Origin of the sequence: Salinisphaera aquimarina, assembly GCF_042643355.1 — a bacterium.
GTDB classification, from domain to species: domain Bacteria; phylum Pseudomonadota; class Gammaproteobacteria; order Nevskiales; family Salinisphaeraceae; genus Salinisphaera; species Salinisphaera aquimarina.
This window is the reverse complement of record NZ_JBHRSS010000004.1, coordinates 57672-115342: the sequence shown is the minus strand read 5'-3', so window position 1 is coordinate 115342 and position 57671 is coordinate 57672. Positions and strand designations below refer to the sequence as shown.

Annotated in this window: 48 protein-coding genes (2 of these 48 cut by a window edge); 33 read left to right on the top strand and 15 right to left on the bottom strand. The window is 62.9% G+C overall.

What is annotated here, in order from left to right:
• The 5 genes from ACFOSU_RS10875 to ACFOSU_RS10855 all read left to right on the top strand — a co-directional run.
• Positions 1-1587: the 3' portion of an EAL domain-containing protein gene (locus ACFOSU_RS10875; RefSeq protein ID WP_380689487.1), read on the top strand. It extends 996 nt beyond the left edge of the window; the window shows 1587 of its 2583 coding nt (coding positions 997-2583); its start codon lies off the left edge, out of view; its stop codon occupies positions 1585-1587.
• Between the two features lie 522 nt (positions 1588-2109).
• Entirely contained in the window at positions 2110-3522 is a 1413-nt protein-coding gene (locus ACFOSU_RS10870; RefSeq protein WP_380689485.1) for an ethanolamine ammonia-lyase subunit EutB, read from the top strand.
• On the top strand, positions 3515-4402 hold the full coding sequence (gene eutC, locus ACFOSU_RS10865; RefSeq protein ID WP_380689483.1) for an ethanolamine ammonia-lyase subunit EutC: 888 nt from the start codon (positions 3515-3517) through the stop codon (positions 4400-4402). Before ACFOSU_RS10870 ends, eutC begins: the two co-directional genes overlap by 8 nt.
• A gap of 26 nt (positions 4403-4428) precedes the next feature.
• On the top strand, positions 4429-5841 hold the full coding sequence (gene eat, locus ACFOSU_RS10860; protein WP_380689480.1) for an ethanolamine permease: 1413 nt from the start codon (positions 4429-4431) through the stop codon (positions 5839-5841).
• A 107-nt stretch (positions 5842-5948) separates the two neighbouring features.
• Complete coding sequence (locus ACFOSU_RS10855; protein ID WP_380689478.1) at positions 5949-7058, top strand: aminotransferase class V-fold PLP-dependent enzyme; 1110 nt, start codon at positions 5949-5951, stop codon at positions 7056-7058.
• Here the strand turns inward: ACFOSU_RS10855 and ACFOSU_RS10850 are convergent.
• The 4 genes from ACFOSU_RS10850 to ACFOSU_RS10835 form a co-directional block, all read right to left on the bottom strand.
• A complete protein-coding gene (locus tag ACFOSU_RS10850) occupies positions 7049-7372 on the bottom strand; it encodes a thioredoxin family protein (protein ID WP_380689475.1) in 324 nt (107 codons plus the stop codon). The two genes, ACFOSU_RS10855 and ACFOSU_RS10850, sit on opposite strands and share 10 nt — an antisense overlap.
• Before the next feature lie 91 nt (positions 7373-7463).
• Positions 7464-7841, bottom strand: a complete 378-nt coding sequence (locus ACFOSU_RS10845; RefSeq protein ID WP_380689472.1) for a hypothetical protein — start codon at positions 7839-7841, stop codon at positions 7464-7466.
• 69 nt (positions 7842-7910) lie between these two features.
• A complete protein-coding gene (locus tag ACFOSU_RS10840) occupies positions 7911-8402 on the bottom strand; it encodes a methylated-DNA--[protein]-cysteine S-methyltransferase (protein WP_380689470.1) in 492 nt (163 codons plus the stop codon).
• A gap of 4 nt (positions 8403-8406) precedes the next feature.
• Positions 8407-9855 carry an AlkA N-terminal domain-containing protein gene (locus tag ACFOSU_RS10835; RefSeq protein ID WP_380689467.1) on the bottom strand — a complete coding sequence of 483 codons (1449 nt, stop codon included), beginning with the start codon at positions 9853-9855 and terminating at the stop codon, positions 8407-8409.
• 269 nt (positions 9856-10124) lie between these two features.
• On the opposite strand from ACFOSU_RS10835, the gene ACFOSU_RS10830 reads away from it, so the two are divergent.
• Together ACFOSU_RS10830 and msrA are read left to right on the top strand one after the other, a co-directional pair.
• On the top strand, positions 10125-11000 hold the full coding sequence (locus ACFOSU_RS10830) for an alpha/beta hydrolase family protein (protein ID WP_380689464.1): 876 nt from the start codon (positions 10125-10127) through the stop codon (positions 10998-11000).
• A 162-nt stretch (positions 11001-11162) separates the two neighbouring features.
• A complete protein-coding gene (gene msrA, locus ACFOSU_RS10825; RefSeq protein ID WP_380689461.1) occupies positions 11163-11669 on the top strand; it encodes a peptide-methionine (S)-S-oxide reductase MsrA in 507 nt (168 codons plus the stop codon).
• A 34-nt stretch (positions 11670-11703) separates the two neighbouring features.
• Here msrA and ACFOSU_RS10820 read toward each other — a convergent pair whose 3' ends face one another.
• Positions 11704-12042, bottom strand: a complete 339-nt coding sequence (locus ACFOSU_RS10820) for a hypothetical protein (RefSeq protein WP_380689458.1) — start codon at positions 12040-12042, stop codon at positions 11704-11706.
• 105 nt (positions 12043-12147) lie between these two features.
• On the bottom strand, positions 12148-12933 hold the full coding sequence (locus ACFOSU_RS10815; RefSeq protein WP_380689456.1) for a transglutaminase-like domain-containing protein: 786 nt from the start codon (positions 12931-12933) through the stop codon (positions 12148-12150).
• Between the two features lie 200 nt (positions 12934-13133).
• Here ACFOSU_RS10815 and ACFOSU_RS10810 point away from each other — a divergent pair, with 200 nt between their 5' ends.
• Positions 13134-14153 (top strand): DUF4185 domain-containing protein, encoded by a 1020-nt coding sequence (locus ACFOSU_RS10810; RefSeq protein ID WP_380689453.1) that lies wholly within the window; start codon positions 13134-13136, stop codon positions 14151-14153.
• 237 nt (positions 14154-14390) lie between these two features.
• Here ACFOSU_RS10810 and ACFOSU_RS10805 read toward each other — a convergent pair whose 3' ends face one another.
• Positions 14391-14876, bottom strand: a complete 486-nt coding sequence (locus ACFOSU_RS10805; protein ID WP_380689450.1) for a hypothetical protein — start codon at positions 14874-14876, stop codon at positions 14391-14393.
• 505 nt (positions 14877-15381) lie between these two features.
• The gene (locus ACFOSU_RS10800; RefSeq protein ID WP_380689447.1) at positions 15382-16338 is read right to left on the bottom strand and encodes a carbon-nitrogen hydrolase family protein; all 957 of its coding nucleotides are present in this window, start codon (positions 16336-16338) and stop codon (positions 15382-15384) included.
• A gap of 251 nt (positions 16339-16589) precedes the next feature.
• On the opposite strand from ACFOSU_RS10800, the gene ACFOSU_RS10795 reads away from it, so the two are divergent.
• Positions 16590-18692, top strand: coding sequence for a putative bifunctional diguanylate cyclase/phosphodiesterase (locus ACFOSU_RS10795; RefSeq protein WP_380689445.1), 2103 nt, complete (start codon positions 16590-16592; stop codon positions 18690-18692).
• Positions 18693-18852: 160 nt separating this feature from the next.
• Positions 18853-20034, top strand: a complete 1182-nt coding sequence (locus ACFOSU_RS10790) for an L-dopachrome tautomerase-related protein (RefSeq protein WP_380689442.1) — start codon at positions 18853-18855, stop codon at positions 20032-20034.
• A gap of 811 nt (positions 20035-20845) precedes the next feature.
• Here ACFOSU_RS10790 and acnA read toward each other — a convergent pair.
• The 4 genes from acnA to ACFOSU_RS10770 form a co-directional block, all read right to left on the bottom strand.
• On the bottom strand, positions 20846-23578 hold the full coding sequence (acnA, locus tag ACFOSU_RS10785) for an aconitate hydratase AcnA (protein WP_380689439.1): 2733 nt from the start codon (positions 23576-23578) through the stop codon (positions 20846-20848).
• Between the two features lie 181 nt (positions 23579-23759).
• The gene (locus ACFOSU_RS10780; RefSeq protein ID WP_380689436.1) at positions 23760-24389 is read right to left on the bottom strand and encodes a lysogenization protein HflD; all 630 of its coding nucleotides are present in this window, start codon (positions 24387-24389) and stop codon (positions 23760-23762) included.
• Positions 24386-25558 (bottom strand): tRNA 2-thiouridine(34) synthase MnmA, encoded by a 1173-nt coding sequence (gene mnmA / locus ACFOSU_RS10775; protein ID WP_380689433.1) that lies wholly within the window; start codon positions 25556-25558, stop codon positions 24386-24388. The genes ACFOSU_RS10780 and mnmA overlap by 4 nt, the downstream gene beginning before the upstream one ends.
• 4 nt (positions 25559-25562) lie before the next feature.
• A complete protein-coding gene (locus ACFOSU_RS10770; RefSeq protein WP_380689431.1) occupies positions 25563-26003 on the bottom strand; it encodes an NUDIX hydrolase in 441 nt (146 codons plus the stop codon).
• Positions 26004-26124: 121 nt separating this feature from the next.
• Between ACFOSU_RS10770 and fabD the strand changes: the two genes are divergently transcribed.
• The 10 genes from fabD to ACFOSU_RS10720 all read left to right on the top strand — a co-directional run bounded on the left by fabD (position 26125) and on the right by ACFOSU_RS10720 (position 34847).
• Complete coding sequence (fabD, locus tag ACFOSU_RS10765; RefSeq protein WP_380689428.1) at positions 26125-27087, top strand: ACP S-malonyltransferase; 963 nt, start codon at positions 26125-26127, stop codon at positions 27085-27087.
• Between the two features lie 39 nt (positions 27088-27126).
• Positions 27127-27888, top strand: coding sequence for a 3-oxoacyl-ACP reductase FabG (gene fabG, locus ACFOSU_RS10760; RefSeq protein WP_380689425.1), 762 nt, complete (start codon positions 27127-27129; stop codon positions 27886-27888).
• Positions 27889-27988: 100 nt separating this feature from the next.
• Positions 27989-28228: an acyl carrier protein gene (gene acpP / locus ACFOSU_RS10755; protein WP_380689422.1), complete on the top strand. Its 240-nt coding sequence runs from the start codon at positions 27989-27991 to the stop codon at positions 28226-28228.
• Positions 28229-28321: 93 nt separating this feature from the next.
• Positions 28322-29563, top strand: coding sequence for a beta-ketoacyl-ACP synthase II (gene fabF / locus ACFOSU_RS10750; protein ID WP_380689419.1), 1242 nt, complete (start codon positions 28322-28324; stop codon positions 29561-29563).
• A 53-nt stretch (positions 29564-29616) separates the two neighbouring features.
• Positions 29617-31002 (top strand): aminodeoxychorismate synthase component I, encoded by a 1386-nt coding sequence (locus ACFOSU_RS10745; RefSeq protein ID WP_380689416.1) that lies wholly within the window; start codon positions 29617-29619, stop codon positions 31000-31002.
• Positions 30995-31819: an aminodeoxychorismate lyase gene (gene pabC / locus ACFOSU_RS10740; protein ID WP_380689413.1), complete on the top strand. Its 825-nt coding sequence runs from the start codon at positions 30995-30997 to the stop codon at positions 31817-31819. Before ACFOSU_RS10745 ends, pabC begins: the two co-directional genes overlap by 8 nt.
• 31 nt (positions 31820-31850) lie before the next feature.
• Positions 31851-32852, top strand: a complete 1002-nt coding sequence (gene mltG / locus ACFOSU_RS10735; RefSeq protein ID WP_380689410.1) for an endolytic transglycosylase MltG — start codon at positions 31851-31853, stop codon at positions 32850-32852.
• The gene (tmk, locus tag ACFOSU_RS10730) at positions 32852-33487 is read left to right on the top strand and encodes a dTMP kinase (RefSeq protein ID WP_380689408.1); all 636 of its coding nucleotides are present in this window, start codon (positions 32852-32854) and stop codon (positions 33485-33487) included. Before mltG ends, tmk begins: the two co-directional genes overlap by 1 nt.
• A gap of 2 nt (positions 33488-33489) precedes the next feature.
• Positions 33490-34479, top strand: coding sequence for a DNA polymerase III subunit delta' (holB, locus tag ACFOSU_RS10725; RefSeq protein WP_380689405.1), 990 nt, complete (start codon positions 33490-33492; stop codon positions 34477-34479).
• Complete coding sequence (locus ACFOSU_RS10720) at positions 34476-34847, top strand: PilZ domain-containing protein (protein WP_380689402.1); 372 nt, start codon at positions 34476-34478, stop codon at positions 34845-34847. Before holB ends, ACFOSU_RS10720 begins: the two co-directional genes overlap by 4 nt.
• Positions 34848-34888: 41 nt before the next feature.
• Here the strand turns inward: ACFOSU_RS10720 and ACFOSU_RS10715 are convergent, their stop codons facing one another.
• Positions 34889-35575: a TetR/AcrR family transcriptional regulator gene (locus tag ACFOSU_RS10715; RefSeq protein WP_380689400.1), complete on the bottom strand. Its 687-nt coding sequence runs from the start codon at positions 35573-35575 to the stop codon at positions 34889-34891.
• Positions 35576-35851: 276 nt separating this feature from the next.
• On the opposite strand from ACFOSU_RS10715, the gene ACFOSU_RS10710 reads away from it, so the two are divergent.
• The 7 genes from ACFOSU_RS10710 to ACFOSU_RS10680 all read left to right on the top strand — a co-directional run bounded on the left by ACFOSU_RS10710 (position 35852) and on the right by ACFOSU_RS10680 (position 47161).
• A complete protein-coding gene (locus tag ACFOSU_RS10710) occupies positions 35852-38113 on the top strand; it encodes an acyl-CoA dehydrogenase (RefSeq protein ID WP_380689398.1) in 2262 nt (753 codons plus the stop codon).
• Positions 38114-38336: 223 nt separating this feature from the next.
• Positions 38337-38912 (top strand): cytochrome b, encoded by a 576-nt coding sequence (locus ACFOSU_RS10705; RefSeq protein WP_380689395.1) that lies wholly within the window; start codon positions 38337-38339, stop codon positions 38910-38912.
• Positions 38913-39026: 114 nt separating this feature from the next.
• Entirely contained in the window at positions 39027-39734 is a 708-nt protein-coding gene (gene trhA / locus ACFOSU_RS10700) for a PAQR family membrane homeostasis protein TrhA (RefSeq protein ID WP_380689393.1), read from the top strand.
• Between the two features lie 2 nt (positions 39735-39736).
• Positions 39737-41545 (top strand): DNA helicase RecQ, encoded by a 1809-nt coding sequence (gene recQ, locus ACFOSU_RS10695; RefSeq protein ID WP_380690014.1) that lies wholly within the window; start codon positions 39737-39739, stop codon positions 41543-41545.
• Between the two features lie 804 nt (positions 41546-42349).
• Positions 42350-43864 (top strand): choline-sulfatase, encoded by a 1515-nt coding sequence (betC, locus tag ACFOSU_RS10690; RefSeq protein WP_380689391.1) that lies wholly within the window; start codon positions 42350-42352, stop codon positions 43862-43864.
• A 57-nt stretch (positions 43865-43921) separates the two neighbouring features.
• Positions 43922-45970 (top strand): choline BCCT transporter BetT, encoded by a 2049-nt coding sequence (gene betT / locus ACFOSU_RS10685; RefSeq protein WP_380689389.1) that lies wholly within the window; start codon positions 43922-43924, stop codon positions 45968-45970.
• Positions 45971-46105: 135 nt separating this feature from the next.
• Positions 46106-47161, top strand: a complete 1056-nt coding sequence (locus ACFOSU_RS10680; protein ID WP_380689385.1) for an NAD(P)H-dependent flavin oxidoreductase — start codon at positions 46106-46108, stop codon at positions 47159-47161.
• Positions 47162-47184: 23 nt separating this feature from the next.
• On the opposite strand, the gene ACFOSU_RS10675 is transcribed toward ACFOSU_RS10680, so the two are convergent.
• Entirely contained in the window at positions 47185-49212 is a 2028-nt protein-coding gene (locus tag ACFOSU_RS10675; RefSeq protein ID WP_380689383.1) for an oxidoreductase, read from the bottom strand.
• Between the two features lie 167 nt (positions 49213-49379).
• Between ACFOSU_RS10675 and ACFOSU_RS10670 the strand changes: the two genes are divergently transcribed.
• The 6 genes from ACFOSU_RS10670 (at position 49380) to ACFOSU_RS10645 (ending at position 57309) form a co-directional block, all read left to right on the top strand.
• The gene (locus ACFOSU_RS10670; protein WP_380689380.1) at positions 49380-51245 is read left to right on the top strand and encodes a sigma-54-dependent Fis family transcriptional regulator; all 1866 of its coding nucleotides are present in this window, start codon (positions 49380-49382) and stop codon (positions 51243-51245) included.
• A 334-nt stretch (positions 51246-51579) separates the two neighbouring features.
• On the top strand, positions 51580-52356 hold the full coding sequence (locus tag ACFOSU_RS10665) for an SDR family NAD(P)-dependent oxidoreductase (protein WP_380689378.1): 777 nt from the start codon (positions 51580-51582) through the stop codon (positions 52354-52356).
• Between the two features lie 259 nt (positions 52357-52615).
• Positions 52616-53689, top strand: a complete 1074-nt coding sequence (locus tag ACFOSU_RS10660; protein ID WP_380689375.1) for a 2,3-butanediol dehydrogenase — start codon at positions 52616-52618, stop codon at positions 53687-53689.
• A gap of 43 nt (positions 53690-53732) precedes the next feature.
• Positions 53733-55535, top strand: a complete 1803-nt coding sequence (locus ACFOSU_RS10655; RefSeq protein ID WP_380689372.1) for an NAD(P)-binding domain-containing protein — start codon at positions 53733-53735, stop codon at positions 55533-55535.
• A 256-nt stretch (positions 55536-55791) separates the two neighbouring features.
• Complete coding sequence (locus tag ACFOSU_RS10650; RefSeq protein WP_380689370.1) at positions 55792-56460, top strand: DNA-3-methyladenine glycosylase I; 669 nt, start codon at positions 55792-55794, stop codon at positions 56458-56460.
• A 117-nt stretch (positions 56461-56577) separates the two neighbouring features.
• The gene (locus ACFOSU_RS10645; RefSeq protein WP_380689368.1) at positions 56578-57309 is read left to right on the top strand and encodes a YbaY family lipoprotein; all 732 of its coding nucleotides are present in this window, start codon (positions 56578-56580) and stop codon (positions 57307-57309) included.
• A gap of 271 nt (positions 57310-57580) precedes the next feature.
• Here ACFOSU_RS10645 and ACFOSU_RS10640 read toward each other — a convergent pair whose 3' ends face one another.
• On the bottom strand, positions 57581-57671 hold the final stretch of the coding sequence (locus tag ACFOSU_RS10640) for a sugar-binding transcriptional regulator (protein ID WP_380689366.1). It continues 896 nt past the right edge of the window; the window shows 91 of its 987 coding nt (coding positions 897-987); the start codon falls outside the window, past its right edge; its stop codon occupies positions 57581-57583.

Here is a 57671-nt window from a genome sequence, read left to right as displayed (position 1 = left end):
CGCATGACCGGCTACAGCCTTGACGAAGTCATTGGCCGAAATTGTCGTTTTCTCGCGGGTAAGGACACGGATCGCAAGGCGGTAGTGGAGTTACGCAGGCGTATCGAGCAGTCGCGGGACGCGCGCATGACGTTGCTGAACTATCGCAAGGACGGCACGCCATTCTGGAACGATCTGTTCGTATCGCCGGTACGCGATGACCGCGGTCAGATCACCCATTTCATCGGCGTGCTGCATGATGTTTCCGTACAGAAGGCCAACGAGGCCAGTCTTGCGCATCAGGCCAGTCACGAGCCACTGACCGGGCTGCCCAATCGCGGTCTGTTCGAGCAACGGCTCAATCGCGCGTGCGAACAGGCCGACAAGCGCAAGACGCTGCTTGCCGTGCTTTATATCGACCTCGACGATTTCAAGCCGATCAATGACACGATGGGTCACGCGGCCGGCGATCAGGTGATCAAGAGCGTGGCCCGGCGTCTGTCCACGATCGTCTCTCCTGGTGACACGCTGGCCAGTGTCGGCGGCGATGAGTTTCTGCTGCTGCTACCGAATTTCGAGGATGAAGGGCAGGTTCTCGCTACGGCCGAGCGCGCGCTGCGGTTGCTCGACAAACCGCATCGGGTCGAATCGAAAGACGTCCACGTCACCGGCAGTATCGGTATCGCGGTCAACAACCATGCCGTCGATCAGCCGATCGAATTGATTCAGCATGCGGATATGGCCATGTATCTGGCCAAGCGTCAGGGGCGTAATACCTTCCACTGGTATTCGCACGACATGACCGCCGCGATGAACGAACGCGTCACTCTTCGGCGAGGCTTGCATGACGCGATTGCCGCCAGCCAGTTCGAGTTGCATTACCAGCCGCTGCTCGATGCCGATGATGATTCGGTGAGGGGCTTCGAGGCGTTGATACGGTGGCAGCATCCGACCGAAGGCCTGGTGTCACCCGCGACCTTCATCCCACTGGCCGAGCAGACCGGCCAGATCGTTGCCATCGGCGAATGGGTGCTCGCGCGCGCCTGCAGCGATCTGGTGGCGTTGAACCGAAAAATGGGCACCCATTACTGGATGTCGGTGAATGTTTCGCCGCTGCAGTTTCACGGGCGTGATTTCGTCGACAGTTTGGTACGGATTCTTCGCGATACCGGCCTGCCGGCTCGGCAGCTGTGCGTCGAGTTGACCGAGGGCGTGCTCATGGAGAATGCGAATGCAACCATCGATATTCTGCAGACCCTGCGGGGCATGGGCATCGAAGTATTCATCGACGATTTCGGCACCGGGTTTTCCAGCCTGAGTTATCTCAAATACCTGCCGATCGACAAGATCAAGATCGATCGCACGTTCACCCGCGATATCACCACCAATTTTCACGACAGCGCCATCGCCCAGGGCATCATCAGCATGGCCCATCATCTCGGGCTGAACGTCGTGGCCGAAGGCATCGAGACCGAAGAGCAGCGCATTTTTCTGGCGGCGCGCGGATGCGACCTCTTTCAGGGCTATCTGTTCGCGCGGCCAATGCCGCTGCCCGATCTGTCCCGTTATCTCGGGGACCGCGATAATCTGGCGGAAACAAACGCGTAAGGTCGTGGCCGATACCTTGGCACAGGTCCGTTCGGCGGCCTGAGCCCGCTATCCTGTCGGCATGAATCTCTGATCCTTCCCGAACGGTGCGGGCAGCCACGATCGAATTCCCAGGCGTCACCGCCGCACTTCGCCCCGTCCGGGCGTCGACACCCCCCTCGAACTACTGTTCGATCTGGTATAGGTCATTGCACTCGCGGCAGCGGCGACCGGGCTTCATCATGGGTTCGCGGAAGGGCACCTCGCGCCAGCCATTGCCGGATTCTGCGCCGCTTTCTTCGGCATCTGCTGGGCCTCGATGAACTACATCTGATTCGCATCGGCCTATAACAACGACGGCGCGATGTTTGGTCTTCTGAAGCCCGTGATCATGGTCGGGGCGCTGGCACTGCGGCACGGCCGCGCCGTGACCATTGCGCTGGGTCGCGGCGGTAGCCCATACGCCACTCGTGCCGCGCGAAACTTTGGTTTAGTCTCGAGCGACAAGCCACAGACGCCGCACGGCGGGTGAGTCAGGCCGAGATGAGCACGCGCTATCGCTATACACTGGGCAGCAGCACCTATCAGTTTGCGGATCTGGCCGAGGTGATGGCGAAGGCCACCCCGGCGCGGTCCGGGGATCGGCTGGCCGGGGTGATCGCGGCCTCCGCCGAAGAGCGGGTGGTGGCGCAGATGGTGCTCGCCGAGTTGCCGCTCAAGACGTTTCTCGATGACGTGCTCGTGCCCTACGAGGACGACGAGATCACCCGGCTCATCGTCGACTCCCACGACGCCGAGGCCTTTGCCCCGATCTCGCACTTCACCGTGGGCGATTTCCGCAACTGGTTGCTCGGCGACGCGACGACGCCGGCGGTGCTCGAAGACGCCCGTGCCGGCATTACCCCGGAAATGGCGGCCGCCGTGAGCAAGATCATGCGCAACCAGGATCTGATTCTGGTGGCCAAGAAATGCCACGTGCGCACGGCGTTCCGAAACACCATCGGTCTGCCGGGGCATATGTCCACGCGCCTGCAGCCCAATCATCCTACCGACGACGCCACCGGCATCGCGGCCAGCATTCTCGACGGGCTGCTCTATGGCAACGGCGATGCCGTGATCGGGATCAACCCGGCGACCGACAACGTGGCCCAGTCGGTCCGGCTCATGCGGCTGCTCGACGACGTCATCCGCAAGTACGAGATTCCGACCCAGTCCTGTGTGCTCACCCATGTGACCAACACCATGGAAGCGATCGAGCAGGGTGCGCCGGTCGATCTGGTCTTTCAGTCCATCGGCGGCACCGAAGCGACCAACAGCAGTTTCGGGTTCGGCCTCGCCGATCTCGCGGAGGCGCGTGATGCGGCGCTATCGCTCAAGCGCGGCACCGTGGGCGACAACGTCATGTATTTCGAGACCGGGCAGGGCAGTTCACTATCGGCCGATGCCCACCACGGCCTGGATCAACAGACCTGCGAGGCGCGCGCCTATGCCGTCGCCCGTCAATTCAAGCCGCTGCTGGTGAACACCGTGGTCGGCTTCATCGGACCCGAGTATCTGTTCGATGGCAAGGAGATCATCCGGGCCGGTCTGGAAGACCATTTCTGCGGCAAGCTGCTGGGCGTGCCCATGGGCTGCGATGTCTGCTACACCAACCATGCCCAGGCCGATCAGAACGACATGGATAATCTGCTGACCCTGCTCGGCGTGGCCGGCTGCAATTTCGTCATGGGCATTCCCGGCTCGGACGACATCATGCTCAATTATCAGACCACCTCGTTTCACGACGCCCTTTACGCTCGCCGAGTACTGGGGCTGCGCCCCGCGCCGGAATTCGAGCGGTGGCTCGAACAGATGCAGATATTCAAGGACGTCGAACGCCACCAACTGAATGACGGCATCCCCGCGGCCTTTGCGCGGACGCTGGACAAACTGCCGGAGGCCCGTCGTCATGGCTGAAGAACCCGGAACGAACGACGCCTCTGCAGCCGTCCCCGACGAGACGCAAAGAGGCGATCGCGGCGGGGTGGTCGACAACCCCTGGGATCAACTGCGCGCGTTCACCGATGCCCGTATCGGACTCGGCCGGGCCGGCATCAGCCTGCCCACGCATCAACTGCTGGCGTTCCAGCTCGCCCATGCCCAGGCGATCGATGCCGTGCATCTGCCGCTGGACGTTGCAGCACTCTGCGAGCAATTGCAGGGCCTGGGTTCGCCAGCGCCCGAGGGGGCGCCGATCACGCTGCATACTCAGGCCAGCGATCGCACCACCTATCTGCAACGCCCGGATCTGGGACGCCTGCTGGACGAGCCGTCGCGCGAACGCCTGACCGAGAACAACAACGGCGAACCGGACAGGTCGTTCGATCTTGCCATCGTCATCGTCGACGGTCTGTCCTCCTTTGCCGTCCAGCAGCACGCCGCGCCTTTCATCGAAACACTGGCCAATGCGCTCGATGCCGACGACGAATACGCATGGCGACTCGCGCCGCTCACGGTGGTTGAACAGGGCCGCGTAGCGATCGGCGACGAAGTGGGCCTTCTGCTCAACGCCAACGCGGTGCTCGTACTGGTGGGCGAGCGCCCGGGGCTGAGTTCGCCGGACAGTCTCGGCCTGTATCTCACCTGGGAGCCGCGCAAGGGCGTCACCGATGCGTTTCGCAATTGCATCTCCAATATAAGGCCGGCTGGCCTGGATCTTGCTGAAGCAAGCAGGCGTGCGCTGTATCTGCTGCGCGAATCACGCCAACGGCAGCTGTCCGGCGTGAAACTCAAGGACCGTACGGAAGACAACGTCGTCGAGAATCAGAAAGATACCGAAAATTTCCTTATTTCCTGACCTGTCAACAACAAGAAGGTAACGCCATGTCGGACCCGCAACTGGATCAGGATTACCTCGCCAAACGGCAATTACGCCGGGGCACCGCCGGCTGGGTGCTGCTTGCGGGCCTGGGTGTCTCGTACGTCATTTCCGGTGATTTTGCCGGCTGGAATTTCGGTATCGCGGAAGCAGGCTGGGGCGGTTTCGCCATCGCCGCGACCCTCATGGCCATCATGTATTTCACCCTGGTTCTGTCGCTGGCGGAGATGTCGGCGGCGATACCTGCCGCGGGCGGCGGTTACAGTTTTGCCCGCCAGGCGATGGGCCCGGCCGGCGGCTATCTGACCGGGCTGGCGGTACTTATCGAATACGCCCTGGCACCGGCCGCCATCGTCATCTTCATCGGCGCGGCAGTACAGGAACTGCTCGGCATCGACGGGCCGTTCGTCTACGCAGTGTTCTATCTGGTGTTCATCGGCATCCATCTGGCCGGGGTCGGCGAAGCACTCAAGGTAATGATGGTGATCAGCGGCCTCGCGGTGTTTGCCATCCTTGCCACCGCGGTGGCCCTTATCGGCGACTTCGATTCTGCAAACCTGTTCGACATGGCACCCACCGACGCTGTCGGCGCCTCGAGTTTCATGCCGCTGGGCTGGTACGGCGTATGGGCCGCGCTGCCGTTCGGCATGTGGCTCTTCCTGGCCGTCGAAGGCGTGCCGCTGGCCGCGGAGGAAGCCAAGGATCCGGCGCGCGACGTGCCCAAGGGCATCATCGGTGCGATGCTCTTCCTGCTGGTCACCGCGGTGCTGGTGGTCTTTCTACTCGCCGGCGCGGTCGGTGCACAGGCGATCGGCGAAAGCGGCGTGCCGCTGGTGACCGCGCTCAAGGAAAGTGGCAGCGAGACGCTCGGCACGGTGGTGAACGTGCTCGGCCTCGCCGGGCTGATCGCCTCGTTCTTCTCGATCATCTACGGTTACAGCCGGCTGGTCTTCGCACTCTCGCGGGCCGGTTATCTGCCGCAGGCGCTATCGCTCACCAGCAAACGCAAGGTGCCGACCTGGGCGCTGGTGGTGCCCGGCGTACTCGGTTTCATCGTGTCGCTCACCGGCGCCGGCGATCTGATCCTGGCCATGGCAGTGGTCGGGGCGACGATTTCCTATGCGTTGATGGCGGCCAGCCATATTCTTCTACGCATCAACCAACCCGAGCTGGAGCGTCCATACAAGACGCCCGGCGGCATCGTCACATCCGGCATCGCGCTGCTGCTGTCACTGATCGCGCTGACCGGTGTCTATGCCTTCGATCCGCGCGCGTTCGGCTATACGCTGGTGCTGTTCGCGGTCGGCGCGCTCTATTTCTTCGGGTACAGCCGCAACCATCTGGTGGCCAAGACAGCGGAAGAGGAATTCCGAATGCTGGCCCAGGCCGAGGCCGATCTGGACGCCGACAACGCCTGACGATCCTCGCGCATGGCGGGCAGGGCGAGCATGGGAGACTGGTTCCGATCCGCGCTGACGGATAGCATGCCAAGCCGGCATCTGAAACGTCGCGCGGAGTTGTCCCGGTGGATCTACATGAACGCTATAGCCTAACTCGCATTATCAACGCAGCGGGCACGTTCACCCCGCTGGGCGTGTCCCGGTCATCCGAACGGGTGCGTCGTGTCGTCGACGCAGCGCTCGGTGACTTCTACGTAATCGACGAACTGCAGCGTGCGGTGAGCGACACGATATGCGCGCAGACAAAGGCTGAAGCGGCCAGCGTGACGCACTGCGTGGCAGCGGCGATAACCCTCGCCGTGGCCGCCACCATGACGGGAGACGACGCCGAGCGCGTGGCCCAGCTTCCGGAGGCAACCGGTCTGGCCGATCGCGTGGTGATTCCGGCCGGGCACGTCGTCAACTACGGGCACTCGATTCTCACCGCGATACGCATGGCGGGCGCTCGGCCGGTGGTCGTGGGCGACGAGGACGGCTGTAGCGTGGATCAGATCGATCAGGCCCTGAAACAGGAAGGTACCGCTTGCCTGCTCCTGGTGTCCTCGCGCCTGGTACGCGGCGAGCCGGTCGATCTGGCTGGCGCCGTAGCCTGCGCGCGTCGGCACAATCGACCGGCAATCATCGACGGCGCGGCCCAGGACATGCGCATCGATGAACTGCTCGCGACCGGGGCCGATCTCGTGCTGGTCAGCACACACAAATATCTGGCGTCGCCAACGGCCGGCCTGATGATCGGTCGCCAGGCCTTGGTGCGCGCCTGCCGCGCCCAGGAGCAAGGCATCGGGCGTGCCATGAAAGCGACCAAGGAGAGCCTGTGCGGCGTGCTCGCCGCGCTGGAAGATCGTGCCGGAATGGACGCGGCGGAATGGCAGCAGGAACAGGCCCGCAAGGTAGCGTGGTTCATGCGCCGCGCACAGGACCTGAACGGCGTTGTCCGCGCCAGCGACCAGCCGGACCCGTCCGGCATGCCGTTCTCGAGGGCATGTCTGGCTCTGGATTCGCGCCAGGCGGCGCAATCGCTCGCCGAGACGCTGGAAAACGGCTCACCGTCCATCCGGGTGATGAAGCACGGCCTCGACCAGGGGCAGTTGCTCTTCGAACTCGTGCCGCTGGATCAGGACGAGCTGGTGACAATCGTCGAACGTCTGCGCGATGCGCTGTCGCGTTACACGTAGGCGTTGAGGAACGACTGCAGCTGCTGTTCGCGCATGGCGCCGGTCTTGGTCACGCTTTCCTCGCCGTCCACGTAGAGCACCAGCGTGGGCGTGCCGTTGAGCCCGTATCGCGGGCGTGTTTCGTTGGTCTCGGCGTTCATCCGCACGATGCGCACGCGGCCCGCATAATCGGTGGCCGCCGTTTCGAGCAGCGGCTCCAGCCGGCGGCAGTAGGCACAGTTGCTGGAATAGAATTCGACCAGCACCGGGCCGTCCGCGTCGCCGAGCGTGGCTGCGAAATCGGCGTCGGAAATATCAGTCAAGGTATCGGACATCTACACACCTCGGGTCGAGGGTCGACAGGACACCGGGCGTTCGTCGCCATCGACGCGCCCGGTGTCGCCTGAAGCAACCAGGATGTGGCCGCTACTTCTGCTTCTGCTGGTCGCCGCGGATCTTCGACACCTTGTCGATGATCGACTGATTCACCTGTGCGCAATCCTTGAGCGAGGTATCGACGCCACACTCGATCTGGAGATCCAGCGTGTTGCCATTGGCGTCGTTCACCTTGAAGTGAATGGAAGGCGCCTGCGGCGGTGCGACCATCACGCCTCGTGCGCCGTGGCCCGGCGGATGTTTGGGGTGATCCGGCTGGCCGCAGGCGGCCAGGCCCACGCAGGCGGCAACGATGGCGATAGGGGTGACAACTCTGTTCATGCGAACCTCGATGCTATTTGTTCGATTTTGGGCGCACTTCGAGTATCGGCGCTCGGCGCGTAAAAATCCATCGGGCAGGTCGTTCATCAGACACGATGCGCCGGGCCCCGGTCCACATTCCTGCCAGTATGGCCCACGATGACTGTCGAATCCGCCTTACTGACGCATATCGCCCCGGTAGCCCTCGTGGGTGAGCAGCCAGCGTTTGCGCTCGAGCCCGCCGGCATAGCCGGTCAAACGCCCGTTCGCGCCGATCACGCGGTGGCAGGGGATGATGATCGCGATCGGATTGCGCCCGTTGGCCAGACCCACGGCCCGGGACGCACCCGGTGATTCGATCCGCTGGGCCAGCGCGCCATAGCTTTCGGTCGCGCCGCAGGGAATATCGCGCAAAGCGCGCCATACCCTGCGCTGGAAATCGGTGCCGGCAGGGTCGAGCGGCAGATCGAAGCTGTGGCGCTCGCCGGCAAAATAAGCGCTCAGCTGGGCGCGGGGTTCGGCGAGTACCTCGTCGTCACGTTGCCAGTCCGCCTGCGGCCGGGGCGCGTCGTCCTGATCGCTCATACTGAGCATCGTCAAGGATCGACCGTCGCCGGTGAGCAGTAATGCGCCCACCGGGCTGTCCATAGTGCTGAAATAGATCGTCATCGGTTCATCCTCCTGTGGATGCCTGCTGCCATAGATGCATGGCCGCGTACGCCCGCCAGGGCTGCCACGCCTCGGCCATGGCCTTGATCTGGGCCGGCCGGGTCGCGTCCATTGCCTTGAGCAGAACGAGATCGCTGGCCGGAAATGCGTTCGGGTCGGCGAGTGCGCGCATGGCGATGTACTCGGTTGTCCAGGGGCCGATGCCCGGTATGTCGGCAAGTGCGGCCTTGCCCTGTGCCAAATCCGCACCCGGGTCGAGCCGCAGCGAACCCGCCGCGCTGGCCGCCGCCAGCGCCTGAACGGTCTGCGCGCGCTTGCGCGTCAGGCCTCGTTCGACGATCTGCTGCAGCGATGCCTGGGCCAGCGTGTCGGCGTCCGGCGGCAGGTGATCCAATCCGTCGAAAGGCGTCTCTATCGGGGCGCCGAAAAACGTACAGAATCGGCCGAACAGTGTGGTCGCCGCCTTGACCGATATCTGCTGGCCAAGCACGGCGCGCAGGGCCAGCTCGAAGCCGTCGAACGTTCCAGGCACGCGCAAACCTGGGTTGTGTTCGATGAGCGCGGCGAGGTGCGTGTCCGCGGCGAGATGACCATCTATGACGGTCGGATTCGCATCCATGTCGAACAGATGACGCAAGCGGGCGCGCAGCTGCGCAAGCACGGGCAGCAGGCTGGGGGACGCCTGGATAAGCAACAGGCCGCGTTGCGTATCCTGTGTCACCGCGATCCAGCCACGGCAGGCACCGATACGGATCGTGCGCAGATATTGCCCCTCTTGAAGTTGTTCCACGCAGGGTGCGCCGCGCTGGGTAAGAAACAGGGCGAGCGCGGCCCAGTTCAGCGGCGGACGATAGCCCAGTTTCAGGCAGATCGTCGTTTGCTGCGGGGAAGCCACACGCTTGCCGCGCAGCGCCGTCGGGTTGAGCCGGTAACGGCTGCGAAACAGATGGTTGAAACGGCGCACGCTGGCGAAGCCGCTCGCGAACGCGATATCGGCAACCTTGAGCTGGGTATCGGTGAGCAGCTGCTTGGCCATCAGCAGGCGCCGGGTCTGGGCCAACTCGATCGGCGTGACGCCATACTCGTGCTTCACCAGTCGACGCAGTTGCCGCGAACTCAGACAGAATTCGGCCGCGAGCGTATCCATGTCCGCATCGGACAACGCACCGGCTTCGATGCGCGCCACCGCCAGATCGGCGACCAGGCGGGCCGTATCCATCGGCGCCTCACCCGGAGCCAGCTCGGGGCGGCAGCGCAGACAGGGCCGGTAACCTGCGGCTTCGGCGGCAGCGGCATTGGAGTAGAAGCTGCACCGGTCTCGGCCGGGCATGCGCACCGCACATACGGGGCGACAATAGATCCCGGTGGTCGATACGCCGACAAAAAACAGCCCGTCGAAGCGCGCGTCGCGGGCCTTGAGTGCTTCGTAACATTGGTCGGGATGGAGAGGCATGAGCGCAGTCTAGAACCTCGCAGCGACCGCGTCTCGCCGTTTTCGGACATCATCTGCCGGCGCGGATTCGATTTCCAGCATTCCCGTCCTCGTCACGAGTCGCCAGGCCATGACATCGATACGATCACGCGCGGGTCGGCCGACTCATGGCAGCCCCATCGCACATCCCCAAATCCACGCAGCGCGTTTGGTTAGCTATGCGGTGTGCTTCTTGGCGCCCGCGGATTGATGGGACTACGATGCCTCAGCATCGATATGAGGGGTTGCGCATGACGACATCGACACCCGAACTGCAGCGCGTGCACACGCCGAGCGGCTACGACGTACCGGTCAGTTGCTGGCACGCGGATTCGCAGGCGCCGCTGTTGCTGTTCATGGGCGCGCTCGGCGTGGGCTGCGCGTTCTATGCAAAGCTCGGCGCAGCGCTCAGCGCATCCGGCGTGCATGTGGCGCTGCTGGAGCAGCGCGGCTATGGCGACAGCGCACTGCGCCCCTCGCGTAACAGCGACTGGGGATTTGCCGATATTGTCGGCAACGATCTGGCGGCGGTGCTGACATGGGCGACGGCGCATTTCGATGCGTCGTCGCAGTATCTGATGGGCCACAGCCTTGGCGGCCACTACGCAGCGATCGGTGCCGGTTTGTACCCGAATCAAGTCGACGGCCTGATCGTCGTGGCGACAGGTAGTCCCTGGTTCGAAGCCTATGAGGATGCAGTGCGCCGCAAGATCCATTGGCTGACCTGGCTTATACCGCCATGCAATGCCCTGTTCGGCTACTATCCGGGCGATCGCCTCGGCTTCGGGGGGAGGGAAGCACGAACGGTGATGTCGGACTGGCGAGCGCTCGCGCGCACCAACCGATATCGCGCCGCCGGCCTGTCCCAAGACCTCGAAGATCTGATCGACCGCTATACGGGCCCGGTCCTGGCTATTCGACTTGCCGACGACGCCTTGGCGCCCGAGGCTGCGGTCGATGCGCTGACCGACAAGTTCAGTAGCGCCGCGATCGAGATCGACGTCGTCGACCGCGACACCTTGGGCGACCGCGCCGATCATTTTCGATGGGCACGCACGCCCGGGGCGGTCGTCGATCGGATCGGACGCTGGTTGCCGGACGCTTCAGGCACGCACTCACGTCGTTGACGAATGTGTGGGTCAGTGGCTCAGGCGCACTCTCGATGGCGACACACGGCGGGTTGAATTTGGCCTGCGCCGGTACACTGTAGGACAACGTATCCGATTATTCGTGATTGGAGGTCTGCGGGTATCCGCGCCGCTGACCATCGAACCGACAGGAGCTTTACCATGAGTGATTCGACCGAACGCGCCGTGCTTGCCGGCGGCTGTTTCTGGGGCATGCAGGATCTGATCCGCAGCTATGAGGGCGTGATCTCGACCCGCGTCGGCTATACCGGTGGCGACGTGCCCAACGCAACCTACCGCAATCACGGCACCCACGCCGAGGGCATCGAGATCGTTTTCGATCCCGAGATCATCAGCTACCGGCGGCTGCTGGAATTCTTCTTCCAGATCCACGACCCGACCACGCTCAATCGCCAGGGCAACGACCGCGGAATCAGCTATCGGTCGGCAATCTTCTACGTCGACGACGACCAGAAAGAGGTGGCCGAGCGAACCATCGGCGATGTCGAGGCGTCAGGACTCTGGCCGGGCAAGGTGGTGACCGAAGTTGCCCCGGCGGGTGATTTCTGGGAGGCCGAACCCGAGCATCAGGATTATCTCGAGCATTTTCCGAACGGCTATACCTGCCACTTCATCCGACCCGACTGGCGCTTGCCCGAGCGCGGTTAGCCGAAACCGCCTAAATCGGGCCTACCGGGTTCGATTATTGATTGCGATGCTCGGCCGGCATATCGGCATGAGTGTCCCGAGTGGCGGACGCCCCGTTCGTATTGCCCGGCGAATAGGAGCCACCGATCTCGTCGGGCAGCTTGCCACCGTTGGCTTCGCGGCTGCGCCGCAGTTCGGCCCGACGTGCCTGGCGCTGCGCCGGCGAGAGGCTGTCCTTGCGCTGGATGCCGATTGAATCCTCGTCGACGGCACGTGTGCCGTTGTCGGGGTCCATACCTCGCGTGGTTACCGGGCTCGATTGGGCCAGCGCCGCGGTAGCATGAACGCTTGCGGCGAGTAGGGCGAGTAGGGCGCATCTCGTGGTCTGGTGCATGGCTGTGGCTCCCTGTGGTGGTGCAAGCAACGTTTTTGACGTGCCTTTCACTGTATTGACGTCATACAGCTGCGCCATCGTGGTCCGGAGTGACATCGACAGGCGCTAGTCGAACCGCTCCACCGTGATCTGTTGCGACGTCTCGTTTGCCGGCGGGCCGAACTGGTTGAAAATGGCGACATCCGCCGCGTCCCGGCCATAACCGATGGCCACATAGCCGCCGCCGAGCTCGGCCTGGGTCGCGTCGAAGGTATACCAGCGGCCGCCGACATAGGCTTCGAACCAGGCATGCATGTCCATGGGTTCGAGTTCGTGCAGGTAGCCCACCACCAGCCGTGCCGGAATGCTCAGCCCCCGACACAGGGCAATACCCAGATGAGACAGGTCGCGACACACGCCGACCTGTCGCAGGTTCACATCCACGGCCGAGATCGGTATATCGCTCGTGCCGGGTACGTAGCGGATCCGTTCTCGCAGCCAGCCGGCGATCGCCGCGACCTGGTCATAACCCAGCGCGTGACCCGCGGTGATCTCGGCTGCCATCTCGCCGAAGCGATCCGACTCACAGAATCGACTGGGCAGCAGATAGATCAGCACGTTATCGGGCAGCTGCTCGATATCGACGAACGGCGCACCGGGCGCCTGGGCCACCGCATCGGCAACCTTGACCTCGGCAATCGTGGAGATGGCGAACTGGCCGGGGGGCGCGGTGAGCCGCTGGCAGAGGTTGCCGTAGGTGTCGGTGAATTCGCAGGCCGGCACGTGCGGCTCGAGACGGTATTCCTCGCGCGCGATCCACTGATCGCTGCCGCTGTGCGGACGCAGCATGAGAATCAGAGGCGTGGGGACGGCAAAGTCGAACGTCAGATCGTTGCGGGTACGCAACCACATTGCATCAAACCTCTTTAAGGGGAATGCGGCATGAACGGCGCGCCGCGAAGCATCGACTCAGTATCGCTGTAAAAGAGAGTGACGAACAGCCAAGGGCGCGTCGGCGGACGGTGAACCAGGGTGATCGCCCACTGCGAATGGAATACGCGGGCTCGTTTTGCATTGGCGGAGAGACACTGCGCCGGCGTAATCTCCGGGGGATGGATAATCGCCTGCGCATTAAAGACGTCACATGTATCGGCGCGGTCACCGGAGCCGACGCGCCGGTCCCGACCACGGAGCGGTTCGGTATTCATGCCACCGATCTCGGCATTGTCTGGGACGGCGGCGACGGTCGTGTATTCGTCCTGTTCGGCGATACGTTCGGTTCCAGCTGGGGCGGCGAGGGGGCGGGTCCGTGGGACGACCAATGGCGCTGCAACACGCTGGCGTTCTCGCAAAACCACGATCTCGAGCACGGCATGCGGTTGGATGAGGCGGTGGTCGACGCCAACGGGTTTGCACGGCAGGTCATTGCCTCGGATATCGGGTTCGGCCGCGAGCAGAGTGTGATTCCCACCGCCGGCATCGAAGTCGACGGCCGACACTATGTCCACTACATGTCGGTGCGCGAGTGGCGATCGCCCGGTCGCTGGCAGACCAACCATGCGGGCATCGCCGTCTCGGAGGACGGCGGCCAGCAGTGGCAAAAGTCCGCCGATGCACGTTGGAACAACGACGATACCGGCGGCGGCTGCTTTCAGCTCGGCGCATTCGTACGCGAGGGCGAGCATGTCTATCTGTTCGGCACCACGAACGGACGCTTCGGCCCGGCCTATCTCGCGCGCGTGCCGGCCGCGCGCATCGACAATATCGACGCCTATACTTATTTCGACGGCGCGGACTGGGCGCACAGTGCGGCAGCGGCGGTGCCGGTACTCGATGGCCCGGTGGGGGAGCTGTCGGTCGCGTTCAATACAAGGGTCGACCGATGGCTGGCTCTGCATCTCGACGAGGAACGCGCGGAGATCGTGTTGCATGCGACGGAAACGCTCACCGGCCCCTGGGAGCAAATCGGGTCGGTCGCAAGCGGCCAGACGTATCCCGGCCTGTACGGCGGTTATCTGCATCCGTGGACAATGGATAGCCACGAGATCTGTTTTCTGCTGTCCCGATGGGCGCCTTACAACGTGTTCCTCATGCGTTGTCGACTCGAGCTGGTCGCGACGAAAAGCGACTGAATGCCGGATGTCATCTGCCTGTGTAGCAGGGGCCCATGGCGTTTTCCGGGTGCTGGTTTCCTTGGACCAAAAGAATAAGGGCGACCGATGGCCGCCCGTCGTATCGACTCTGAACAACCGCACCGCTTGCTCGGAGCAGCGCGGCAACGGGTTCCCGGATAACAGAAGCGCCCTCGCGGTTTCATACCGCGAGGGCGACAGACATCTGATCAGCAGCGCTGTCGCTGCGAGTTACGATCAGTCTTCAAGGGGCGGATTTGCACTACCCGTCTGGCTCCCGTTGCCGCGATGGCTCACCTCCGCGTAATGGGCCGAACCGTTGTTGCGGTGCCCGGCGTCATTCGTCCAGGCGTTATCGCGCTCGTTGGCGTTGGCATTGGCCTGTGCGCTATTGGCCGGGCCGTTTTCCAGCGTGGACGCATGCGGGTGCATGCCCTGGTTGCTACCGCCGTCGACGATACCGCTGTCGACCGACGTTTCGCCGACACGCAGCGAATGCGCATCTGCCACCCCGGCAGCGCCGCCGAGCGTCAGGGCGGTTGCAGTGGCCAGCGCCACCGCGACTGTTTTGATGGATGTGTGTTGTAAAGTCATGGTGCATCCTCCTTCGATGCCAGAGCACGACGCTTTCCTGCCGTGCCGTAAAAGAAATCGGTTCGAGCACGAGGCGTGACGACGAGCGTTCTGTCGAATGATCGAAGAAGCGATGGCGTCGCGGGCCATGTGCTTTTATTGTTTCGTGTTACATGCATATATATTGGAGACGAGCTGACTGCTTTCAAGAGCAAGGGCTCAGATTTCGGAGTCGTCAGGACAAGACGGATCGAATGACACCCGGTAGCCGTCGTGGTCCATCCATGCCATCCATGCCGACGGCCAATAGACGGCTCGTCCGAAGCAGCGCGCGACAAGGTGGGCGCCCATCACAACGGCACGACGACTGACATGGCGCGCGAACCAGCGGCTCGTTGTCGAACAGCCGGCGGGCCTGGTGGACACGGATCGATCGTCGCCGATCACCTGAGTCGGATCGTAGAGCCGGTCAATCACCGAATAGCCGTCCGAATATTCCGCGCGTAAGCGCGTATCGGTGAAGGATCCGGGGTAGCTGGATACGAGGGCGTGGGCTCGGCGCCGCTACACGCACCGGCGACGGCACCGTGCCGGAGGAGTTCGACGAGATTCAGTAAGCGGTGAACGAGCCGTTGTCTCCCGCCGGCCATCCGTTTTATGAGCCGAAGCGCGAACCCGGGTCGTTGGTGAAACGCACGGCCGGGTTTTCGGCCTCGTTCACATCGAGCCGGAAGACATCGGGACGCGCGTAATGGCCGGTCACGTCGAAGTCGTATTTGCCTCGCGCAACATCATTCATATCGAGATTGGCGACGAGGAGGGCGTTTTCCTCATAAACCGGTCCGGCCAGAAACTCGCCGAACGGGTTGACGATGCAACTGCCGCCGCGCATGAGGATCGTATCCGGGTCATTGCCCTGAATAGCGTCGTAATCCTCCGGGCAATCGCTGCGCTTGAGATGCTGGCACGCCGACAGCACGAAACAGCGACCTTCGCAGGCGATATGCTGCATGGACGACGCCCAGGTCGGGCGACTGTCCGCGGTCGGCGCACAATAGATCTGTATGCCCTTGGCGAACATGGCCATCCGCATCAGGGGCATGTAGTTCTCCCAACAGATGACAGCGCCGAGCTTGCCGAAGTGTGTGTCGAATACCGGTAGTGTCGAACCGTCGCCGTAGCCCCAGACCAGGCGCTCACTGGCTGTCGGCATCAGTTTGCGATGCTTGCCGAGCAGGCCACCGTCCGGGCAGAAATACAGCACGGTGCAGTACAGCGTGCCGCCATCTCGTTCGATCACGCCGATGACGATCGTCTGCTCGAGGTCTCCCGCGAGCTGGGCGATGACATCGGTCGCCGGGCCGGGCACGTCGATCGCCGCGTCATGATAGCGCTGATAGTCATGTCGGCCCGCGCTTGTACGGGCGCCGATGGTCGCGCCGAAATCGAGCCCCTTGGGATAGCCCGGCAGGAACGCTTCGGGAAAGACGATCAGTTCCGTGTTGTCGGACGCGGCATCCTGGGCGTACTCGATCACCTTGGTCAGCGTGGCGTCGGTATCGAAAACCGCCGAACCGGCCTGTACAACCGCGGTGCGAACCTGTCTCTGCATGGCGGACTCCTGCTTGCAATGGCTGCGCCTGCCGCGGGCATATGATCCCGTTATAGTGGCGACAGGGACATCGCGCGTGCGCGTCGAGCCCGAACCACATTACGTTTGCGCATAGTTCAAACGCAAAAACGATGCCCGAATACGGGATTTCCCCAGGGTTCCCGCTTGCCAAAGCTAAAGAAAGATTTTGTGCGGTCGATTATCGTCTGGACATGACGCGACCGGAGCTCGGTGGGTTGGATATTCAATACATGTTGGGCACTTACGACTACCGGGTTGCGACGCTTGGCATAATTGTCGCAATTCTCGCGTCTTATACCGCCCTCGATCTGGTCGGGCGCGTGCGCGCAGCGCGCAGTCGTGATGCCTATGCCTGGCTTGCCGCGGGTGCGGTAGCGATGGGCACCGGCATCTGGTCGATGCACTTCGTGGCCATGCTGGCCTTCGAGTTGCCCATCGCAATGGGTTACGACTTCGGCATCACCGCGCTGTCATGGCTGATGGCCGTCGGCGCCTCGACCATCGCACTGCTGATATCCAGTCGGTCCGGATTGTCGATGGCGCGTTTGCTCGTGGGCGCTGTCTTCATGGCGGCAGGTATCGCCGGCATGCACTACACCGGCATGTACGCGATGCTCATGGAGCCCGGCATCGACTACGACCCGCTCTGGGTCGCCATCTCGCTTGCGGTAGCCCTGATCGTATCGGGCACAGCCCTTTGGGTGGCTTTCTATCTGCGCGAAGTGCAGCGCATGCGCGGGTTTGCTGGCAAGGCGGGCGCCGCCGTGCTGATGGGGGGCGCGATTGCGGGCATGCACTACGCCGGCATGGCAGCGGCCCGTTTTCCGGTGGGCGGCATCTGTGGTGCGGCCAACCAGCTGGATACGGTCTGGCTCGCAACCCTGGTCGGCGCGTGCACCATTCTGCTGCTCGGCATCGCCCTGACTGCCGCCGCACTCGACCGGCGGCTCGAGAACCAGACTGCCAAACTGGTGAAGTCGCTCAGCGAGGCCAACCGCAACCTCAGTCACGCCAGCCGCCACGACCCGCTGACGAATCTGGCCAATCGCAACCTGCTGCACGAGCGAATCGGCTCTGCGTTGCAGCAGTGGCAGGACAATCAGGAGAAGTTCGCCGTCATCTACGTTGACCTGGATGGTTTCAAGGTCATCAACGATCAACTCGGACACGATATCGGCGACGGGCTGCTCAAGCGAGCGGCGAGCGCCATGATGGCAACGGTACGTCACAAGGATACGGTGGCAAGAATCGGCGGCGACGAGTTTGTGCTCGTGCTCCATGACGTGCCCGATCAACGCGCGATCGAGCGGGTCTGCAACAAGTTGCTGGATTCGATCTTCAACGTACAGGCCGGCTCGACGCGGCTCACGGCGAGCATCGGCTCCGCCGTCTGCCCGGATGACGGAGACGAGTTGTCGCAACTCGTCACCGCCGCCGATGTGGCCATGTATATCGCCAAGAACAAGGGCAAGAACTGCTATCAACAGTATAGCGCCAACATGGCCTCGCGTATCTCCGAAGACTTCCAGATGCAGGAAGAACTCGGCGAGGCGATCAAGATCGGCCACCTCGTCGTCCATTATCAGCCCAAGTATTCGACCCGCGAACGCCGCCTCACCGGCGCCGAAGCGCTCGTGCGCTGGCAGCACCCCGAGAAGGGCCTGATTGCGCCGGACCGGTTCATCGGTATCGCTGAACGCAGCGGCCTGATCCACGGTCTCGAAGCCCAGGTACTGGACTCGGTCTGCGCGCAGATTCGGCAATGGCTGGACGCCGGGCTGGTGGTGCCGCCGATCTCGGTGAATCTGTCCGCCGTTCGTATCCACGACGAAGACCTGCCGACCCGCACCAAGGCCTGTCTGGACCGCCATGGCCTGGATGCGAGCTACCTGATGTTCGAGATTACCGAGTCGCTCGCCGTGCGCGAGATACTGCGTGCGATCGAAGCATTGAAACGGCTCAGCGCCATGGGCGTGAATGTCGCCCTGGACGACTTCGGTACCGGTTACTCGAGTCTGTCCTATCTGCGCCAGCTGCCAATCCAGCAGCTCAAGATCGATCGTTCGTTCATCATCGATCTCGCGGCAAAGGAGGGCGATCACGTGGCCATCGTGCGTTCGATCATCGGCCTCGCGCACGCACTGCGTCTGCATGTCGTGGCCGAAGGCGTAGAGACCGAAGAGCAGATGGCCTTCCTCGACAAGCTGGGCTGCGACGAGGTGCAGGGGTTTCTCATGAGCAAGCCGGTTGAACCGGAGGCGTTCGCGGCCATCATCGAGGCGGACCGAGCCCGCGAAGGCAAGGCCAAGATTCATCGATTGCCGGTCGCTTGAGCGACGATGATCGATGCTGGCGGTTGACGCGGTCTATGGCAGCGGTGAGCGCGTCTCCCCGCGCATTCGCCCAGCAAACTGTGCGACCTATAGCCAGTTGACGATTGACGGCGCCTGATGCCCACTGAAACCGGTGTATCAAGCAGCAAAGTGAATCATCATGTCCAGATCGTCCCCAGCGTCCTGGATCGCGGTCGCCTTTTGCGGTGTGTTGAGCATGTCGACCGCCTGGGCGGCCTCGAACACGCACCACGCGTCCGCTCTAGATGCTGATTCAGCCGCCGCGACCCAAAATGAAAACACCCTGGAAGCGGTGGCGAGCTTCGGCGACGATTTCAAGCTTGTCGGTATCGGCGTCTCCAGCAGTGGACGCATCTTTGCCAGTGCACCGAGTGGCGGCCTGAACTCCGGAACGAGTCTCGTAGAAGTTGATCCGGATACCGGCAAGTCGACGCCGTATCCGAATATCGAGTGGAATCAGTTCCAGTCCGACGCACCCGGAAAGCATCAATGGATTGCGGTCCAGGCGTTATGGGTGGATGCGGACGATCATCTCTGGACACTCGATAAATCCTCGCCGAAACTCGACGCAGCGCAATGGCCTCCCAAGCTGGTCGAGTTCGACCTGAGCACCCACAAGGTGGTTCAGGAATACACGTTCGAAAACACCATCACGCCCAAGGACTCACTCAACGACGTGCGGGTGGACCTGAAACACGGCTACGCCTATCTCACCGATGCAGCCAACCAGGGCGGGTTGGTGGTGCTCAACCTGAAAACCTGCAAGTCGAGACTGGTCCTTGCAGGCGACCGCTCCAGCGTTGCCGAGTCGGGTCAGCACCTGATGTTCGACTCCCGCATCGCCCGCCGGAAAGACGGCAAGATCCTGGTGCTGCAGAGCGACGGTATCGCGTTATCGCCGGATCGCAAGTGGGTCTACTACCGCCCGCTGACCGACCACAACTACTGGCGTATTCCCACCACAAGCCTGATCGACGAAAGCCTGTCTTCGAAAGAACTTGCCGCGTCCAAGCAGTTTCTGGGTACTGATGTGATGAGCGGGGGCATCGAGATGGATGACGACGGCGTGCTTTACGCCGGTGATCTGGAAAAACGGACCGTCGTTGCCCTCACGCCAGTCGAAAAAGACGATGAACCACGGCTCGAATCGACCGTCCTGGTCAAGCCGCATCCAGAGCTGGCCTGGGCCGACGGTTTCGCCGTGCACGACGGTTATCTCTATATCGCCGACTCGCATCTCAACGAAGTCGCCTTCTCGAATGGCTATCCGCGCGAAGGGCGCTTCACGATCTTCCGGGTCAAGCTGCTCAACCGCGGCTGACCAAAGCCGCCAAGCGGGACTGGAGCATTGGGATGCCGTGGCGGTTAAGAGTCTCAGCCTGATTCCCATCAGCCCATGGCAACACGGCCATTGCATCTAGCGTAACGTTCCTGGCGCGTTGGCGACGTATGCGGGTGCTTCGCGACGGGCATAGCGGTTGATGTTGTCGGCCAGCATACGGGCCGTTCCGTCATAGGATGCGGGGTAGAACCCCAAGCCCGCTGTCGCTCGCTCAAGGTCGCGATCTGCGTAGGTCGAATTAGCCGCAGGCGTAATCCGACGGGAAAGCAGGCGCACGCTTCAATACCAACTCGGTAGCTGTTACGACTCGATGGCGAGCCGTGGTGCCTGTATTCGGGCCCCGTTGCACGGCGACGGAGACGCGCAGCGGCGAAGGGTGTCCGGCGCACTGCGCCGGTGTGGGCAGCCTGTATGGGGACCGCCAAAGCGGGCCGAGCTAGTCAGATTTTCAAGGGGCCGCATCCCTTCGCCGCGAGCATCGGAGTGCACCGGCGTAGCCGGCGCCGTGCCCGGGTGTCCTTTCCTTTGCTGACTTTCATTTGGACAAGCAAACGAAAGTCAGTCGCACAGCAGTGCGAAACCTCAGATTGATCGACGTCGGAAAAAACCAGACACCCGCTGCCGTTCTCTATAGCCCCACAACGCAGGTTTTTCTTGCAGGCATAAAAAAAAATCCGGCTTCCACGTAAGTGAAAGCCGGATTCTCAAAGTGCCGCGTGGCTATGCAATGCTCAACTGACCAGCATCACCGCCCAAGCAGGACTTTTCTCACCTGCAATAGACCAAAGCCTTAAGCAGCCTTGGCCAACTGACGCAGCACGTAATGCAGGATGCCGCCGTTCTGGTAGTAGTCCCATTCCTTGGGCGTATCGATACGCACCTTGGCCTGAAACTCGCTGGTCTCGCCGTTTTCCTTGGTCGCCTTGACGGTGACGCCGGTCGCACCGGCCGACAGCCCTTCGATATCGAAGGTTTCGCTGCCGTCGAGGCCGAGCGAATCGGCGGAGTCGCCATCAACGAACTGCAGCGGCAAAACGCCCATGCCGACCAGGTTCGAGCGATGAATACGCTCGAACGACTGGGCGATCACGGTCTTTACGCCCAGCAGCAGGGTGCCCTTGGCAGCCCAGTCACGCGAGGAGCCAGTGCCGTATTCCTTGCCGGCGAGCACGACCAGCGGGGTGCCTTCGTCCTTGTACTGCATGGCGGCGTCGTAGATGAACATCTCGTCGCCCGACGGCTGGTAACGGGTCCAGCCGCCTTCGGTGCCGGGGGCCAGCAGGTTGCGCAGACGCACATTGGCGAAGGTGCCACGCATCATCACTTCGTGGTTGCCACGACGCGAGCCGTAGCTGTTGAAGTCGCTCGGCTTGACGCCCTGTTCCTGCAGGTACTGGCCCGCGGGCGAGTCCTTGGTGATGGAACCGGCCGGGGAGATGTGATCGGTGGTGATCGAGTCACCCAGCAGGGCCAGACAGCGCGCGCCCTGAATGGTCGGGATATCGGCCACGTCGACGGTCATGCCTTCGAAATAGGGCGGATTCTGGACATAGGTGCTGTCTTCGTCCCATTCGTAGATCTCGCCTTCGGGCGTTTCCAGACCCTGCCAGCGTGCATCGCCGGCGAACACGTCGCCATAGCTGTCGAGGAACATCTGCGAGCTCAGCGAGCTGCCGATGGTGTCGTAGACTTCCTTCTGCGACGGCCACAGGTCTTTCAGGAAGACATCGTTGCCGTCCTTGTCCTGGCCGACCGGGTCATGGGTGAGGTCGGTGTCGATCGTGCCGGCCAGTGCATAGGCCACGACCAGCGGCGGGCTGGCGAGGAAGTTCATGCGCACGTCGCCGTGCACGCGGCCTTCGAAGTTGCGGTTGCCCGACAGCACCGAGGCGACGTTGAGGTTGTTGTCACGCACGGCTTCGCCGATCGGCTCCGGCAGCGGGCCGGAGTTGCCGATGCAGGTGGTGCAGCCGTAGCCGACCAGCTGGAAGCCCAGCTTGTCGAGATCGACGTTGAGGCCGGCCTTTTCCAGATATTCGGTGACCACCTTGGAGCCGGGCGCCAGTGAGGTCTTGACCCACGGCTTGACCTGCATGCCCTTGGCCACGGCGTTGCGCGCGACCAGACCGGCTGCCAGCATCACCGCCGGGTTGGAGGTGTTGGTGCAGGAGGTGATCGCCGCGATCACGACCGAGCCATCGTGCAGATCGAACTCGGCGTCCTTGTACTTGACGGGGGCGTTGCCGCCGATGCCCTTGCTCGGGGTGCCGCCTTCGCCTTCCTCGCGGGCCTCGGCCAGCGACTTGTCGTCCTTGTCCTGGCGCGCCTTGAGAAACGGCTCGACCTCTTTCTTGTAGGTCTTCTGCATGTCGGACAGCAGCACACGGTCCTGCGGGCGCTTGGGCCCGGCCAGCGACGGCTGCACGGTGGACATGTCCAGTTCCAGCACGTCGGTGTAGTCGGCTTCGGCCTCGCCTTCCTCACGCCACATGCCCTGGGCCTTGGCGTAGGCTTCGACCAGCTCGACCTGTTCCTTCGGGCGACCGGTGAGTTCCATGTAGCGGATGGTTTCGCCGTCGACCGGGAAGATGCCGCAGGTGGCGCCGTATTCCGGGGCCATGTTGGCGATGGTCGCGCGATCGGCCAGCGGCAGATCGGCCAGGCCGTCGCCGAAGAATTCCACGAACTTGCCGACCACGCCCTTGGCGCGCAGCATTTCGGTGACCGTAAGCACCAGATCGGTGGCGGTACAGCCTTCGGCCAACTTGCCGGTGAGCTTGAAGCCCACGACCTGCGGAATCAGCATGGTGATCGGCTGGCCAAGCATCGCCGCTTCAGCCTCGATACCGCCCACGCCCCAGCCGAGCACGCCCACGCCGTTGATCATGGTGGTGTGCGAGTCGGTGCCGACCAGCGTGTCCGGATAGGCCAGGTTGGTCTGTTCGTTGCCGAAGACCACGCGGGCCAGGAATTCCAGATTGACCTGATGCACGATGCCGGTGTCCGGCGGCACGACCTTGAAGTTGTCGAACGCGCCCTGGCCCCAGCGCAGGAACGCATAGCGCTCCTTGTTGCGGTTGAATTCCAGCTTGGCGTTCAGATCGAAGGCGCCGGCGGAGCCGTACTCGTCGACCATCACCGAGTGGTCGATGACCAGTTCAGCGGGCGACTGTGGGTTGATCTTGTCCGGGCGGCCACCGAGCTTGGCCATCGCATCGCGCATGGCGGCCAGATCGACCACGGCCGGCACGCCGGTGAAGTCCTGCAGGACCACGCGGGCCGGGGTGAAGGCTATCTCGGTGTCGGGCTCGGCCTTGGCATCCCAGTTGGCCATAGCCTCGATGTCGTCCTTGGAGACGCTGCTGTCGTCTTCATGGCGCAGCAGGTTTTCAAGCAGGATCTTCTGGGCGTAGGGCAGCTTGGCCACGTTGGGGAACTGCTCTTCCAGCGTTTTCAGGCTGAAATAGTCAAAGCTGCGGTCGCCCGCAGTGAACTGCTTGCGCGTATTGAAACTGTCCGACATGTATTTTTCTCCAAAGAAACTCAGTGGAACGAACCGATGCATTGTCGGCCGTTATGGTTACCATAAAGCGGCGCACAGTATAGCTTTTCGCGTCGCGGCATGCAGACGAGACTGGTTCTCAAATACGGAAGGGATTACGATCGTGCGCCTAGGCCGCTGAAACGCGGGTGTCTGCGGCGGTTCAGGACGCCGAAGCTGTCGGGCCAATGGTTTCGAGCGCCTTGAGCAATGCCTTGCGTCGAAAAAACAGGGTGATGAAACCACCGCCGCACTGGCGCCAGAGAATCGCGCAGCGCACGGCCGCCATGAGCTGGGTGCGGGCCCGGGCCTGAATGAGGTCGTTGCCCAGATAGGTGGGATGGCCGTGCAACATGATACGCGGCTTCACCGGGCTGATGCTGTTGCGGTAGGCGTCGTCCAGAATTCCCGGCACATCGTCGGCCTCGGCCAACCGGGCGCGATCGATCGCGCCCCGTATCTGGCGCAATGCCGCATCGTTCTTGAGCAGGTTGCCGGACAAACGCAGCAGCTGGCCGATATAACGCGCCACGAGCGCGGCTTTCTGGTCGGGCTTCTGGCCGGCCAGCTGGGCCTTGAGAAAGGCGATGCCGTCGCCGATGCTCGGCAGGTCGCCGTAGACGTCCATCACCGTGTCCGGGTCGGTGCAGAAGATCGCATGACGCGCGGCGTTGATGCGCTCGGGCTCGTCGCGGCCGTCGGCGCCGAGTTCATGCGCATAGAGGGCGAACTGGGCCACGCCGGCCAGGGCCAGCGCCTGGTCGCGCAGGGTATGGGAAGAATTGTCGCTCATGCGGAAGAGGTCATGCGCTCGTTGTTTGAGGTGTCCGGCAAGGGCGCGCCTGCGCCCGGAGCCACGATCTCCGCGCTGCCCAGGCAATGATCGCCGTCGTAGAACACGGCATATTGACCCGGCGCGATCGCGCGCGGCGCGGTATCGAAAGTGACGACGAGGCCGTTGTCGGGCCCTGCGTCGATCACGCAATCCAACGCGCGCTGACGGTAGCGTACCTGAGCCGAGCAACGACGCGGGAATGTCGGCGCCTCGATCAGCCAGTGCGGGGCGGCCGTGGTCAACGTTGTCTCGACCAGATCCGGGTGGGCCTCGTCCTGGGTCACCCACAGGGTGTCGCTGGCCAGATCCTTGCTGGCGACATACCAGGGCGCATCCGACGCGCCGGCGACGCCGCCCAGCCCCAGGCCCCGGCGCTGACCTATGGTGTAGTAGATCAGCCCGGCGTGTTCGCCGATCGTCTGGCCGTCCAATACGCCGCCCGAGATGCGCACCGGCCCGGCCCGGCCCGACAGGTACTGGCGCAGGAAGCCCTCGAAATCACGCTCGCCGATGAAACATACGCCGGTGCTGTCAGGCTTGGCATGAATCGGCAGGCCGGCGGCTTGGGCTTTCTTGCGCACATCCGTCTTGTGCATGTCGCCGAGCGGGAAGAGGCTGCGTTCGAGTGCCGCCATGGGCACGGCGGCCAGGAAATAGGACTGGTCCTTGCCGGGATCGCGCCCGCGCAGCAGTCGCGTGCCGTGGTCGTCGTGGGTCAGGCGTGCGTAGTGCCCGGTGGCGATCGCGTGCGCACCCAGCCGCTCGGCGTGATGCAGGAAGGCATCGAACTTGATCTCGCGATTGCAGAGTACGTCCGGATTGGGCGTGCGCCCGGCGGCATAGCTGTCGAGAAAATAACGAAACACCCGCGCCTTGTATTCGCGCGAGAAATCGGCGCGATGCAACGGAATATCGAGCACATCGCAGACAGCCTGTGCGTCGTCGAAGTCATCGGCGGCCTGGCAGCGCCCGGCTTCGTCCTCGCTCCAGTTGAACATGAACAGGCCTTCGACCTGGTAGCCGTCCTCGACCAGAGTGAGCGCGGTCACCGCGGAATCCACGCCGCCGGACAATCCCACGATGATGCGGGTATCGGCAGGCGATCTGTTCCAGAAGGGCGTGGCCATATCGCTAACCGCGCACGTGCTGAACGCGATCCAGCGGCATCGGCGCGTGCGCGGCGAAATCCTCGACTGCACGCATGACCAACGGGCTACGCAGATTCTCTCGCGCGGCGAGTTCATCCGGGCGTAGCCAGTGCGCGGCGATGATGCCCTCGTCGAGCGCCTGGTCGGCGTCGTGGTCGTCCACCCGCCCGCAGAACGCAAACCGCAGGGTGGTGCGGCCGTCGTCGTGCGGCCAGTAATAGACGCCCACCAGACCGGTCGGGGTGAAACCCCAGGCGGTTTCCTCGCGCGTCTCGCGCACGACCGCCTCCAGAATCGTCTCGCCCGGCTCTACGTGCCCGGCCGGCTGATTGATCACGCGTGCGCCGCGCGCCATTTCCTCAACCACGAGAAAATGCGCGTCGCGTTCCACGATTGCGGCTACGGTGAGTTCGGCATGAACCACGCAGGAACTCCGTTCAGCGTTGAATAAAACGTGGCGCGAGTTTAGCAAACAGGTCTTTTCACGTGGCCAAGCGCAGGTGTGGTGGGTATGATGCCGCCATCGCTTGTCAACACTTGTACCTATGTCGCGTTTCGCGATGCTATTTCCCGGACAGGGCGCCCAATCGGTCGGCATGCTTGCAGCGTTGGCCGAACGCTATCCGGTTGTCGGCGAGACCTATACCGAAGCCAGCGACACGCTCGGCTACGACATGGCGGCCCTGATCAATGAAGGCCCGCTCGAAAAACTCGATCAGACCGAGTTCACCCAGCCCGCGCTGGTAGCGGCAGGTGTGGCCGCATGGCGCGTATGGCAAGGCCGCGGTGGGCCGATGCCCGACATGCTGGCCGGGCACAGCCTCGGCGAATACACCGCGCTGGTCGCGGCCGACGCGCTCGACTTCAGTGATGCCCTGCGCCTCACCCAGATGCGTGGCAAGGCCATGCAGGCCGCGGTGGCACCCGGCGAAGGCGCGATGTCGGCCGTCATCGGTCTCCAGGATGACGCGGTACGCGAGGCGTGCGCCGAGGCCCAGGCCGAACATGCCGATGACCAATTGGTCGTATCCGCGGCCAATTTCAATGCGCCGTTGCAGGTCGTGATCGCCGGCCACGCGGACGCCGTAGCCACCGCCGGGCGCATCGCCAAGGGCAAGGGCGCCAAACTGGTCAAGGCGCTGGCCGTGAGCGTGCCGTCGCACTGCGCGCTGATGAAGCCGGCCGCCGAACGCCTGCAGGCGCATCTGCTGGAAATACCGTTGCGACAGCCGAAACTGACGGTGCTGCATAATGTCGACGCACAGCCCCGGGAAGACATCGACGGCATTCGCAAGGCGCTGGTTCGTCAGCTCGATCACTCGGTACTCTGGGCCGATACCATCCGCGCCATGCGCACCGCCAACTGCGAGTTGTTCATCGAGTGCGGGCCCGGCAAGGTCCTTAGCGGATTGAACAAGCGTATCGACAAGAGTGCCCAATCGCTGCCATTGTCGGATACCGAAAGCCTGCGTCAGGCGTTGTCGCAGACGCAGTCCGAAGACGAATAGAGCAGCACGAATGACTGCGGCGACTTCCTTGGGAGATTCATGAGCACGACCACACAAGTCCTGTCCGGCCAGATCGCTCTGGTAACGGGCGCTTCGCGCGGTATCGGCGCGGCGATTGCCGATCGTCTGGCCGCCGATGGCGCAACCGTGATCGGCACGGCGACCAGTGAAGCCGGTGCTGCGCGGATCGATGAACGCCTGAAGGGTGCCGACACCCCCGGCGCGGGCCGTCTTCTGAACGTGACCGACGAATCCAACGTGACAGCCCTGATCAAGGAGATCGGCAGCGAGTTCGGCGCGCCGACCATCGTCGTCAACAATGCTGCCATCACGCGCGACAACCTGCTCATGCGCATGAAGGAGGACGAGTGGAGCGCGGTAATGGACGCCAACCTGACCGGCGTCTTCCGGATTTCCAAGGCCGTGTTGCGCGGCATGATGAAGGCCAAGGGCGGCCGTATCGTCAACGTCGCCTCCGTGGTCGGCATCATGGGCAACGCCGGGCAGACCAACTACAGTGCCGCCAAGGCCGGACTGCTCGGCTTCACGCGCTCGCTTGCGCGTGAGGTCGGTTCGCGTCAAATTACCGTGAACGCCATTGCTCCCGGTTTTATCGAAACGGACATGACCCGCGACCTCGACGAAAAGACACGCAGCGCGCTGCTCGAGCAGATTCCGCTACAGCGCCTCGGCGCGGTGGACGATATCGCCGCCAGCGTGGCGTTTCTCGTCTCGCCCGCGGCTGCTTATATTACCGGCGAAACGCTCAGCGTGAACGGTGGCATGTATATGGGGGCCTGATGCTGGCGGCCCCGACCCTTTTTCCCTAGAATGGCGCGCGGTTCGCGAGGGCGAATACGTGTGCGACGCGCGTAAACCATAGTCAACAGGAGAGAACCCGATGAGTAGTGTGGAAGACCGAGTACAGAAGATCATTGCCGAACAGCTTTCCGTAAGCGAAGATCAGGTGACCACGGAAGCGTCGTTCGTCGACGATCTGGGTGCCGATTCGCTGGATACGGTCGAACTGGTCATGGCCCTGGAAGAAGAGTTCGAGATCGATATCCCCGACGAGGAAGCCGAGAAGATCGTCAACGTCAAGGACGCGGTCGACTACATCAAGTCGCACGCTGAAGGCTAGACGTCTTCCACGCTGCCGGCCGAGCACAGAGCCGGCCGGCCAGACTTAAATACCGCCGCCTCGATGGTGGCGATTAGCGAATAGGGGGCGTCGTTGAGACAGCGTCGCGTAGTGGTAACCGGGCTGGGATTGATTTCTCCACTCGGGCTGGATGTCGAATCAAGCTGGGCAGGCATTGTTGCCGGCCGTAGCGGCATTTCGACCATCGATAGCTTCGATGTGTCCGGCTATCCAACCCGCTTCGGCGGGCCCATCCGTGATTTCGATGTCACCCAGTACATGTCCGCGAAAGAGGCCAAGCGCTTCGATCCGTTCGTGCACTACGGGGTGGCAGCGTCCGTGCAGGCCTTCAAGGACAGCGGCATCGAACTCGACGACGAACACAACGACCGCGTCGGCGTGGCCGTTGGTTCCGGTATCGGCGGAATCGGTACGATTCTGAAGACCTGTGTCGGCTTCCACGAGGCGGACTACAGCCCGAAAAAGGTCTCCCCCTTCTTCATCCCGAGCAGCATTGCCAACATGGCCGCCGGTCAGGTGTCCATACAGCTGAATCTGCACGGGCCCAACATCGCGGCCGTTTCTGCCTGCACGACCGGTGTACACAACATCGGCCTGGCGGCACGGCTGATCGCCGCGGGCGATGCCGAAGCCATGCTCGCCGGCGGTTGCGAAATGGCGGTCAACCCGATCGGGCTGGCCGGTTTCTGTGCAGCACGTGCATTGTCGAGCCGCAACGACAACCCGGAGGCGGCCAGCCGCCCCTGGGACAAGGATCGCGACGGCTTCGTGCTGTCCGACGGCGCCGGCGTGGTCATGCTCGAAGAGTACGAGCAGGCCAGGGCACGCGGCGCCAATATCTACGGCGAGCTGGTCGGCTTCGGGATGAGTGGCGATGCTCACCACATCACGCTGCCCAGCGGACGCGGCGCGCGTCAGTGCATGACCAACGCGCTCACCGATGCCCAACTGAATGCATCCGAGATCCAGTACGTCAACGCCCACGGCACGTCGACGAGCGCCGGCGACGTCGGCGAAAGCAAGTCGATCGAAGCGGTTCTGGGCGATACCGCAAAGCAGGTCGCGGTCAGTTCGACCAAGTCGATGACCGGCCACATGCTGGGCGCCGCCGGCTCGGCCGAGGCCATCTTCACGCTGCTTGCCATCCGCGATCAGGTTGCGCCGCCGACCATCAACCTCGACAACCCGGACGAAGGCTGCAATCTGGATTACGTGCCCCATGAGGCGCGCGCCATGAAGATCGACGCCGCGTTGTCCAATTCGTTCGGTTTTGGCGGCACAAACGGCTCGCTGATCTTCAAACGCCTCGATTGATCGGGGCGTACAGGCGGCCGACGTCTTCGGTGCCGCCATTCCAGCGTACGGCGGTGCAATATCGTGACGACGGCGATCTGTGTATCGCCGACGTGGCGCTTAGCGCTCCGCCGGATCTGCTGAGCCTGGCATACCGGAACCCCGAGCGCTATCCCTTCCTGCTGGAAAGCAGCGCCGGGGCTGTCATGGCGCAGCGAGGAGAGGGCGCAAACCATAGCCGCTACGATCTGCTGCTCGCGTTTCCCGGCAAAGCCCTGGAAATAGGCGACCGGCCCTTCGGGTCGTCTTTTTTCGATACGCTCGACGCGTACGCGGCGACCGAAAAACGAACCGCCGTGCCGGGCCTGCCGTTTGTCGGCGGCTGGTTCATCTATCTGGCCTACGAAATGGCGGCCCGCGTCGAGCCGACGCTGGATCTACCGCGCGCCAGCGATGCCGTGTTGCCGGAGGCACTCGCTGTGCGCTGTCCGGCCGCCATCATTCACGACCGCCAGGAGTCGCGCCTTCACGTGATCTGCGAAGCGAATGATCGCGAGCGGCTCGAATTGATGCTCGGCGACCTGGACGCCGCTTCGCCGACCCCGGATGCGCGGCCACTGACTGCAGACTGGCAGGCGCCGTGTACCGATGGCTATCTGCGCAACGTCGCTGCTGCGCGCGAATTGATCCATGCCGGCGACGTGTTTCAGGTCAATCTCTCGCATGCCTGGCACGGGTATCTGGCGAATCCGGTGCCGCCCGCCGGCGTCTATGCCGCGCTAAGGGCGGCCAATCCGGCCCCGTTTTCGGGTCTCATCCAATGGCGAGCGGGCGCGCTGGTCTGTTCGTCGCCCGAACGGCTGGTTCAGATCGAGGACGGCGTCGCCCAGACACGGCCCATCGCCGGCACGCGCGCACGCACGCCCGGCACCGACGACGACATGACCCGCGAATTGCTGGCCCACCCCAAGGAGCGGGCGGAGCACATCATGCTCATCGATCTCGAACGCAACGATCTGGGCCGGATCTGCGAGCCGGGCAGTATTCAGGTGGATGAATTGATGACCAGCGAGTCGTACGCCCATGTCCATCACATCGTATCCAACGTGCGCGGGCGGCTGGCCCCGGGCGTCGGCCCGGGGCGGGCGCTCGCGGCCGTCTTTCCGGGCGGCACGATCACCGGCTGCCCCAAGGTGCGCTGCATGCAGATCATCGCGGAACTGGAGCAGGACGGTCGCGGCGCCTACACCGGCAGCATCGGCTATCTGAGCCGCTGCGGTCGGCTCGACAGCAATATCGTCATCCGCTCGCTCAGTCAGCGCAAAAACACACTGACGCTACGCACCGGCGCCGGGGTCGTCGCCGATTCCGTCCCTGATAATGAACTTGAAGAAACGCACGTAAAAGCTCGTGGTGTATTGAGAAGTTTTGTCAACCGACAGGGTAATGCCTATGGCTGAACAACTTCTCGTGGACGGTCAATGGTCTCAGAGCGTGCCGGCCGATGATCGCGGCCTGGCCTACGGCGACGGTGTGTTCCGCACCCTGCGTGTGACGGCCGGCATCCCGCTGGCCTGGGATATTCACATGCAACGGCTGGCTCACGACTGCGCGCAGCTGCAGCTGCCCGTGCCGGATGCCAAATGCCTCGCCGATGACGCCGCCCGGCTGTTCGCCGACAAACGTGACGGCGTGCTCAAGATCATGATGACGCGTGGCAGCGGTGGTCGCGGCTATATGCCGCCCGCCGACAGCGGTCGTCGTATCGTGTCCGCACATCCGCTGCCCGTGCATGTATCGGCAGCGCCCCTGGATATGGATCGCTCACCGATAGTGCTGGCCTCACAGCCGCGACTGGCCGGGGTGAAACATCTCAATCGTCTCGAACAGGTGCTGGCGCGTGCCGAATGCGCGCGCTCGTCGCAGCCGGACGCATTCATGTGCGACGGCGACGGCTGGCTGATCGCCACCACCATGCGAAATCTGTTTTTTCAGGACAGCAACGGCCACTGGCTGACCCCAGCGCTGACGCAGGCAGGTATCATCGGGGCAACGCGACAGCAGCTCATGGCAGTACTGGAGCGCGCTGGCACGACGGCGCATGAAATCGATGTCGGAGTATCGTCACTGACCACGATGCGCGCAGCGATTGCCTGCAACAGCGTCGGCGGCGTGGTCGCGGTGCATCGCATGGCCGATGTCCGATTTGCCGACAGTGATGCGGCCTGCGCGTATTGCCGCCGGCTCATGGAAGCAGAATGGGGAAGTCGCGCGTGATCGTGAAAACGGGTTCGAAAGGCAGGTGACGGTGTTCAAGCGACTGTTCGGCGTATTGGTGGTGATCGTGTTACTGGCGGCGATAGCGCTTGCCGCGGACGCGACCCGATTCTTTCTTTCGCCCCTGCAGAACGCGACCGGGCAGCTGGTGATGGTCGAATCGGGCATGAGCTTCCGATCGATTGCCAGACGCCTGCTGGACGACGATGTGATTCGTCATCCGCGCGAGGTGCATTATCTGTCCGCCTATGCCCGGGCCACCGGTGTCGCCAACCGGATCAAGGCCGGCGAGTACGCGGTACCCGCGCATCAGACGCCGGCGCATCTGCTGGAACTGCTGGTGTCCGGCAAAACCCGTCAGTATCGGTTGACGATGGTCGAGGGCCAGCGTTTTTCCGATTTTCGCGCGCAGCTCGACAAGGACGATGCCATCGACCACCAACTCACCGGCAAGAGCGACGCCGACGTGATGGCGGCCATCGGGCATGCGGGCGAAAAGCCGGAAGGGCGGTTCATGCCCGACACCTATCTGTTTCCCCGCGGCATGACCGACACCGCGTTCCTCAAGCGCGCCTACGACGCGATGCAGACTTATCTGACCAAGGCCTGGGCCGATCGTGCCGACGATATCGCTGTGGACTCGCCCTACGACGCGCTTATCCTGGCATCCATTGTCGAGAAGGAAACCGCTGTTCCGGCCGAAAGAACCCGTATTTCCGGTGTTTTCACCCGGCGGTTGAAGAAAGGCATGCTGCTGCAGACCGACCCCACCGTGATCTACGGCATCAAGGATTACGACGGCAATATCCGCCGCTCCGATCTGCGCCGCGACACGCCGTACAACACCTACACAAGGCCCGGATTACCGCCGACCCCGATCGCCATGCCCTCGCGCGAGGCGATCCACGCCGCGCTGCATCCATCCTCCGGCGACGCGCTTTACTTCGTCTCCCGCGGTGACGGCAGTCATGTGTTTTCGGCGACCCTGGCCGAGCACAATGCGGCCGTCGACAAATACCAGCGCGGTTCCTGATGGGCGCGCCGGATACAGAACCAGGTCGCCTGATCACCCTCGAGGGGGGCGAGGGCGCCGGCAAGAGCAGCCAGATCGACGTGGTGGCGGAATGCCTGCGCGCGCTCGGGCACGAGGTGGTGGTTACGCGGGAGCCGGGCGGCACCCGTCTCGGCGAAGCGGTGCGTGCCGTGCTGATGACCGAATTCGACACGCCGATGCCGGCCATGAGTGAACTGCTGTTGATGTTCGCCGCGCGTGCGGCCCATCTGGCCGAAGTCATCGAGCCCGCGCTCGCGCGCGGCGCGTGGGTGGTCAGCGATCGTTTCACCGATGCCAGCTACGCATATCAGGGCGCGGCGCGCGGTCTCGGAGACGAGGCCGTCGCCACGCTCGAGCATCTGGTGCAGAAAGATCGGCGACCGGATGGCGTGCTGTTGTTCGACCTGCCGGTGGCCATCGGTCTCGAACGCGCCGGCCGACGCGGGCAGGGCAATCGTTTTGACCGCGAGACGATCGTGTTTCACGAGCGCGTCCGCGCCGCATATCTGGCGCGCGCGCGCGCCGCGCCGGCGCGTTATCGCGTGATCGACGCGAGCGCGCCGGTCGAGGTTGTACGCAGCCAGATCCGGACAGCGCTCGCGGCCTGGACATGAGCGTGCCGACGCCCGTCCCGAACGCGCCCGGCTGGCACGATGCACTCTGGCAGCATATGGGCCAGGCCATCGCCCAGGACCGCGTGGCGCACGGCCTGCTCATTTGCGGCCCGCCCGGTGTGGGCAAGCGCGTATTCGCTGCCCGTATCGTAGCCGCGCTGCTGTGCCGCGGCCGAGCCGACAACGGCGATGCCTGTGGCGAATGCCCGGCCTGCCGCCAGCTCGGCGCCGAGACCCACCCGGACGTATCGCGACTCGTGCCGGAAGAAACAGGGCGGATGATCAAGGTCGAACAGGTGCGCAATTTCTCCCGTCGCCTGCATCTGACACCGCAGTACGACAGCGGCCGAATCGGCTGGATCGACCCCGCCGAGCAACTATCGATGAGCGCGGCCAACAGTCTGCTCAAGACCCTGGAGGAACCGCCCGCACGCTGTCATATCGTGCTGATGACCGATCGTGTATCGGCGCTAATGCCCACCATCCGCAGCCGCTGCCAGCTGTGGCGGGTGCCACCGCCGGCGCCTGCCGACGCAAGCGCCTGGTTGCAGACACAGGATATCGCCACAGAAGGGCTCGACGATGACAGCCTGCGCACGCCGTTCGCGGTGCTCGAACGTACCACGCGCGACTACGATGCGTTGACCCGGAACTGGGATACGGCGCTTTCGGACGTCATTCGAAACCGCGAAGACGTATCGTCGGCGGCCGCGCGGCTGGCCAAGGATCCACCCGATCTATGGCTGGACTGGCTGTATCGTCGCGCCAGTGCCTTGCTCTCGATTGCCCTGGGCGACACCCGCAATTCGTTCTTGCCCAAGCCGCTGGAGCAGATTGCCCTGAAGCTGGATCCGGCGGTTTTTCAGCCCTGGATGGCGCAGGTTGCGGGCACCGCCCGACTGGCACATAGCAACGCCGACTGGCAGCTGGTGATAGAGTCGTTGCTGTTGAACCTGAAAGGCAGTCTGAAGCGGAGGCCTGCGCAACCATGATGAGCGAACCCAATATCGCGAGCCAGTCAGGCATCGTTCGCATTGACATTGCCGACAAGAACGATCTGTACGCGGCCTACATGCCGTTCGTGAGCAACGGCGGGTTGTTCGTCGCTCAGGATACCCTCGGCCATTCCCGTTACGACATGGGCAGCGATGTGTTTCTACTGCTGCACCTGGTTCAGCAGAACGAGCGGCTACCCGTGGCCGGCAAGGTTGTCTGGCTTACGCCCCACGGTGGCGGTGCATTGCGCCCGGCCGGGATCGGCATCCAGTTCTCGTCTCAGGACAACGGTGCGACGCAGCGTAGACTCGAGACGGTGCTGGCCGGCATGCTCGAATCCAGCCGGGCCACGCACACGCTCTAGTCGCAAGGCGCCGCCGTCGCCGCCGGGAGCGCTGTGTTCGTTCAACCGGTCGCCGACGCCTTTCGCGGCGCATGGGCGGCAAACAACTGCTCGGCCAGCACCTGCTCGCTGGCGATGGCGCGCCAGACCATACCGAACATGGCCGGGGCCTTGGCGGCGAGAGGAGCCTTGCGACCCCGCACAAGCCACATGGCCACCGCGCGATTGGCCACGCCCCAAATGAAATCCGAGATCTCTATCTCGTCGACTTCATGGGTGAGAATGCCGCGTTCGCGTCCTTCGTTGATCACGCCCAGGAACACCGACATGAGTGCGGGCTGGCGAAAGGTATCGTCTTCGCGCCAGGTGTTGAGATAGACCGAGCTCAGGATGATCTGCGCGACTTTCGGGTTGCGCTCGAAATAATCCAGCAGTACCCAGAACACCTTGCGCAGACGATCCTCGAAGTTCTCGATGCCTTCCAGATGGTCGATCATGCGCGTGGCGAGATCGCCCAGCCAGGTATCGAGACTGGCGAACAGTACCGTCTCCTTGCTGCCGTAATACTTGTATAGCGTCTGCAGGCTGATGCGTGCATCACTGGCGATATTGATCAGCTTGACGCGATGAAACTCGCGTTCGGAGAACAGATCAAGCGCGGCGCTCTCGATACGCTGCCGGGTAGCGGGATCCAACTGTGAAAGCGTGCGCTGACGTTCGCTGGTCGTGCGGGGATATCTGTCGATCAAAGGTAATCACCATTACGCCGGATAATGTGGGTAACTTTAGCAACCCGGCGCGTCTCACCCAAGTTTATGTAAGTGCTTGGAATAATTGTACGCAATCTGAGATTGCGCAGGGTAATCAGCCTCAATGGTTAGATTGATCGATCGCGAGATAATGTCGATTATCTTTGTGTGCCACGATACGCCAGCGTATAGTTGATTTCATGGTCGACGCGTGTCAGGCCCCGATCCATGCACGGCGCGCGTTCCAAACCGAATCACGAAACTCACGGAGACGCCATGTTTGCCACGTTATTGAACAAGATCAACGAAGCGAAACTGCTGCCGAACATCTCGGATACCGAGCGCCAGGCGCTGGAGGCCGGGTCGGTCTGGGTCGACGGGCAGTTCTTCAGTGGTAATCCGGATTTCGGCGCCATGATGGCCGAATCCTATCCGCAGCTGAGCGCCGAGGAGCAGGCATTTTTGGACGGGCCGGTGGAAGAGCTGCTGCACATGGTGGACAAGTGGGAACTGCGTGAAACACGCCGCATTCCCGAGCATATCTGGCAGTTCCTGCGCGACAAGGGCTTCTTCGGGCTGATCATTCCCAAGGAATACGGTGGATCCGGGTTTTCCGTGCTGGGCCGCAGCGCAGTGATGATGAAGACCTCGGGGCTGGGACCCATCGGTACGCTGATCGTGATCCCGAACACCCTGGGCGCAGCGGAACTGTTGATCGCCTACGGCACCCAGGAACAGAAGGACAGCTATCTGCCGGGTCTGGCCACGGGTGAATACGTACCCTGTTTCGGTCTCACCGAGCCGACCGCCGGCTCCGACGCGGCATCGATCAAGGCCGAAGGCGTGGTATTCAAGGACGACGACGGCGAAGCCAAGATCCGCCTCAACTTCTCCAAGCGTTATATCACCCTGGCGCCGGTCGCCAATCTGGTGAGTCTGGCCTGTTCGCTGCATGATCCGGACAACCTGCTCGGCAAGGGCGAACATCCCGGCATCAGCGTCGTCATGCTCAAGAAAGGCATGGAAGGACTCAAGCTCGGCGATCATCACCTGCCGATCTCGGCTTTCGACAACGGCACCATTATCGGTGAAGACGTGGTCGCGCCGGCGGCCGACATCGTCGGCGGCGCCGATGGCGCCGGTCAGGGCTGGCGCATGCTCATGGAACAGCTTGGCGGCGGGCGCGCCGTATCACTGCCGGCGGGCGGCGTGGCGCTGGCTAAAGCCAGTGCCGCCGCGGTCGGCCCGTACAGCATCGTGCGTGAACAGTTCGGCATCCCGATCGGCCTCATGGAAGGCGTCGAGGCCAAGGTCGCCCGCATCGCGGCGCTGACCTACACGATGGAATCCGCGCGCATCTACGTCTGTGCGGGCGTCGACAACGACAATCACCCGCCGGTGATATCCGCGATTCTCAAGCAGCAGACGACCGAAGTCGGCCAGCAGTTGGTCATCGACGGCATGGACATCATGGCCGGCGCCGGCGTGATGCAGGGGCCGAACAATATTCTCGGTTCCGGCTATATCAGCGCGCCGGTCAGCGTCACCGTCGAAGGGGCGAATATCCTCACCCGCACGCTGATGATCTTCGGCCAGGGCGCGGTGCGCTGCCACCCCTACGCACTACCGACCCTGAACGCCATTCAGGAAGATGACGTGCCCGCTTTTCGCAAGGCGATACTCGGCTGGCTCGGTCATTCCACGGTCAACTTCTTCCGCGGCATCGTGCGCAGCGTCACGCGTGGACGCACGGTCAGCAGCCCGGTCAAGGGTGAGACCGCTCAGTACTTTCGCAAGCTGGGCTGGGCGGCGTCACGGTTCGCCTTCATGACCGACCTGGCCATGTTCCTGGTGGGCGGCAAGCTCAAACAGCGCGGCAAGCTGTCCGGTCGCTTCGCCGATGCACTGTCGTGGATGCTGTTCGGCCTGACCACGCTCAAGCGCTTCGAAGCCGAGGGCCGTCGCGAGGACGATCTGCCGGTGGTGCACTGGGCGCTGCGTTACAGCCTGTTGCAGGTCCAGCAGGCGTTCGAAGGCATTTATGCCAACTTCAACGTCCCGGTGATCGGCTGGTTCCTGCGTTATCCGGGCCGTTTCTGGCTACGTATCAACCCGTTGTCGACCGGCCCGACGGATGCCATGGACCGGGCCGCCGCCGCGAGTATTCAGAAGCCGGGCGAGCAGTACGAGCGTATTGCCCTGGGCGGTCTGGGTACGCCGCGCGACGACGAACCCGGCATGGGCCGTCTGCTGCATGCCTGGCGGCTGGTGAGTGCGGCCCAGGGGCCGACCCTGAAGGTGCGCAAGGCGCTGCACAAGAAGCAGATCAAGGCGGCCGGACTGGTCGAGGCGCTGGATCCCGCGGTCGAGGCCGGCGTGATCAGCGCCGACGAGGCCGGCCAGATCCGGGCAGCCGAAACCGCGCGTCTCGCGGCCATCCAGGTCGACGTATTCGACAAGGACGACTACTACCACGATGCGCTGGCCGACAACGGCGAGCAGGAGGCGCCTCGGTTCGACCGCGCCGCCAACCAGTAACCGGGCAGCCGTACCCGGATCGAAGGCCGGCACCTGCACGGGTGCCGGCTTTTTTGTGGGTCATGAATTCGGAACGCGGCCGGGGTTCGGGCCGTGACCGTGGCCCGTTTTCATCTTCTCACTCAACCCGCCACGCTGAAGCATTCACGTAAACCGTCTAACGAAAACCGACCCGAAAATAGGGCACACTCGAAGATCCACTAATTCGAAACAGGGGATTTCAATGGGCTTGCGCAACACCCGCCTGGAATACGGCAGCGTGGCGAAGTGGTTGCATTGGAGCGTCGCCGTTCTGCTGACGGGTTCGTACGTGACGATGTACACCCGCATGTGGTTCACGGAAAAGGACACCTACTGGCACGGCACGTTGATTCACTGGCATTTTTCGATTGGCCTGAGCATTGGCTGTCTGATGCTGCTGCGCCTGCTCTGGCGCCAGAGCAACGAACGCCCATCGCTGCAATCGCTGTCACCCCGACATCGACAGGGCGCCCGGCTGTCCCACGCGCTGCTCTATTTCCTGCTGCTGTTCATGCCGTTCTCGGGCTATGTCAGCACCGGGGCGGACACCCATTTCTTCGGCCTGTTCGATATCACCGCGTTCAAGGACACGGCGCTGTTCCAGACCACCGGCCTGAACGCAGACCTGCTCAAGCCACTCAAGACGCTGCATCACTGGTTCGGCGCATGGCTGGTCTGGACGCTCGTGCTGGTGCATGCCTGCGCGGGGCTGTTTCATCATTTCGGCAGACGCGACGACATCCTGCGACGGATGACGAGCGGGATAGCCGAAAAGTAGCGCGCACGGCGTCTTCGAGAACGGCCGTTGCGACTTCGCAGAGCGCCGCAACGGCGTCCGCTATCGGCTCGATTGACCCGGCAAATACAGTTCGCTCGTGGCAGAATGCCTCGCATGAGCACAGTCCTTGAAAACGACCCGTCCGAGCGACGGGTCAACAGCGCCGGCTATACGCTCGGCGAAGAGATCGCCAACGCCATCACCTCGGGCATCGGCACCGCGCTGTCGATCGCCGGGCTGGTGGTGATGGTGGTCTACGCTGCCCTCTACGGCAACGTCTGGCATGTGGTGAGTGTCACCATCTTCGGGGTCAGCCTGATCCTCAGCCACCTGTCGTCGACGCTGTACCACGCCGTGCACCCGCCGCGCGCCAAGAACGTGCTCAAGGTCTTCGATCATCTGGCGATCTATGTGCTGATCGCCGGTACGTATACGCCGTTCACGCTGGTGAACCTTCGCGGTGGCTGGGGCTGGGGCCTGTTCGTGGCGATCTGGGCGCTGGCGATCGGCGGCGTGGTGATCAAGCTCACGCGCCTGAACCAGGTCCCTTATCTGTCGACAGCGTTCTATGTGGCCATGGGCTGGATCGTGGTGCTCGTGATCGGCCCGGTGATCGAACACGTCGCACCCGGCGGCGTCTGGCTGCTGCTGGCCGGCGGTATCTCGTACACGGTAGGCGTGGCGTTCTATGCGTGGAACGGGCTGCACTACAACCATGCGATCTGGCATCTGTTCGTGATCGGCGGCAGCGTGTTTCATTTCTTTGCCGTGCTGTTCTACGTGATACCGCTCGCGCCCTCCGCGATCAGCCTGCTCCAGTGAGCGTGACGGCCGACCCCACACCGCTTTCCGTTCTGCAGAGCGTATTCGGCTACGACGCGTTTCGCGGCCGTCAGGCCGAGATCATCGACAGCGTCTGCGCCGGGCGCGATGCGCTCGTACTCATGCCCACTGGCGGCGGCAAGTCGCTGTGCTATCAGATACCCGCGCTGGTTCGGCCCGGCGTGGCCGTGGTCGTGTCGCCCCTGATCGCGCTGATGTCGGATCAGGTGGCCGCCTTGCGCCAGCTCGGCGTCAACGCCGCATTCCTCAATTCGACCCTCGACGGCCGCGCTCAGAATAAGATCGAACGCGGCATGCGCGACGACTCGCTCGACCTGCTCTACGTGGCGCCGGAACGGCTGATGCAGGCGCGCACGCTCGATCTGCTGCACGGCTGCAATGTATCGCTGTTCGCCATCGACGAGGCCCACTGTGTCTCGCAATGGGGCCACGATTTTCGCCCCGAATATCGGCAACTCGCGGCACTCGCGGATCAGTTCCCGCAAGTACCACGCCTCGCACTCACCGCCACCGCGGACATGCCGACGCGCGCGGAAATCATCGAGCGTCTGCGCCTGGAGGCGGCCGATACCTATCTGCACAGCTTCGATCGGCCGAATATCCGCTATCGCGTGGCCGAACGCGGCAAGGCCCGCGACCAGCTGCTGGATTTCATCGACCGCGAGCACGACGGCGACGCCGGCATTGTTTACTGCCTGTCGCGGCGCAAGGTCGAAGAGACCGCGGACTGGCTCAACGGCCGGGGCAAGACCGCGCTGGCCTACCACGCCGGTCTGCCGGCACAGCTGCGGGATCATCACCAGTCGCGGTTTCTGCGCGAAGAGGGCGTGATCATCTGCGCGACGGTCGCCTTCGGCATGGGCATCGACAAGCCCGACGTGCGCTTCGTCGCGCATCTGGACCTGCCCGCCAGCGTCGAAGCCTATTACCAGGAAACCGGACGCGCGGGCCGCGACGGCGCCGCGGCCGACGCCTGGATGCTGTACGGGCTCAACGACGTCATCCAGCGCCGCCGCATGATCGAGCAGGGCAATGCGCCGGATGAACGCAAGGGCGTCGAGCGCGCCAAGCTCGATGCCATGCTCGCCTACTGCGAACTCGCCAGCTGCCGGCGTATCCACCTGCTCGGCTATTTCGCCGAGACGCTGGAAAACCCCTGCGGCAACTGCGATACCTGTCTCAATCCGCCGGACACCTGGGACGCCACCCGCGCCGCGCGTATGGCCCTGTCGGCGGTCTACCGCACCGGTCAGCGTTTCGGCGCCGGCTATATCGTCGATCATCTGCGCGGCGTCGAATCCGATCGCGCCAGCACCACGGGCCACGCCCAGCTATCGACGTTCGGAGTCGGCGCAGATATCGAGGTAGGCAAGTGGCGCTCGGTCGTGCGGCAGCTGATCGCGCTCGGCTATCTGCAGGTCGAGCACGAACGCTTCGGCGGTTTGCGTCTGGCCGGGCAGAGCAAGGCGCTGATCAAGGGCGAGCAGACACTGGAGCTGCGCGTGGATCGCAGTGCCAAGCGCAGCCGCAGCCGCCTGAAGAAGGACCTGCCGCCGATCGAGATCGAGGACGAACCGCTGTGGGAAGCGCTGCGCGGGCTGCGTACCGATCTCGCCAAGGAACAGGACGTGCCCCCGTACGTGATCTTCCACGACGCCACGCTGCGGGAAATGCTCGCCCGCCGGCCCACCAGCAAACACGAACTCGAAGACGTACCCGGCGTCGGCGAAAAGAAACGTGACGCCTATGGCCGTGCCTTCATCGACCTGATCGCGGCCCACAGCGCCTGAAACGACGCCGGTCGGGCGTGCCGCGTCGTCAATCGCGATGGTGGCCGGAACATGGAAGCGCTGATCGCGCACATGTCCGACGACTCGCTCGCCGGCTGCGGCAGGCACCCGGCGGTGACCGCGAGTCGGCGCCCGGTACGCGGGAGCAGTTCGGCAAGCTGTTCGCGGTCTGTGCCATTCGGGCGCCCACTGCCCGGTCGAATAGCCGGGTATCGCCCCACCGTCGTACGCCCGCGCCCCGGCACGCCGCCGGACAATCGAAAGAACCTCGAGGTGTGCCGGCCGGTGGATCTGACGTCGTTCGCCGCGATCGGTGCGACACCGCGAACGAGCGCGGCCCCTCGCGGCGCGCGTGCTCACCGCATCGACCTTTTTCGGGGCTGAAAGCAGCGCTTTTGCCGATCATGCTCACGACCGTGCTGTATGCAGGCGTGCGCATACCTGTGTAGTCTTGCGAACACGCTGGAGCGAATCTGGCGTGTGACCCGAGCCCGAAGATACTGAGCTATTGCTCAATGGCAGCGGGTGTTGGCGGGCCTACCTGCCGTGAAAGCCGCGGAACGGCGCCCGACCTCAGTCCGATCGCCTCTTGCTGCGACGTCGGCGCACAGTACGCGCCGCGAACGGACATGGCGCTTTTTGCCGCTATCCCGCATCGCTTACCTATGCGGACGGCACGGGCCTTGCTTTATTCCGCTGGGACCTTGCGGCGTTCGAAAGTGAACAAGCGTCGCGCGCTGCAAAGCGCCCGGCTGCGGCAAGGCGCTTGCCCGACAATTCGATCCGGATGATATCGACCTGACTATGCGAAGACCCAACATCCTCGTCATCATGGCCGATCAGGTAAACGGCACCCTGTTCGCCGACGGCCCCGCGCAGTTCCTGCACGTGCCGCATCTGCGCAGCCTGGCCGAACGCTCGGTGCGCTTCAGCAACGCCTATACGCCCAGCCCGCTGTGCGCGCCCGGTCGCGCCGCGTTCATGTCCGGGCAGCTGCCGTCACGCACGGGCGTGTATGACAACGCGGCCGAATTCCCGTCGAGCGTGCCCACCTGGGCGCATCATCTGCGGCGGGCCGGCTATCGCACCTGCCTGTCCGGCAAGATGCATTTCGTCGGCCCCGACCAGTTGCACGGTTTCGAGGAGCGGCTGACCACCGACGTCTATCCGGCCGACTTCGGCTGGACCCCGGACTACCGTCGTTCGGACGAGCGCATCGACTGGTGGTATCACAATCTCGGCTCGGTGACCGGCGCCGGCGTGGCCGAAATCAGCAACCAGATGGAATACGACGACGAGGTCGCGTTCCTGGCCGAACAGAAGCTGTTCGATCTCTCACGCGGCCACGATGAGCGGCCGTGGTGCCTGTGCGCGAGCTTCACCCACCCCCACGATCCCTATGTGGCGCGCCGCCGGTTCTGGGATATGTACGCGGACTGCGCGCATCTTCAGCCGGAGGTCGACCCGATCGCCTACGCCGATCAGGACCCGCATTCGCAGCGACTGTTCGAGGCCAACAACTATCGCAACTTCGATATCCGGCCGGAACACGTGGGCAACGCGCGGCGCGGTTACTTCGCCAATATCTCGTATATCGACGACAAGATCGGCGGCATTCTCGACGTGCTCGAGCGCACGCGTATGGCCGACAACACCATCGTGCTGTTCGTGTCCGACCACGGCGACATGCTCGGCGAGCGCGGGCTGTGGTTCAAGATGAGTCCGTTCGAAGGCTCGGCTCGCATCCCGTTGATGATCAGCGCGCCGGGGCTGGCGCCCGCGCGTGTCGACACGCCGGTGTCCTCGATCGACGTCAACGCCACGCTCGCCGATCTGGTGGGTATCGATCTGGCCGCGATCGAGCCCTGGACCGACGGTCAGTCGCTGTTGCCGCTGGCCCGGGGCGAACCGCGTGATGCACCCGTCTACATGGAATACGCCGCCGAAGGCAGCCAGGCGCCGCTGGTGTCGATCCGCCAGGGGCGCTGGAAATACAACCACTGCACGATCGATCCGCCGCAGCTTTTCGATCTGGATAACGATCCGCGGGAGTTGGAAAACCTCGCGCCCGACCCGGCCCACGCCGAAACCTGTCGCCTGTTCAGTGCACAGGTTGCACAGCGCTGGGATCTGGATCGATTCGATGCCGAGGTGCGGGAAAGTCAGGCACGACGGCTGATCGTGTACGACGCGTTGCGTAACGGCGCATATTACCCATGGGATTTCCAGCCGCTGCAGGCGGCATCCGACCGCTATATGCGCAATCACCACGACCTGAACGAACTAGAGGACGCGCAACGCTTTCCGCGCGGTGAGTAGTCACGAATCAGAACGACGCGCCGGCAGGATACCGCGCGTCTTTTCAGGGGGAACTCGATGAACACAGACAACGACAACGCAAACGCCGTTACCGAGGACCGACTCAATCCGGTCGTATTCTACGGCTCGGTGATCGGCATCGTGGTCTTTTCCGTGCTGACCATGCTGTTCACCGAACAGGCGAGTCTGGTCATCGACACGATCATGGCGTGGATCGCAAAAAGTTTCGGCTGGTACTACTTTCTGACGGTCATCATCTATCTAGTGTTCGTCATCGGCGTCGCGGTGTCGCGCTTCGGCAACATCCGGCTCGGGCCGGAAGAGTCCACGCCGGATTTCAATATCTTTTCCTGGGCGGCGATGCTGTTTTCCGCGGGCATCGGTATCGGCGTGATCTTCTACGCCATCGCCGAACCGCTGACACAGTTCTATAACGCCCCCAATGCGCCGGCCGACCAGGCCAGCGCCGCGCGCCACGCCATGGAACTCACCTTTCTGCACTGGGGCATATCCGGCTGGGCGATCTATTCGCTGATCGGCATGGCGCTGGCGTTTTTCAGCTATCGCTACGATCTGCCGCTGACCATTCGTTCCGCACTTTATCCGTTGTTCGGCGACCGTATTCATGGCGGCATCGGCCACGCCGTGGATATCGCTGCGGTGCTGGCCACGGTATTCGGCATTGCCACGGCGCTGGGTATCGGCATCATCCAGCTCGGCTTCGGGCTGGACTACATGTTCGGCATTCCCAACACTACGCTCACGCAGGTCGTGCTAGTGGTGATGATCGTGGCGTTCGCCACCATTTCCGCGGCGACGGGGGTGGAGAAGGGCATCCGCCGCCTGTCCGAGTTCAATATCCTGCTGGCCATCGTGCTGCTGGTGTTCGTGCTGGTCACCGGCAAGACATTGTTCCTGCTCAACGCAATGGTCACCAATCTCGGCGACTATCTGAGCCATTTTCTGACGTTGTCGATGAACACCTATGCCTTCGATCGCCCGACCGAATGGCTCAATTCCTGGACCCTGTTCTTCTGGGCCTGGTGGATTGCCTGGGGCCCGTTCGTGGGGCTGTTTCTGGCTCGCATCTCGCGCGGCCGCACGATCCGGCAGTTCGTCGTCGGCACGATGACGCTGCCGATCCTGTTCATGATGATCTGGATGTCGCTGCTGGGTAACAGCGCGATCGACCTGGCCATCAACGGCGGCACCGATTTCGGCCAGCAGGTGCTGGCCAATCCGCCGTCGGGTATCTATCTGTTTCTGAGCGCCTATCCCTGGCCGCTGGCCTCGACGCTGGTGGTGAGCGTGCTCGGCATCGTATTCTTCGTCACCTCGGGTGATTCGGGCGCGCTGGTGCTGTCCAATTTCACGTCCATCCTCAAGGACGTGAACAGCGACGCGCCCGTATGGATGCGGGTGCTGTGGTCGGCCATCATCGGCGTGCTCACGCTCGCACTCCTGCTTGCCGGCGGCCTGTCGACGCTGCAGAGCGCGGTGGTGATTACCGGTTTGCCGTTTTCGATCGTGATGTTCTTCATGATGGCCGGGCTCTACAAGGCGCTGAAGATGGAAGCCGTCAAGCAGGACAGCCAGCGCGTGAGCCTGCCCGGGCATCTGTCCAGCCGAACCCTCAGCGCCGGACGCGAGGCGATCAGCTGGCAGCGGCGTCTGTCGCGGGCAATGAGCTTTCCCAGTTACCGCCACGTGGTGCGTTACCTGGACCGCGAAGTCCGTCCCGCCCTGGACGAGGTCGCCGGGGCGCTGCGCGAGCAGGGCGTGGCGGTCGAAGTGAGTGAAGGCGACGAGGATAAAAAGCATCTGTCTCTGGACGTATCGCTGGCCGACGAACAGAACTTCAGTTACCAGGTATGGCCGCGGCAGTTCACCACGCCGACATTCGCAATTCGGGCACAGCGCGCGAACGCCGAGTACTACCGCCTCGAGGTGTATCTCACCGAAGGCAGTCAGGGCTATGACCTGATGGATTATTCGAAAGCGCAGGTGATCGATGACGTACTCGATCAATACGAGACGCATCTGCATTTCCTGCACCTCAATCGGGCCGCGGCCGGCCACACGAGCATTCCGGACGCGCAGACGTAGCCATCGCGGCCGTCGGCGCGACGACCGGCGGCCCGTTTTGCGAGCGCCTCCTGGGCCAGCCTTCACCGCCAATCTTGACTAGGCGCGGCGATCAGTATGTGGTGTGCATCATTTTCAGCATGGAGCCCTCGCTCGATGAAGATCCCGTCACGCTGCACCAAGTCGCTCGGCATCGAAACGCCGATCATCCAGGCGCCGATGGCCGGTGGCACCACCACCCCCGAACTGGTCGCCGAGGTTTCCAACGCCGGCGGGCTGGGCTCGCTCGGCGCGGGCTATATGGCGCCCGCGGCGCTCGACGACGCCATAGACGATATCCGCTCGCTCACCGAGCGGCCTTTCGCGGTCAATCTGTTCGTGCCACGGCCACCGACCGAAGACGCCGAGCGCGTCGAACGCAGCAACACCCGCCTGGATATATTCAGGGGCGAACTCGGCATCGAGCGTCCCGTGCCGCCCGAGCGCTATGCGCCATCTTTCGAAGCCCAGTTCGAGGCTGTGGTCATGGCCCGTGTGCCAGTGTTCAGCTTCACCTTCGGCGCATTGGACGTGACTCAGGTGGAACGACTCAAGGACGCCGGATCGGGCGTCATCGGCACGGCGACCACCGTCGCCGAGGCCGTGGCGCTGGAAAAGACCGGCGTGGACATGATCGTCGCTCAGGGTTCCGACGCCGGCGGCCATCGTGGCACGTTCCTGCATCCGTTCGAACAGGCGCTCATCGGCACGATGTCGCTGGTGCCGCAGGTCGCCGACGCCGTCACGGTGCCGGTGATCGCCTCCGGCGGGATCATGGACGGTCGCGGCGTGGCCGCCGCCTTCATGCTCGGCGCCAGTGCGGTACAGATGGGCAGCGCATTTCTGCTGTGCCAGGAAAGCGGGGCGAATCCGGCGCATCAGCGTGCTCTGCTGGATGAGGGCGCGGTCGATACCACGGTCACGCGGGCCTTTTCCGGCAAGCCAGCGCGCGGCATACGCAATCGATTCATCACCGATATGGCCGATCTCGAATCGACGCTGCCCGACTATCCGATCCAGAACGCCTGGACCAAGGACGTGCGCGCCGCCGCCAGCAAGCAGCGCCAGCCGGAATTCATGTCGCTATGGGCCGGCCAGGCGGCACGGCTCGGCCGCCAGACCACGGCACGCCAGTTGGTGGCCGATATCCGCGACTACCTGCGTAGCGTTTGATGTAACTGCCGAGGAGGCCGCCCTTACAGCGAGGCGGCCAGGGTGGCGGCCTCGCGGATGGCGCGCTTGGCATCGAGTTCCGCGGCCAGCTTGGCACCGCCGACGATATGGTTCTTGATACCACGCTGTTTGAGTGCATCGGCCAAATCGCGGCGGGTTTCCTGACCGGCGCAGATCACGATCGTGTCGACATCGAGCACCCGTGCTTCGTCCTTGACCCGGATATGCAGGCCGGCGTCGTCGATCCGCTCGTAGGCCACACCGCCGAGCATCTCCACGCCCTTGTGCTGCAACGAGGCGCGATGCGCCCAGCCGCTGGTCTTGCCCAGGCCGCGACCGACCCTGTCGTCGGTGCGCTGGAGCAGAAATACCGCGCGCGGCGACGGCGAGGGCATGGGTTTCTTCAGGCCGGCGCGGTTCGCAAGCGTCGAGTCCACACCCCATTCATCGTAGAACAGCTGTGTGTCCTCGGCGGGGGACGGGCGGCTGTGGGTCAGAAACTCGCTGACGTCGAAGCCGATGCCGCCCGCACCGATCACGGCGACCCGCGCGCCGGCCTCGACGCGGCCATGGATGACGTCGACATAGGATGCGACCTTGGGGTGCTCGATGCCGTCGATCGCGGGCGTGCGTGGATTCACGCCGGTGGCGATCACGATCTCGTCGAATCGCTGGTCCTGCAGATCGCCTGCGTCGACGCGGGTGTCGAGTTTGAGCGTCACGCCGGTGAGTTCGATCTTGCGCTTGTAGTAGCGCAGCGTTTCATAAAACTCTTCCTTGCCCGGAATCCGCTTGGCCATGTTGAACTGGCCGCCAATCTCGGGCGCGCTGTCGAACAGCGTGACCGCATGGCCGCGCTCGGCCAGCCGTGTGGCGGCTTCCAGCCCGGCCGGGCCGGCCCCGACAACCGCGATTTTCTTGATGTGTTTGGCGGGCGGGAAATTGAGCGTGGTCTCGCTGCCGGCGCGAGGATTGACCAGGCAGCTGGCGCGTTTCCATTTGAAGGTATGGTCCAGGCAGGCCTGATTGCAGGCGATGCAGGTATTGATCTCGTCGGCGCGCTCGGCGGCCGCCTTGTTGACGAATTCCGGGTCGGCAAGAAACGGCCGCGCCATGGACACCATGTCAGCGGTGCCGTCGGCGAGCAGGCCTTCGGCGACGTCCGGCATGTTGATGCGATTGGTGGTCACCAGCGGCAGGGCGACTTCGCTCTTGAGTTTCTTGGTGACCCAGGCGAAGGCCGCGCGCGGCACGCGTGTGACGATAGTGGGCACGCGCGCCTCGTGCCAGCCGATACCGGTATTGATGAGCGTCGCGCCGGCGGCCTCCACCGCCTTGGCCAACTGTACGATCTCCTCCCAGCGCTGGCCGTTTTCGACCAGATCGAGCATCGACAGACGATAGATGAGAATGAAATCGGGCCCGACCGCCTTGCGGATGCCTTCGACGATCTCGACCGCAATCCGCTGGCGGTTCTCGACACTGCCGCCGTATTCGTCGTCGCGGTCGTTGACCCGCTCGACCAGGAACTGGTTGATGAGATAGCCCTCCGAACCCATCACCTCGACGCCGTCGTAGCCGGCTTCGCGGGCGAGCTCGGCACAGCGGATATAGTCGCGAACGGTGCTTTTGACGCCTTGAGTAGTGAGCCGCTTGGGCTTGTAAGGGGTAATCGGCGATTTGCGATCGGACGCGGACACGATGAACGGATGGTAGCCATACCGACCCGCGTGCAGAATCTGCATGCAGATCTTGCCGCCCTCGGCATGCACCGCGCGGGTGATCTTGCGGTGCGGCCAGACGTGCAGGCGATGGCTCATCTGACCCGCCATCGGTGATACCCAACCCGCCACGTTCGGTGCAATACCGCCGGTGACGATCAGTCCGGCGCCGCCGGCCGCGCGCTCTGCGAAATAGGTCGCCAGCTCATCGTAGTGCCAGAAGAAGTCCTCCATACCGGTATGCATGGAGCCCATCAATACCCGGTTCTCAAGCGTGGTGAAACCGAGATCCAGCGGCTCGAAGAGTTTCGGATAGGTCGGATGCGTCACGGTGGTGTCTCACGGAGTGGGCGGCTTCAGACGAAAGTGTAGCTTTTCGGTTTTGGTAATGGAGACTACCGCGTGGGTGGGCGTTCGAGCCTCGCGATCCGCCAGCAGGAACAGGATTGTCGCTCGACGACGCGTGTGTCAGTCTCGATCGAGAAGGAGAGTGCGGCATGACAACAATTCAATCGCACGTGGAGGAGATCGAGCACGTTGCCTCCGGTGGCACGAGTGTGCGTGACCAACCGGTGGTGCAGTCGTGGCTGCGCTGCCTCAACGACTACAAGCTCGATCCTTCGGCCCCGCAGCGGGCCTACATTGTTCCCCACGCGACGTTGCGCGAACACCAGGAACAGGCGGAGGAGCTGATCCGCATCAGTCGGTCCGGCCTGTCGACCCTATTTGACCACGTGGCCGAACAGAATTATGTGCTGCTGCTCTCCGATGCCCGCGGCGTCGCTGTCGATTATCTCGGCCATCCGCGCATGGATCGCGAACTGCGCAAGGCAGGGCTTTACCTGGGTGCGGAGTGGTCGGAGAGCAGGGCAGGCACCTGTGCAGTCGGCGCATGCATGGCCAGTCGCGAAGCTGTCGTGATTCATCAGGACGATCATTTCGATCCCACGCATACCGGACTCAGTTGTACCGCCGCGCCGATATTCGACACGCTCGGAGATCTGGCCGCAGTGCTCGACATCTCGCAGCTGTGTTCACCCACCGCCAAGACCAGTCAGCAACTCGCGCTGAATCTTGTGACCGCGACGGCACGCCGCATCGAGTTGGCCAATCTCGTGGCGCGGACCCGCGACGAATGGGTACTGCGACTATCGCGGCTGCCGGATTTTCTCGATATCGATCCGGACGCCGCGATTTCGCTGGACGGCTCCGGCCGTATCACCGGGATGACCCACGGCGGCTTTGACGCCCTGAGACGCGCGGTCGGCATGCAGGTACCGGCGACGAGAGCACTACTGGGTCAGCCCATTTCGCGGTTTTTCGATCTGGAGATCGACGATCTACCGCGCTACATGCGCGGCCGACCCGCCGGTGAACGTCTGCTGCATGCAAACGGTGAACCCCTGTGCTTCGCCAGTGCGATGTCGCCAGCCAAGCCGCATGCACGACGTGCCGCAGCCGCGTCGCAGCCGCTACCGGGCGCCTTATCGGCGCTGAGTTTCGGCGATGCCCACATGGATGCGATTCAGCATCGGGCGGCTCGTTTCGGCGCACGCTCCATTGCCATGCTCATCCAAGGCGAAACTGGTACCGGCAAAGAGATGCTGGCCCGAGCCATCCACGAGTCTTACGGCCGCCGGGGCGCGTTCATCGCGGTGAATTGCGCCGCAATCCCCGAGCACCTGATCGAATCGGAACTGTTCGGTTACGTCCCCAACGCCTTCACCGGTGCGGCCAAGAGTGGCAAGACCGGACTGATAGAGGCCGCCGACGGCGGCACGCTGTTTCTCGACGAGATCGGCGATATGCCCACGGCTTTGCAGAGTCGCCTGCTGCGCGTGCTCTCCGAGGGTGAAGTCACGCCAGTGGGTGGTCACAAACCGCGCCCCGTGCGCTTGCAGGTGATTTCCGCCACGCACCGCCAACTCGCCGAACTCGTCGCCGAGGGCCGTTTTCGTGAAGATCTCTACTATCGGCTGAACGCGGCCACGCTGCGCCTGCCCGCGCTGCGCGAACGACAGGACTTCGATGCACTGGTCAATCATCTCCTTCGGAACATATGCGACCGCTACGATGAGGAATATCGGCTTGAGGAGAGTGCCTGCCGGATCCTTCGCCAGCACGACTGGCCCGGCAATCTGCGCGAGCTTCGCAACGCCTTGGAAGTCGGCTGCGCGCTGTGTGAAAACCATGTCGTGAAGGCGGCGGACCTACCGGCAGACGTGCGCCACGGCGAGTCTAGAGGCAGCGGTTTGTCGATCCAGCTGGCCGCTTGCGACGGCAATGTATCCGAACTGGCACGTCGGCTCGGCGTCAACCGCTCGACCGTGCATCGCAGACTTAAACGCGAAGGGTCAAGCTGACACCGACCAGACACCGGACGCCTTCATTACGATCTACGGCACAGCGCTTTGCCGCCATTTGCCGCACCCACTAGATGCAACACCTGTTGCAAGAACACGTTGCGCGATGCCTCGCCCGGCAATTATGCGCTCGATCTGATCGATTCTGTTTCTCTTTTCTAGTCAGTGCGTTGGTTCGCACTCACTCAGCCGGCATGGCAATTGCTCTGCTTGCTCTGATGCGCCCAAGGGCGCCGAGACTACAACTAAAACGCGAACCACAGCGGTCGTCGACGTAACGCACGGTGTAAACCATCCACGTCCGCGCGCCCGCTGCATGCATGAGGAGAGAGCGATGAGACTGGAAAAACATATAGCACTGGTTACCGGCGCGGGCCGAGGCATCGGCCAGGGTATCGCGCTGGCATTGGCAGACGCGGGCGCGGACGTCGCGGTAGCGGATCTCGATATCAACATCGCGCGCGAGACCGCCGCAAGAATCGAAAAGAGTGGTCGGCGCAGCATTGCGCTGCAGGTCGACGTGGCCGATCCGGATTCCGTGAACGCCATGATCGAAGGCGCAGAAGCGGCGCTCGGTCCACTGGGGATCACGGTAAACAACGCCGGGGTGATCAGCATCAAATCCGTCGGTGAACTCACTCTCGAGGACTGGGAACGGGTGATGCAGGTCAATGTCCGCGGCATCTTCCTGTGTACACAGGCCGCGCTGCGTGTGATGCGCCCGCGCGGGTTCGGACGGATCATCAATATCGCCTCGATCGCGGGCAAGATCGGTTTTCCGGACCTATCACATTATTCCGCCTCCAAGTTCGCCGTGATCGGCTTCAGCAATGCTGTGGCGAAAGAGGTGGCAGCCGAAGGTATAACCGTCAATGCGTTGTGCCCGGGCATTGTCGGCACTGGCATGTGGCGCGGTGAAGAAGGCCTGGCCGGACGCTGGCGCGAAGCGGGTGAGACCGAAGAACAGTCCTGGGCGCGCCATCAGAAAACGCTGCTGCCCCAGGGCGTTGCCCAGACACCGGCCGATATGGGGCAGTTGGCCGTCTATCTGGCGAGTGCCGAACACGTGACCGGTCAAGCCATCGCAGTTGACGGCGGCTTTTCGCTCTAACCGCGACTGCCACGGGGCTCGAGACTTCGTATTTGCGGATCCTCGGCCGTTCGATCTTCTTTAGCGAAGGGACGGTCGATGTTGTGGCTGTGTGCCACACCTGAGGCGAACACCGTTGCAGCACGCGTCGGCCAACACCCCGAAAACAGACTTAAAAAAACAGAACTTCAATGACAACAAAACGTTGCCCGATTGGTCCGCGTTTTGCTCTGCCGACAACGCGCCGGCTTCGCTTACAGTAATCTGGAGGAGAATCACAATGAAGGCACTTCGTTTTCATTCCGCAAAGGATTTGCGGATCGACGAAATTGAGACTCCACCCGATCCAGGGCCCGGCGAGGTTCGGGTAGAAAACCGTTTCGCAGGTATCTGCGGAACTGATCTGCATGAATACGCCTATGGGCCGATCTTCGTACCCAGAGAGCCGCATTCGTTCACTGGTGCAAGCAGCCCGCAGGTGCTCGGGCATGAGTTCGGCGGGGTAGTGACAGCGGTCGGGCGGGGCGTGGAGAACGCGCGCGAAGGCGATCGCGTGTCGATCCAGCCGCTGGTCATGCCCCGGACAGGAGACTACTACGCGGCCCGAGGTCTGTTCCATCTGAGCAGCGAATTGGCACTGGTGGGGCTGAGCTGGAACCATGGCGGTATGAGTGAAGCCGCGCTCGTGAATGATTACAACGTGTTCGTGATCGACGACGGCATGACTGATCGCCAGGCCGCTCTGGTCGAGCCCACAGCTGTCGCGGTATACGCCTGCGATCGCGGTGGGGTGGCTGCAGGCAACAGTGTTCTGGTAACCGGGGCTGGGCCGATCGGGATTCTTGCGCTGCTCGCCGCACGGGCGTCCGGCGCCAGCCAGCTCTTCGTATCCGACGTTAACGACAAGCGGCTAGACCTGGCAAGCGAGGCGGTACCAGGCGTGGTCACGATCAATCCGGCCGCTTCGGATGTCGGCGACACCCTGCGTGAGGCGACCGAAGGCCATGTGGGTTGCGACGTCGCGATCGAATGCGCCGGCAGCGAGCATGCCCTAAAAGCCTGTCTGGATAGTGTTCGCAAGCAAGGGGTAGTGGTGCAGACCGGATTGCATCCTGGAGAGAATCCGTTGAATTGGTTCGACGTGACGTTCAAGGATGTCGATATTCGCGGTTCATGGGCTTATCCGACGCATTACTGGCCACGGGTTGCACGCCTGATCACCAGCGGTCAGGTCCCGGCAGAGATGATCGTCACGCGCACGGTCTCGCTGAGCAATGCCATCGAGCAGGGCTTCGATGCCTTGCTCGATCCGACGGGCGATCAACTCAAGATACTTATCGACCTGAGTCAATGAAAAACCGACGACGTCCAACGTCGCACCAAGGAGGACATTCCATATGTTAGATACCACCGCAGCCACCCGCATTCAGAGCGTACTCTCGTCGCTGGACAGCGCCCTCGCCGACGAGAACCTCGACGCGGCGCTCGAACTGTTTGCCGACACCTGCTACTGGCGCGACCTCGTGTCGTTCACCTGGAACATCAAGACGGTCGAGGGCAAGGACCAGATTCGGGACATGCTCGGCCAGTGTCTGGCCAACGTCAGTCCACATGCCTGGCAAGTCGACGAAAGCGAGCCGGCGGTCGTCGAGGACGGTGTCGCCGAGGGCTGGATCCGGTTCGAGACGGCCGTTGCGCGCGGCTATGGCTATATCCGGTTGAAGGACGGGTTGATCTGGACGCTGCTCACGACGATGGTCGACCTCAAGGGCTACGAAGAGCCCGCGGGCGATAGCCGCCCCCTGGGCGCCAAGCACGGCGACCGGCAGGGTGAGATGACCTGGAAGGAGGAGCGCGAAGAGGAACTGGCGACGCTCGGGTTCGAGACCCAGCCCTATGTCGTGGTCATCGGCGGCGGGCAGGGCGGTATCGCCCTGGGCGCGCGCCTTCGCCAGATCGGCGTGCCTGCGATCATCGTGGAGAAAGACGAGCGCCCGGGCGACGCCTGGCGCAAGCGCTACAAATCCCTGTGCCTGCACGATCCGGTCTGGTACGACCATCTCCCCTATATCAAGTTTCCGAAGAACTGGCCCGTCTTTTCGCCCAAGGACAAGGTCGCCGACTGGCTCGAGATGTACACCCGCGTGATGGAGCTCAACTACTGGGGCGGCACCGAAGCTAAAAGCGCCCAATATGATGAGACCACAGGCACATGGAGCGTGCTCGTTGAACGCGATGGGCAGACAATCGAACTCAAGCCCAGCCACCTCGTGCTGGCAACAGGAATGTCGGCCAAGCCGAACATCCCCGCCATCGAAGGCCAGGACGTATTCCAGGGTGTGCAGGAGCACTCATCCCGGCACAAGGGGCCGGACGGCTTGCGGGGCAAGCGAGTCGCGGTGATCGGCTCCAACAACTCCGCCCACGATATTTGTGCCGCGCTGTGTGAGTCCGACGTTGACGTAACCATGATCCAGCGCTCGTCCACCCATATCAGTCGTTCCGAATCGCTGATGAAGTATGCGCTCGGACCGTTGTATTCCGAAGAGGCCGTCCGGAACGGGATATCGACGGAAAAGGCCGATCTCATCTTTGCATCGATACCTTATGCGTTGCTGGCCGATTTCCAGAAGCCGGTTTTCGACGAGATTCGTGAACAGGACGCCGATTTCTATCGCGCGCTCGAAGACGCCGGATTCATGCTCGATTTCGGGCCCGACAATTCCGGCCTTTTCATGAAATACCTGCGTCGTGCCTCCGGCTACTATATTGACGTCGGCGCGTCTCAGCTGATTATCGACGGCAAGATCAAGCTCGCCAGCGGTTCGGAAGTAAACCGGTTGACCGAGAACAGTGTGCTGCTCGAAGATGGGCGCGAAATCCCGGCGGACATCGTCATCTACGCCACCGGCTACGGATCGATGAACGGCTGGGCGGCCGATCTGATCTCGCAGGATGTCGCCGACAAGGTGGGCAAGGTCTGGGGATTGGGCTCCGACACGCCCAAGGATCCTGGGCCCTGGGAAGGCGAAGAGCGCAATATGTGGAAGCCCACCCAGCAGAAAGCCCTCTGGTTTCACGGCGGTAACCTAGCCCAATCAAGGCATTACTCCCACTACCTCGCGCTGCAGCTCAAGGCCCGTATGGAAGGACTTTCAACGCCGGTTTATGGCCTGCAAACGGTCCACCACAAGAGTTGACTCCGGCTTGAAGTGATTGACACGGGGGCCAAAAGGCCCCCGTCTTTTGCTTCGATCGTCACAATGAATCGAAGCGAGGCGCGGAGCCGCGCCACGGCCGCGTAACGGCCCGATAACCATGGGCATTGCGCAGGGCCACAGCGTCTGAAATCGGTCAGGGGCTTTCCCTAGATACCGTCCGGTTTTGCACAATTTGTCACGCATATGGGACAGGATCGCGTAAACTCTTGGTCAAATCGGCGTTTGATCACGATAAATGGTTGAGTTCAAAATCGTCGAACAGGCCGCGATCCAGCGGCTGGGCGATGCATCAATACTCGAAGGGCGTCTCATAGCCCCGGAGCCCCCCGAGTCGCTCGCGATGATCGGTGACGATCGTTATCTTTCGGTCATGTGTCGTCGCATCTTTCGCGCCGGGCTGACCCATCGCCTGGTCGACCAACGCTGGCCGGCGTTCGAAATTGCCTTCGATGACTTCTCTCTCGAGCGGGTCGCCGCACTCGAAGATACCGATCTGCAGCGCCTGTCACGCGATGAAAGCTTGATAAGGCACCGCAAGAAGATTTTTGCCGTGCGCGACAACGCTATCGCAATGCAGGCCATTGTCGACGAATTCGGCAGCTTCGGTGTCTGGCTGGCCGGTTGGCCCGAGGACGAGATTGTCGACCTGTGGCTGGCGTTGCGCGTGCGCTTCACTCAGCTTGGTGGCAACTCTGCACCCGCTTTCTTGCGTATGTGCGGTAAAGACACGTTTTTATTGACGAACTGGGTCGTTCGAGCGCTCGAAAAATGGGGTGCCTACGCAGGAAAGACAAGCAGTAAGGGCGCTTTGCAGGCCGTTCAGGACGTATTCAATCGCTGGGAGTCACAATCGGAACGTGACTATTGCCAGATCAGCCAAATTCTCGCTTTTTCAATTGATTGAACCAGGATCTTGATGCAAAAAACAACGTTTTTTACGCGTTTCGCGATATCCACGCTGCTCGCGATCGCGCTTGCAGGCCTGAGCGCCTGTGGCTCGGAAAACAACCAGCCGGTCAAGGTGACCGGCAATCTCACCTATAGCGGAGATCGGACGCTGCCCAAGTCCGCCACGGCTCGCGTCAGCATGTTCGAGCACCGTGAAGATGGCGGCGACAAACGTATCGTGGCAGAGCGCTCGTTGCATGAACTCGGCAAGAAGCCGATCGAGTTCGATATCGATGTCGCACGAGACCTCATCGATCCGGAAGGCCGTTACGGTCTGCGTGCGGAAATACTGGATACAGAAGGCAATATCCTCTGGCAGACGCGCGATGCGGCCACGATCAAGCCACTTGAGAAAAGAGATGCCGTATCACTTCAGCTCAAGCCGGTTCTCAAGGAGTCGAGTCTCGAGTTCAAGAAATATCAGTGTGACGACGGTTTCCTGCTGAGCGCCGCCGAACGCGATGACCGTGCGATTGTGAAGCTCGGTAACCGCCGGCTGGTTCTGAAGGAAAGCGCGAGTGGCTCGGGCGGACGGTATACAGACGAACACAACAACAGCCTCGATAACAGCAACGACCAGATGGCAGTCGTGATAGACGACGAAAAGCATGCGGACTGCAAACCTTTTACCGAGACAGCAGCAGGCGGGCAGGGCAAACCTCACGCAGTTGGGGATCCGGCCAACAGCGGCATTACGGTGCCACCCGAAGCCAGTGCGGCGGACAACGGCAAGCCGGAGAACAAGGGGGCTGTCGTTACCGGCAACGACACGGACGTAACGCAAAAGCCCCAGAAAGCCAATTAGCGCAGCGGGCTCTGCGCCGTCACCGGTCCACGGAATAGCCGCAATCAAGCAACCGTGCCGGCAGGGCCTGATGTCAAGATGCTGTACTCGCGAACAGCTTCACCAAGAACCTCAGCTTGCGTTGTTGCTCAGCGCAGGGCAGCGCTGCTGTCGCCCCGGCACCGGCCTCCAGCGGCAAACGGCGTTTGCTTGATCCGGTATCAATACGGCACTTGCTGCACACTCGGAATACGGCTCGGAGTGGCTGTCGCTGGCCTGTATCAGGCGACGCTCACGCGTCCGAATGCTCGGACGGTATCCGTTTGCCGTCGGATGCGCGCGCCAGATTGAGCACTGTCTGGGCGATCGACTGGGTGGTGGCC

What these genes read in the sequence shown, in the direction of transcription:
- ACFOSU_RS10870 (WP_380689485.1), top strand. Translation starts at nt 2,110, where the DNA reads ATGAGCACGCGCTATCGCTATACACTGGGCAGCAGCACCTATCAGTTT.
- eutC (WP_380689483.1), top strand. Translation starts at nt 3,515, where the DNA reads ATGGCTGAAGAACCCGGAACGAACGACGCCTCTGCAGCCGTCCCCGAC.
- eat (WP_380689480.1), top strand. Translation starts at nt 4,429, where the DNA reads ATGTCGGACCCGCAACTGGATCAGGATTACCTCGCCAAACGGCAATTA.
- ACFOSU_RS10850 (WP_380689475.1), bottom strand. Translation starts at nt 7,372, where the DNA reads ATGTCCGATACCTTGACTGATATTTCCGACGCCGATTTCGCAGCCACG.
- ACFOSU_RS10845 (WP_380689472.1), bottom strand. Translation starts at nt 7,841, where the DNA reads ATGAACGACCTGCCCGATGGATTTTTACGCGCCGAGCGCCGATACTCG.
- ACFOSU_RS10840 (WP_380689470.1), bottom strand. Translation starts at nt 8,402, where the DNA reads ATGACGATCTATTTCAGCACTATGGACAGCCCGGTGGGCGCATTACTG.
- ACFOSU_RS10835 (WP_380689467.1), bottom strand. Translation starts at nt 9,855, where the DNA reads ATGCCTCTCCATCCCGACCAATGTTACGAAGCACTCAAGGCCCGCGAC.
- ACFOSU_RS10830 (WP_380689464.1), top strand. Translation starts at nt 10,125, where the DNA reads ATGACGACATCGACACCCGAACTGCAGCGCGTGCACACGCCGAGCGGC.
- msrA (WP_380689461.1), top strand. Translation starts at nt 11,163, where the DNA reads ATGAGTGATTCGACCGAACGCGCCGTGCTTGCCGGCGGCTGTTTCTGG.
- ACFOSU_RS10820 (WP_380689458.1), bottom strand. Translation starts at nt 12,042, where the DNA reads ATGCACCAGACCACGAGATGCGCCCTACTCGCCCTACTCGCCGCAAGC.
- ACFOSU_RS10815 (WP_380689456.1), bottom strand. Translation starts at nt 12,933, where the DNA reads ATGTGGTTGCGTACCCGCAACGATCTGACGTTCGACTTTGCCGTCCCC.
- ACFOSU_RS10810 (WP_380689453.1), top strand. Translation starts at nt 13,134, where the DNA reads ATGGATAATCGCCTGCGCATTAAAGACGTCACATGTATCGGCGCGGTC.
- ACFOSU_RS10805 (WP_380689450.1), bottom strand. Translation starts at nt 14,876, where the DNA reads ATGGCCCGCGACGCCATCGCTTCTTCGATCATTCGACAGAACGCTCGT.
- ACFOSU_RS10800 (WP_380689447.1), bottom strand. Translation starts at nt 16,338, where the DNA reads ATGCAGAGACAGGTTCGCACCGCGGTTGTACAGGCCGGTTCGGCGGTT.
- ACFOSU_RS10795 (WP_380689445.1), top strand. Translation starts at nt 16,590, where the DNA reads ATGTTGGGCACTTACGACTACCGGGTTGCGACGCTTGGCATAATTGTC.
- ACFOSU_RS10790 (WP_380689442.1), top strand. Translation starts at nt 18,853, where the DNA reads ATGTCCAGATCGTCCCCAGCGTCCTGGATCGCGGTCGCCTTTTGCGGT.
- acnA (WP_380689439.1), bottom strand. Translation starts at nt 23,578, where the DNA reads ATGTCGGACAGTTTCAATACGCGCAAGCAGTTCACTGCGGGCGACCGC.
- ACFOSU_RS10780 (WP_380689436.1), bottom strand. Translation starts at nt 24,389, where the DNA reads ATGAGCGACAATTCTTCCCATACCCTGCGCGACCAGGCGCTGGCCCTG.
- mnmA (WP_380689433.1), bottom strand. Translation starts at nt 25,558, where the DNA reads ATGGCCACGCCCTTCTGGAACAGATCGCCTGCCGATACCCGCATCATC.
- fabD (WP_380689428.1), top strand. Translation starts at nt 26,125, where the DNA reads ATGTCGCGTTTCGCGATGCTATTTCCCGGACAGGGCGCCCAATCGGTC.
- fabG (WP_380689425.1), top strand. Translation starts at nt 27,127, where the DNA reads ATGAGCACGACCACACAAGTCCTGTCCGGCCAGATCGCTCTGGTAACG.
- acpP (WP_380689422.1), top strand. Translation starts at nt 27,989, where the DNA reads ATGAGTAGTGTGGAAGACCGAGTACAGAAGATCATTGCCGAACAGCTT.
- pabC (WP_380689413.1), top strand. Translation starts at nt 30,995, where the DNA reads ATGGCTGAACAACTTCTCGTGGACGGTCAATGGTCTCAGAGCGTGCCG.
- tmk (WP_380689408.1), top strand. Translation starts at nt 32,852, where the DNA reads ATGGGCGCGCCGGATACAGAACCAGGTCGCCTGATCACCCTCGAGGGG.
- ACFOSU_RS10720 (WP_380689402.1), top strand. Translation starts at nt 34,476, where the DNA reads ATGATGAGCGAACCCAATATCGCGAGCCAGTCAGGCATCGTTCGCATT.
- ACFOSU_RS10710 (WP_380689398.1), top strand. Translation starts at nt 35,852, where the DNA reads ATGTTTGCCACGTTATTGAACAAGATCAACGAAGCGAAACTGCTGCCG.
- ACFOSU_RS10705 (WP_380689395.1), top strand. Translation starts at nt 38,337, where the DNA reads ATGGGCTTGCGCAACACCCGCCTGGAATACGGCAGCGTGGCGAAGTGG.
- trhA (WP_380689393.1), top strand. Translation starts at nt 39,027, where the DNA reads ATGAGCACAGTCCTTGAAAACGACCCGTCCGAGCGACGGGTCAACAGC.
- betC (WP_380689391.1), top strand. Translation starts at nt 42,350, where the DNA reads ATGCGAAGACCCAACATCCTCGTCATCATGGCCGATCAGGTAAACGGC.
- betT (WP_380689389.1), top strand. Translation starts at nt 43,922, where the DNA reads ATGAACACAGACAACGACAACGCAAACGCCGTTACCGAGGACCGACTC.
- ACFOSU_RS10680 (WP_380689385.1), top strand. Translation starts at nt 46,106, where the DNA reads ATGAAGATCCCGTCACGCTGCACCAAGTCGCTCGGCATCGAAACGCCG.
- ACFOSU_RS10670 (WP_380689380.1), top strand. Translation starts at nt 49,380, where the DNA reads ATGACAACAATTCAATCGCACGTGGAGGAGATCGAGCACGTTGCCTCC.
- ACFOSU_RS10665 (WP_380689378.1), top strand. Translation starts at nt 51,580, where the DNA reads ATGAGACTGGAAAAACATATAGCACTGGTTACCGGCGCGGGCCGAGGC.
- ACFOSU_RS10660 (WP_380689375.1), top strand. Translation starts at nt 52,616, where the DNA reads ATGAAGGCACTTCGTTTTCATTCCGCAAAGGATTTGCGGATCGACGAA.
- ACFOSU_RS10655 (WP_380689372.1), top strand. Translation starts at nt 53,733, where the DNA reads ATGTTAGATACCACCGCAGCCACCCGCATTCAGAGCGTACTCTCGTCG.
- ACFOSU_RS10650 (WP_380689370.1), top strand. Translation starts at nt 55,792, where the DNA reads ATGGTTGAGTTCAAAATCGTCGAACAGGCCGCGATCCAGCGGCTGGGC.